Source organism: Methylotuvimicrobium sp. KM2, from assembly GCF_038051925.1.
In the GTDB taxonomy this organism is placed as follows: Bacteria; Pseudomonadota; Gammaproteobacteria; order Methylococcales; family Methylomonadaceae; genus Methylotuvimicrobium.
Window position 1 is genome coordinate 4613056 of record NZ_CP150634.1, and the last position, 57671, is coordinate 4670726.

Annotated in this window: 49 protein-coding genes, 1 pseudogene and 1 riboswitch (1 of these 51 running past the window's edge); of the genes and pseudogenes, 23 read left to right on the plus strand and 27 right to left on the minus strand. The window is 48.6% G+C overall.

Going from position 1 to position 57671, the window contains the following annotated elements:
- A protein-coding gene (locus WJM45_RS19500; RefSeq protein ID WP_341326681.1) for a peroxidase-related enzyme crosses the window boundary here: on the minus strand, positions 1-93 show its 5' portion. Its footprint begins 453 nt before the window's first position; 93 of the gene's 546 nt are visible here — the first part of the coding sequence; it begins with the start codon at positions 91-93; its stop codon lies beyond the left edge, outside the window.
- 136 nt (positions 94-229) lie between these two features.
- Here WJM45_RS19500 and WJM45_RS19505 point away from each other — a divergent pair, with 136 nt between their 5' ends.
- Positions 230-1129, plus strand: coding sequence for a LysR family transcriptional regulator (locus WJM45_RS19505; RefSeq protein ID WP_341326682.1), 900 nt, complete (start codon positions 230-232; stop codon positions 1127-1129).
- A gap of 369 nt (positions 1130-1498) precedes the next feature.
- On the opposite strand, the gene WJM45_RS19510 is transcribed toward WJM45_RS19505, so the two are convergent.
- From WJM45_RS19510 to apaG, 5 genes are all read right to left on the minus strand, one after another.
- Positions 1499-1825: a hypothetical protein gene (locus tag WJM45_RS19510; protein WP_341326683.1), complete on the minus strand. Its 327-nt coding sequence runs from the start codon at positions 1823-1825 to the stop codon at positions 1499-1501.
- A complete protein-coding gene (locus tag WJM45_RS19515) occupies positions 1812-2090 on the minus strand; it encodes a hypothetical protein (protein WP_341326684.1) in 279 nt (92 codons plus the stop codon). The genes WJM45_RS19510 and WJM45_RS19515 overlap by 14 nt, the downstream gene beginning before the upstream one ends.
- A gap of 564 nt (positions 2091-2654) precedes the next feature.
- Positions 2655-3095, minus strand: a complete 441-nt coding sequence (locus tag WJM45_RS19520; RefSeq protein ID WP_341326685.1) for a hypothetical protein — start codon at positions 3093-3095, stop codon at positions 2655-2657.
- Between the two features lie 362 nt (positions 3096-3457).
- Positions 3458-4291 carry a symmetrical bis(5'-nucleosyl)-tetraphosphatase gene (locus tag WJM45_RS19525; protein ID WP_341326686.1) on the minus strand — a complete coding sequence of 278 codons (834 nt, stop codon included), beginning with the start codon at positions 4289-4291 and terminating at the stop codon, positions 3458-3460.
- 2 nt (positions 4292-4293) lie between these two features.
- A complete protein-coding gene (gene apaG / locus WJM45_RS19530) occupies positions 4294-4671 on the minus strand; it encodes a Co2+/Mg2+ efflux protein ApaG (RefSeq protein WP_341326687.1) in 378 nt (125 codons plus the stop codon).
- 80 nt (positions 4672-4751) lie between these two features.
- On the opposite strand from apaG, the gene WJM45_RS19535 reads away from it, so the two are divergent.
- From WJM45_RS19535 to WJM45_RS19550, 4 genes are all read left to right on the plus strand, one after another.
- A complete protein-coding gene (locus WJM45_RS19535; protein ID WP_341326688.1) occupies positions 4752-5273 on the plus strand; it encodes an ankyrin repeat domain-containing protein in 522 nt (173 codons plus the stop codon).
- A 328-nt stretch (positions 5274-5601) separates the two neighbouring features.
- Positions 5602-6831, plus strand: a complete 1230-nt coding sequence (locus WJM45_RS19540) for an NADP-dependent isocitrate dehydrogenase (protein WP_341326689.1) — start codon at positions 5602-5604, stop codon at positions 6829-6831.
- Positions 6828-7964 (plus strand): efflux RND transporter periplasmic adaptor subunit, encoded by a 1137-nt coding sequence (locus tag WJM45_RS19545; RefSeq protein WP_341326690.1) that lies wholly within the window; start codon positions 6828-6830, stop codon positions 7962-7964. The genes WJM45_RS19540 and WJM45_RS19545 overlap by 4 nt, the downstream gene beginning before the upstream one ends.
- A complete protein-coding gene (locus WJM45_RS19550) occupies positions 7961-8629 on the plus strand; it encodes an ABC transporter ATP-binding protein (RefSeq protein WP_341326691.1) in 669 nt (222 codons plus the stop codon). Before WJM45_RS19545 ends, WJM45_RS19550 begins: the two co-directional genes overlap by 4 nt.
- Before the next feature lie 22 nt (positions 8630-8651).
- Here the strand turns inward: WJM45_RS19550 and rlmJ are convergent, their stop codons facing one another.
- Positions 8652-9491 carry a 23S rRNA (adenine(2030)-N(6))-methyltransferase RlmJ gene (rlmJ, locus tag WJM45_RS19555; protein WP_341326692.1) on the minus strand — a complete coding sequence of 280 codons (840 nt, stop codon included), beginning with the start codon at positions 9489-9491 and terminating at the stop codon, positions 8652-8654.
- A gap of 216 nt (positions 9492-9707) precedes the next feature.
- Complete coding sequence (locus WJM45_RS19560; RefSeq protein WP_341326693.1) at positions 9708-10460, minus strand: DUF5765 domain-containing protein; 753 nt, start codon at positions 10458-10460, stop codon at positions 9708-9710.
- 486 nt (positions 10461-10946) lie between these two features.
- On the opposite strand from WJM45_RS19560, the gene WJM45_RS19565 reads away from it, so the two are divergent.
- Both WJM45_RS19565 and WJM45_RS19570 read left to right on the plus strand, forming a co-directional pair.
- Positions 10947-11750, plus strand: coding sequence for a response regulator (locus WJM45_RS19565; protein WP_341326694.1), 804 nt, complete (start codon positions 10947-10949; stop codon positions 11748-11750).
- Positions 11751-12136: 386 nt separating this feature from the next.
- The gene (locus tag WJM45_RS19570; RefSeq protein ID WP_341326695.1) at positions 12137-13141 is read left to right on the plus strand and encodes an SGNH/GDSL hydrolase family protein; all 1005 of its coding nucleotides are present in this window, start codon (positions 12137-12139) and stop codon (positions 13139-13141) included.
- Positions 13142-13653: 512 nt separating this feature from the next.
- Here the strand turns inward: WJM45_RS19570 and WJM45_RS19575 are convergent.
- Complete coding sequence (locus tag WJM45_RS19575; RefSeq protein WP_341326696.1) at positions 13654-13839, minus strand: hypothetical protein; 186 nt, start codon at positions 13837-13839, stop codon at positions 13654-13656.
- Positions 13840-14171: 332 nt separating this feature from the next.
- Between WJM45_RS19575 and WJM45_RS19580 the strand changes: the two genes are divergently transcribed.
- The 4 genes from WJM45_RS19580 to WJM45_RS19595 all read left to right on the plus strand — a co-directional run bounded on the left by WJM45_RS19580 (position 14172) and on the right by WJM45_RS19595 (position 17733).
- Positions 14172-15617, plus strand: a complete 1446-nt coding sequence (locus WJM45_RS19580; RefSeq protein WP_341326697.1) for an ATP-binding protein — start codon at positions 14172-14174, stop codon at positions 15615-15617.
- Positions 15618-15849: 232 nt separating this feature from the next.
- Entirely contained in the window at positions 15850-16536 is a 687-nt protein-coding gene (locus tag WJM45_RS19585; RefSeq protein WP_341326698.1) for a response regulator, read from the plus strand.
- A gap of 209 nt (positions 16537-16745) precedes the next feature.
- Entirely contained in the window at positions 16746-17117 is a 372-nt protein-coding gene (locus WJM45_RS19590) for a hypothetical protein (RefSeq protein ID WP_341326699.1), read from the plus strand.
- 127 nt (positions 17118-17244) lie between these two features.
- Positions 17245-17733 carry a DUF6515 family protein gene (locus tag WJM45_RS19595; RefSeq protein WP_341326700.1) on the plus strand — a complete coding sequence of 163 codons (489 nt, stop codon included), beginning with the start codon at positions 17245-17247 and terminating at the stop codon, positions 17731-17733.
- Between the two features lie 437 nt (positions 17734-18170).
- Here the strand turns inward: WJM45_RS19595 and pgl are convergent, their stop codons facing one another.
- Entirely contained in the window at positions 18171-18854 is a 684-nt protein-coding gene (gene pgl / locus WJM45_RS19600; RefSeq protein WP_341326701.1) for a 6-phosphogluconolactonase, read from the minus strand.
- 595 nt (positions 18855-19449) lie between these two features.
- On the opposite strand from pgl, the gene WJM45_RS19605 reads away from it, so the two are divergent.
- Genes WJM45_RS19605 through WJM45_RS19615 form a run of 3 tightly spaced genes read left to right on the plus strand, consistent with a single transcriptional unit; the run spans position 19450 to position 22410 of the window.
- Positions 19450-21129 carry a carbon starvation protein A gene (locus WJM45_RS19605; RefSeq protein WP_341326702.1) on the plus strand — a complete coding sequence of 560 codons (1680 nt, stop codon included), beginning with the start codon at positions 19450-19452 and terminating at the stop codon, positions 21127-21129.
- Positions 21126-21398 (plus strand): cory-CC-star protein, encoded by a 273-nt coding sequence (locus WJM45_RS19610; protein ID WP_341326703.1) that lies wholly within the window; start codon positions 21126-21128, stop codon positions 21396-21398. The genes WJM45_RS19605 and WJM45_RS19610 overlap by 4 nt, the downstream gene beginning before the upstream one ends.
- A 4-nt stretch (positions 21399-21402) precedes the next feature.
- Complete coding sequence (locus tag WJM45_RS19615) at positions 21403-22410, plus strand: ArsA family ATPase (protein WP_341326704.1); 1008 nt, start codon at positions 21403-21405, stop codon at positions 22408-22410.
- A gap of 416 nt (positions 22411-22826) precedes the next feature.
- Here WJM45_RS19615 and WJM45_RS19620 read toward each other — a convergent pair whose 3' ends face one another.
- Complete coding sequence (locus tag WJM45_RS19620; protein ID WP_341326705.1) at positions 22827-23678, minus strand: DNA ligase; 852 nt, start codon at positions 23676-23678, stop codon at positions 22827-22829.
- A gap of 408 nt (positions 23679-24086) precedes the next feature.
- Complete coding sequence (locus WJM45_RS19625) at positions 24087-25913, minus strand: S8 family serine peptidase (protein ID WP_341326706.1); 1827 nt, start codon at positions 25911-25913, stop codon at positions 24087-24089.
- 87 nt (positions 25914-26000) lie between these two features.
- A riboswitch (cyclic di-GMP riboswitch) is annotated at positions 26001-26086 on the minus strand.
- A gap of 468 nt (positions 26087-26554) precedes the next feature.
- On the opposite strand from WJM45_RS19625, the gene WJM45_RS19630 reads away from it, so the two are divergent.
- Positions 26555-27487 (plus strand): bile acid:sodium symporter family protein, encoded by a 933-nt coding sequence (locus tag WJM45_RS19630; protein WP_341326707.1) that lies wholly within the window; start codon positions 26555-26557, stop codon positions 27485-27487.
- A gap of 1832 nt (positions 27488-29319) precedes the next feature.
- On the opposite strand, the gene WJM45_RS19635 is transcribed toward WJM45_RS19630, so the two are convergent.
- The 10 genes from WJM45_RS19635 to recC form a co-directional block, all read right to left on the minus strand.
- Positions 29320-30021, minus strand: a complete 702-nt coding sequence (locus WJM45_RS19635) for a urate hydroxylase PuuD (RefSeq protein ID WP_341326708.1) — start codon at positions 30019-30021, stop codon at positions 29320-29322.
- Between the two features lie 370 nt (positions 30022-30391).
- Positions 30392-31255, minus strand: coding sequence for an RnfABCDGE type electron transport complex subunit B (locus tag WJM45_RS19640; RefSeq protein ID WP_341326709.1), 864 nt, complete (start codon positions 31253-31255; stop codon positions 30392-30394).
- A 22-nt stretch (positions 31256-31277) separates the two neighbouring features.
- Positions 31278-32135 (minus strand): ferredoxin-NADP reductase, encoded by an 858-nt coding sequence (locus WJM45_RS19645; protein WP_341326710.1) that lies wholly within the window; start codon positions 32133-32135, stop codon positions 31278-31280.
- A 226-nt stretch (positions 32136-32361) separates the two neighbouring features.
- Positions 32362-32943 (minus strand): RnfABCDGE type electron transport complex subunit A, encoded by a 582-nt coding sequence (locus WJM45_RS19650; protein ID WP_341326711.1) that lies wholly within the window; start codon positions 32941-32943, stop codon positions 32362-32364.
- Positions 32940-33581 (minus strand): electron transport complex subunit E, encoded by a 642-nt coding sequence (locus WJM45_RS19655; RefSeq protein ID WP_341326712.1) that lies wholly within the window; start codon positions 33579-33581, stop codon positions 32940-32942. The genes WJM45_RS19650 and WJM45_RS19655 overlap by 4 nt, the downstream gene beginning before the upstream one ends.
- A 281-nt stretch (positions 33582-33862) precedes the next feature.
- Positions 33863-34573 (minus strand): FMN-binding protein, encoded by a 711-nt coding sequence (locus WJM45_RS19660; RefSeq protein ID WP_341326713.1) that lies wholly within the window; start codon positions 34571-34573, stop codon positions 33863-33865.
- 11 nt (positions 34574-34584) lie between these two features.
- Positions 34585-35583 carry an RnfABCDGE type electron transport complex subunit D gene (locus WJM45_RS19665; RefSeq protein WP_341326714.1) on the minus strand — a complete coding sequence of 333 codons (999 nt, stop codon included), beginning with the start codon at positions 35581-35583 and terminating at the stop codon, positions 34585-34587.
- Positions 35576-36916, minus strand: a complete 1341-nt coding sequence (rsxC, locus tag WJM45_RS19670; protein ID WP_341326715.1) for an electron transport complex subunit RsxC — start codon at positions 36914-36916, stop codon at positions 35576-35578. Before rsxC ends, WJM45_RS19665 begins: the two co-directional genes overlap by 8 nt.
- A 4-nt stretch (positions 36917-36920) precedes the next feature.
- Positions 36921-41777 (minus strand): 2-oxoacid:acceptor oxidoreductase family protein, encoded by a 4857-nt coding sequence (locus WJM45_RS19675; RefSeq protein ID WP_341326716.1) that lies wholly within the window; start codon positions 41775-41777, stop codon positions 36921-36923.
- 483 nt (positions 41778-42260) lie between these two features.
- A complete protein-coding gene (recC, locus tag WJM45_RS19680; protein WP_341326717.1) occupies positions 42261-45401 on the minus strand; it encodes an exodeoxyribonuclease V subunit gamma in 3141 nt (1046 codons plus the stop codon).
- A 524-nt stretch (positions 45402-45925) separates the two neighbouring features.
- Here recC and WJM45_RS19685 point away from each other — a divergent pair.
- From WJM45_RS19685 to WJM45_RS19700, 4 genes are read left to right on the plus strand one after another with little or no spacing between them, the layout of a single operon-like run.
- Positions 45926-46102 carry a hypothetical protein gene (locus WJM45_RS19685; RefSeq protein WP_341326718.1) on the plus strand — a complete coding sequence of 59 codons (177 nt, stop codon included), beginning with the start codon at positions 45926-45928 and terminating at the stop codon, positions 46100-46102.
- A 34-nt stretch (positions 46103-46136) separates the two neighbouring features.
- Positions 46137-46649 (plus strand): hypothetical protein, encoded by a 513-nt coding sequence (locus WJM45_RS19690; protein WP_341326719.1) that lies wholly within the window; start codon positions 46137-46139, stop codon positions 46647-46649.
- A 51-nt stretch (positions 46650-46700) separates the two neighbouring features.
- A complete protein-coding gene (locus WJM45_RS19695; protein ID WP_341326720.1) occupies positions 46701-47054 on the plus strand; it encodes a hypothetical protein in 354 nt (117 codons plus the stop codon).
- A 41-nt stretch (positions 47055-47095) separates the two neighbouring features.
- The gene (locus WJM45_RS19700) at positions 47096-47473 is read left to right on the plus strand and encodes a hypothetical protein (RefSeq protein WP_341326721.1); all 378 of its coding nucleotides are present in this window, start codon (positions 47096-47098) and stop codon (positions 47471-47473) included.
- 155 nt (positions 47474-47628) lie between these two features.
- Here WJM45_RS19700 and WJM45_RS19705 read toward each other — a convergent pair whose 3' ends face one another.
- The 5 genes from WJM45_RS19705 to WJM45_RS19725 all read right to left on the minus strand — a co-directional run bounded on the left by WJM45_RS19705 (position 47629) and on the right by WJM45_RS19725 (position 54199).
- Entirely contained in the window at positions 47629-50640 is a 3012-nt protein-coding gene (locus WJM45_RS19705) for an EAL domain-containing protein (RefSeq protein WP_341326722.1), read from the minus strand.
- Positions 50641-50756: 116 nt separating this feature from the next.
- Positions 50757-50900 carry a hypothetical protein gene (locus WJM45_RS19710; protein ID WP_341326723.1) on the minus strand — a complete coding sequence of 48 codons (144 nt, stop codon included), beginning with the start codon at positions 50898-50900 and terminating at the stop codon, positions 50757-50759.
- Between the two features lie 501 nt (positions 50901-51401).
- Positions 51402-52772 carry a nucleotide 5'-monophosphate nucleosidase PpnN gene (ppnN, locus tag WJM45_RS19715; protein ID WP_341326724.1) on the minus strand — a complete coding sequence of 457 codons (1371 nt, stop codon included), beginning with the start codon at positions 52770-52772 and terminating at the stop codon, positions 51402-51404.
- A 261-nt stretch (positions 52773-53033) separates the two neighbouring features.
- Positions 53034-53273, minus strand: coding sequence for a hypothetical protein (locus WJM45_RS19720; protein ID WP_341326725.1), 240 nt, complete (start codon positions 53271-53273; stop codon positions 53034-53036).
- A gap of 65 nt (positions 53274-53338) precedes the next feature.
- On the minus strand, positions 53339-54199 hold the full coding sequence (locus tag WJM45_RS19725; RefSeq protein WP_341326726.1) for a DUF3014 domain-containing protein: 861 nt from the start codon (positions 54197-54199) through the stop codon (positions 53339-53341).
- Between the two features lie 217 nt (positions 54200-54416).
- On the opposite strand from WJM45_RS19725, the gene WJM45_RS19730 reads away from it, so the two are divergent.
- The 4 genes and pseudogenes from WJM45_RS19730 to WJM45_RS19745 all read left to right on the plus strand — a co-directional run bounded on the left by WJM45_RS19730 (position 54417) and on the right by WJM45_RS19745 (position 57375).
- Entirely contained in the window at positions 54417-55214 is a 798-nt protein-coding gene (locus WJM45_RS19730) for a UDP-2,3-diacylglucosamine diphosphatase (RefSeq protein ID WP_341326727.1), read from the plus strand.
- A 3-nt stretch (positions 55215-55217) separates the two neighbouring features.
- On the plus strand, positions 55218-55448 hold the full coding sequence (locus WJM45_RS19735; protein WP_341326728.1) for a hypothetical protein: 231 nt from the start codon (positions 55218-55220) through the stop codon (positions 55446-55448).
- A gap of 550 nt (positions 55449-55998) precedes the next feature.
- Positions 55999-56301 (plus strand): annotated as a pseudogene (locus WJM45_RS19740) (phosphatase PAP2 family protein); the annotation flags it as partial.
- Positions 56275-57375 (plus strand): MJ1255/VC2487 family glycosyltransferase, encoded by a 1101-nt coding sequence (locus WJM45_RS19745; RefSeq protein ID WP_341328982.1) that lies wholly within the window; start codon positions 56275-56277, stop codon positions 57373-57375. The pseudogene WJM45_RS19740 and the gene WJM45_RS19745, both read left to right, overlap by 27 nt.
- Positions 57376-57671: the final 296 nt, after the last annotated feature.

Sequence of the window (57671 nt, forward strand, 5' to 3'; positions counted from 1 at the left end):
AGGCACCATGCCCAATTGCCCCTGGATGGCTTCAAATAGTGCGCGTTGTTCGATATTGGCGGTTTCGTTGCTAACTGTTGTAATACGACTCATGAGTGTTCTCCAAAGAATTAAAGGGGTTGATGTAAGCCTGAGTGAAATTCAGCAGGCGGGTACAGTGTGATCTATTGCGAAAAATTAAAGAATGCCTAAAATTATCAATTAACTATTCCGATTTATGGAATTACGAATGGATAGATTGCATTTAATGAGCGTTTATGTGGCAGTGGTCGAAGCCGAAGGCTTTGCCGGCGGCGCGCGCAAGTTGCACATGTCACCACCCGCCGTGACGCGGGCGGTAGCGGCGTTGGAAGAGCGCTTGGGGGTTAAGTTGCTGAACCGCACCACCCGCTACGTGCGGATGACCGAGGCCGGCCAGAAGTATTATGAAGACAGCAAACGCATCATCGCCTTGGCTGATGAAGCCGACGATGCGGCGCTGGGCATCAATGCCGAACCGCGCGGCCAACTCACGGTGACAGCCTCGGTATTGTTCGGGCGCTTGTTCGTCATGCCGGGTATTGTCGATTATTTACAACGTTATCCATTGGTGGAGGTCAATGCGCTGTTCGTCGACCGGGTAGTCAACATGCTGGAGGAAGGCGTGGATGTGGCGATTCGCATCGCCGAATTGCCCGATTCGTCGTACCGGGCGCTGCGGGTTGGATCGGTCAGGCGGGTAGTGTGCGCATCGCCGGATTACCTGGCCGAACACGGCATACCGCAGACACCGGATGATTTAACCCAACATCGCATCATTCTGGCCCGCGGCCTAAATCCGAACAATGAAATGCGCTTTCAACACGATGGCCAGGCGCATACGGTCAAGGTGCAACCGATGCTGAGCGTCAGCGACAACGATTCGGCGGCCAGCGCCGCCAAGGCGGGATTGGGGATTACCCGTCTGTTGAACTATCAAATTGCCGAACCGTTACGCACCGGTCAACTGAAAATCGTGCTGGGTGAATACGAAAGCCCACCGGTTCCCGTCCATATTTTGCATCGCGAGGGCCGACATTCCTCGGCCAAAATTCGTTCGTTCCTCGATTTGATGGCTACACGTTTACGGGCCGAGTTGTCGCTGAATTAATCAACTGACTCTCACAACTGTGAGCTAAACTTAAGAAGTAAAGCTGGATGATCCCTTTAATGGCTATAATCGTTAGCTGAATTGGCCTTAACGCAGAGCTGAGCTTGTAGTCAAGTTTTGCGTTTTATCGGCGGTGGCAATGCCACCAGGAATGATTAGGCTTTTGCAAATTTCCCAAAATGTCAGCTTTGGCAAAATCTTGAGACATTCATCTGATGGTGGGCATTAGACAGCTAAGGGTCGTTTTAGTCTATTTCGATTCAAACCCAAAATGACATTGGTGACTGGCTGCTATTGAGAAGTTCGGCATTTGCCGTGAAAACAATTTGGTTTTTTAAGGACAATTGAAAAGCCGGTATCTAAGGAGAGTCACTTTTTGCCATAGGTGTTATCGTGGTCAGGGGCAATGGTTAGAAGACGAATGAAATCGCCATCACGATAAGCGGTAGCCCTTCTGGCTTGGGTAATCCGCAACGAATAAATTGCATCAATCCCCGTCGGGGGTTTGACACTAATGATCTTTTCATACTTTATGCCGCTGTCTCGGTAAGCTTGATTCCAGGTCATTTGCCGTATTTTGTTGAGAGAGTCTAAGGCAGCGTGTCTTTCCGGCTTTTGCAGCATAAATAAGTTTTCTTGAAAAACAGGGTTGTTAAGATCAAGCCTGACCAGTTTATCTTGGTCATTCTTCGCCACTTAATTTCTCCAGCATGCTATCCAAATCACTTTCAGCGGGCTTGTTGGTTTGCGCCCAAGACAAGGCATTTTGCAAATCCGTAGCCGATTTTGGTTGGTGCAGCCAGCTTTCGTTGTCTGGGATGATAGTTGCCGTGCGTATTAGCCACACCCCCGGCTCTTGCTCCTCCACTAGCACTTGTCGGCCAGCGTAATGCTTCCCAAGTGAGATTTGCCCATTTGCGCCAATGACTTTGACACTAGATTGCCTAGTTGCTGTCGACATTGCAACCTCCTTAATAATATAAGAAGGCGCTATAGCACCAACATAGAAAAATTAATAGCTCCCGACAAGGTGTAAAATACTCGATAAAAACTGAAGCGAAGATAACCGGGAATGTAAGTGAATTTTCAATTTATTTTCAGAAATTCTGGGGACACATGACTAAATTATAATTAAGGGATATGCACAAAATAACTTCTACAAGTAGTAGGCTTTTCGGAGGTTCGGTGACCTGCTTGACAGGACGCCGTGAACCCAGCACCTAAATTATGCGAGATAGTTATCATAGACAAAGGGCTATGGAATTTAGGTGCTGGGTGAATACGTCCCTGTAGGCTTGACGGCGGCTATCAGATTGTCACGGATGGCATGAATGCAGATTTTGCAGGAGCAAAAATCTGCCCTGCCGCCGACACCTGGCAATCGAGCCACCGAACCCCTTCCAACAGTTGTCTAAGTTATTTCATGCTCGTTCCTAAGTTATGTGTCCCCAGAATCCTGTGCCCAGAACCCATGAATCCATCTAACTAGCGAGTTGGTTAGCTGTACGAAATGTTTTCGCCGACTTCAAAACTGGTCTATATGCTGTTGCAACAGTTTTTTCAAATGGTCGGACTTTATCAAGTCAAAATAGGTAAGCAACTTTTCCTTATCCCACAGACCGTCCGCCTCTAATTCCCACAAGGTTTTTAAATCGTCCTTAATTTCCTCGGCGACCCGTTTATCGTCCGCTATCACGTTGTATCTGGAATTAATTAGATCGATCAGAGTTACTTCATTAACCTGGAAATCTTTGCACAGGCTTTGTATGTTCTCCTCGAGAATTTCAAGCGCTTCATGCTTGTCCAATGCTAGGCAAAGAACATTTTCATAAGTGACTTTCAAATTATAAAAGCTAAGCGCTGTTTCGCTTTCATTTAAATATTCTTGAAGTTCATTTTTCAGCAAATCGAAAAGTTGTTTTTTTTCATGCAGGGATAGCATGGAGACGTCGGGAAACTTGGTCATAAAATATCTGCTAATTTGTAAATTTAAAACGGAAAGGGGCTTCCCTCTTAAGGTGCATAAGTATCTACACAAGTTTTTATATAATAAATACAATTAGTTATAATCCGCTCTAGCACCCTCTCCTGTTGGAGAGGGTTGCGGCGGTGAGAGTAAAAACAACCACTTATATCCCCCTCATCCCAACCTTCTCCCTCAAGGAAAAAGGAGCAAGTACTTGTGTAGATACCTATGCTTAAGGTGGAACAAAAGCACTAAGGATTAACCGTTCGTCCTGAGCCTGTCGAAGGGATGCAATAGCAGCGATGGCTACTTTGCTTGTCAATACCTGATTTCGTACACCCGAAAATTGAAATACCAATAAATCAGCTCTTTTTTTGCCTGGGCTTCAATACGCCTTCGCAATCGATACTGACCCGGAATACATTCTCTCCTAGATGTAACGCGGTTAAAGCCCCCCCCCAGAGGCAGCCGGTGTCGATACAATAACAATTGTTGCCTCGATAGTAACCGAGCGAGGACCAATGTCCGAATACGATGCGTAAATCGGCGTTTTTACGGTTGGCAATTTCAAACCAAGGTTTTAAATTCTTAGGCTGAGTTCCAGGCGGCCCGTTATGGATAAAATCCAGCTTACCGTTATCATCGCAATAGCGCATTCGCGTAAAACAATTGATAATAAAACGTAGCCGCTCGACGCCTTTTAATTGAGGCGACCATACGTTCGGCTTGTTGCCGTACATGTCCTTGAGAAAATCGGCATAATTGGAGTCTTGCAGTGCATTTTCCGCCAGAGCGGCCATTTCGCGGGCTGTGTCGAAGTCCCATTGCGGCGGTAGGCCGGCATGCACGAGACAAAAGTCGTCATTGTATTGAAACAGCGGCCGATGCCTGAGCCAATCGAGCAGTTCGTCTCGATCCGGCGCATCGAGGATCTCGCTCAGCGAGTCTTTTTTGCGTTCGGATCTAATCGAACAAGCAGTGGCGAGCAAGTGTAAATCATGATTGCCAAGCACGGTTACGGCCGAGGAGCCTAGCGATCTTACGAAACGGAGGGTTTCCAGCGATTTAGGCCCGCGGTTGACCAAGTCGCCCGCAAACCAGATTTGATCAGTGTTTTCATTGAATCGAAGCGCATCCAATAGTCTGAGCAAATCGTCGTAGCAACCTTGAATATCGCCAATCGCATAAATGGACATGGTCAGTGTAGGGTTCTAGGAATCGACAGCGTGAACTTAGGGATATAAGCTTCAAAATCCTCGCCGTCATCGGAGCGCATCGAATATTTGCCTTGCATCACACTTACCGGCGTTTCGATCATTGCGCCGCTGGTATAACGAAATGATTCGCCGGGTTTAAGATAGGGTTGTTCGCCGATGACGCCTTCGCCCGTAACCTCTTGTACTTTGCCGTTGGCATCGGTAATCAGCCAATGCCGAGTCAATAATTTCGCCGGAATCATGCCGGCATTGGTGATGGTAATCGTATAGGCGAAGACGTAACGTCCTTCTTCCGGGTATGATTGCGTTTCGATGAAATGAGGGGTGGCCTCGATCATGATTTTATTTTTTGTGCTCATCGACGATGGTATAAATTATGAATGCTAAATTGATTAGTATTTCAACTTAACTCGGTTTTAAACGCAAGCAACTATTCAAGATGAGAATCGACAGAGCGTTTTCTATTCTATTGCTTTTGTTGCCTTTGAACGTTTACGCGGCAAGCGCCGTCGATTTGTTTTCCGCCGCGGTCGGCGGTAATCAAGCCCGAGTCGAAGCGCTTCTGGCTCAAGGCCTCGACGTCAATAGCGCGACTCCCGGCGGGCGCACCGCATTGATGGGCGCGAGCTTCGGCGGTAATGCGCGGATTGTGCAAACTCTTTTGGCTTATGGCGCCGATGTGAATATGGCCGATAATACCGGAACGACGGCGTTGATGGATGCATTGATTTTCAGTCATGAAAATATCGTTAACTTGTTGATAACGGCAGGCGCCGATGTCAATGCCAAAGACAATCAAAATATAACGGTATTGGGCCGAGCGAAAAAAGTCGGTAATGAGCGCATCATCAAAATCCTCGAGCAAGCAGACGCTCAGGAAGCGCCGGAAGTCCAAGAAACGGAGCCTGCGGATGAAGAAGGCGAAGCGCCCGCGGAAGAACAAGAAAAGCCTGAAGAATAGTAGTGTTCAATCGAGATTTTCGTAAGCAATTAACGCTATACTTCCCTACTAAGGATTTGGTCGTAAATAACTTCCCTATTTTAGGGAGGGTTCGGTTGCTCGATTGGCAGGTGTCGGCGGCAGGGAAAGCCGCCGTCAAGCCTACAAGGACGTATTCACCCAGCACCTAAATTCCATAGCCCGTTGGCTATGGTTGATCATCTTGGATAATTTAGGTGCTGGGTTCACGGCGTCCTGCCAAGCGAGTTACCGAACCCTCAACAAAGCTGATAATTCCAGGGCGTTATTTATCACGAAATCCTAATCCCAAAATCTAAAGGAGCGCGGCATGACCAAAATCCCCGTTAAATCGCCTGTTGTCGAACTGGATGGCGACGAAATGACCCGAATCATTTGGCATTTCATCAAGCAAGAATTGATTCTGCCCTACCTGGACTTGACGATCGACTATTACGATTTGAGTATTCAACAACGCGATGCGACCGAAGATCAAATTACGATCGATGCCGCTCATGCGATAAAAAAACACGGCGTCGGCATTAAATGCGCGACGATCACGCCGGACGAAGGGCGTGTTCAAGAATTCAATCTGAAGAAAATGTATAAATCGCCGAACGGGACGATACGGAATATTCTCGACGGCACCGTGTTCCGAGAGCCGATCATTTGCCGAAACGTACCCCGGTTGGTCCCGAATTGGACGCAACCGATCTGCATCGGCCGTCACGCCTTCGGCGATCAATACCGAGCGACCGATTTTTTAACGAAAGGCAAAGGTACGCTGCGCATAAGCTTTACGCCGGATGACGGCGGCGAAGTTCAGGATTTCGAAGTCTATCATTTCGAAGGCGACGGCGTGGCCCTGGCGATGTACAACACCGACGAGTCGATCGCGGGATTTGCGCGCAGTTGTTTCAATGTCGCACTGGATCGCGGCTGGCCGCTGTACTTGTCGACCAAGAACACGATTCTGAAAAAATACGACGGCCGCTTCAAGGATATATTCGAAGCGGTCTATCAGGCCGAATACAAGGATCGTTTCGCCGAGCAAGGCATCACTTATGAACATAAGCTGATCGACGATATGGTCGCATCGGCATTGAAATGGAACGGCGCATTCGTCTGGGCCTGCAAGAATTACGACGGCGACGTGCAATCCGATACGGTCGCGCAAGGTTTCGGTTCGTTGGGACTAATGACTTCGACCCTAGTGACGCCGGACGGTCAAACCATGGAGGCCGAAGCCGCGCACGGCACAGTAACGCGGCATTACCGCATGCACCAACAAGGCAAAAAGACCTCGACCAACCCCATAGCATCGATTTTCGCCTGGACGCGGGGCCTTGCATTTCGAGGCAAGTTGGACGGCAATCAGGCCTTGATCGATTTTTGCGACACGCTTGAGAAGGTTTGCGTCGAAACCGTCGAAGCCGGGCAAATGACCAAAGACCTGGCGCTGTGCATTCACGGTGACGAGTTGAACGACTCGCATTATTTGACTACCGAAGACTTTTTAAACGTGTTGCGAACGAATCTGGAGCGGCGCCTGTCAACATGAGCCGATCGGCACTGATAAGCCTTGCGGTGATCGGCGCTATCGTTGGCGCTTATTATTACGCGAAACGACCCAAGCCGGTCGAAGTCGAAGTTTATGTCTTGACCGAAGGCGAGGTTAAGGCGACCGTGTCGAATACCCGCGTAGGCACCGTAAAGGCTTGCCGAAGATCCTATCTGGCCCCGGCCACCGGCGGTCAGGTGGCAGCCTTGCATGTCGCGGAAGGCGATGGCGTCAAACAGAATCAATTGCTGCTCGAAATCTGGAATGATGATTTGAAGGCGCAAGTCGAGCTTCAATCGGCACAAATTAAAGTCAATCGGGCCAATGCCGAACAAATTTGCGAGCTCGCCGCCGGCGCGAGCCGCGAGGCCGACCGGCTGATCAAGTTACAACGCAGCAAACAATTCGTTTCGGTCGATATGGTCGACAAGGCCGTGACCCAGGCCAAGGCGCAACAAGCCAATTGTCGGTCTGCCCGCATTAACGTCGAGGCCGGTATTGCGAATTTGAATGTCGCCAAGGCCGCCGTCGAACGCACGATAATACGCGCGCCGTTCGACGGTGTCGTCGCTGAAGTCAACGCTGAAGCGGGCGAATTCGTCACGCCGTCGCCGCCCGGCATTCTCACGCTGCCGCCGATCGATTTGCTGGATCTCAGTTGTTTGTATATCTCGGCGCCGATCGATGAAGTCGATGCCGCACATATTAGAACCGGGATGCAGGCTTGCGTGTCGCTCGATGCGTTTAGCGGCGAGCGTTGCTCCGGCAAGGTATCGCGCATCGCGCCTTATGTCTTGGAAAAGGAAAAGCAGGCGCGCACCGTCGAAATCGAAGTCATATTAACAGACCCGAAGGATCTTGAAGGCTTGATGCCCGGTTACAGCGCCGATGTCGAAGTGCTGTTGGCGCGTAAGGACAGCGCCTTGAGACTGCCCGCCGAAGCGATTCTAGGCACCGAACGGGTTTTGTTGATAGGAGCCGAAGGCGTTCTTGAAGAGCGCCGCTTCGAGCCGGGCTTGGCGAATTGGAATTTTACCGAAGTCGTGTCGGGGCTCGACAAGGGCGATCGGGTCGTGTACTCGGTAGGCCAGGAAGGCATCGAACAAGGCGTTGCGGTACGCGAAAAGCAATGATTCGCCTGGAAGACATTCATCGGTACTTTCAAGTAGGGGAACAGACGGTGCATGCGCTCGACGGTATCGATCTGACCATTGAGCACGGCGAATACCTATCGGTGATGGGGCCGTCGGGTTCCGGGAAGTCGACCTTATTGAATGTGATCGCGCTGCTGGATCAGCCTAGTTCCGGTCGCTATTTTTTAAATGACCGGGATATTACACAGTACAGTGATGACGAATTGGCCAAGGTGCGGCGCGAAAATATCGGCTTCGTATTCCAATTTTTTCATTTGATCCCACGCCTTACCGCCGCCGAAAATGTTGAAATGCCGATGATGCTGGCCGGAATCGACCGCAAGGAACGGCAACAGCGAATCGAAACAGCCTTGAAGCAAGTCGGTTTATCCGATCGAGCCGGGCATCGGCCCGATCAATTATCCGGCGGCCAGTTGCAGCGCGTCGCGATCGCCCGCGCGATGATCATGAATCCCGGCATTCTTCTGGCCGACGAGCCGACCGGCAACCTCGACAGCAAATCGGGCGCCGAAATCATCGATCTATTGGAGCGACTTAACGAACAAGGCGTGACTATGGTGGTGATCACGCACGACCAAGCGATCGGCGGGCGGGCCAAGCGCAAGATTCGTATCGTGGACGGCAAAATTGAAGCCGAAACGTGAATCGTGACTTTATCGGCTCATATCATTCCGGAACCAGCCAATCGACAGACCAAGTCCCCGTTCCATCCGTAAGTCTATCGTTCAGCCAAGGCAGTAATTCGCGGGCCTGGCTTTCCAATTGCCAAGGCGGATTGATGAACAACAAGCCCGATCCGGTCATGCCCAATTCCTCGCTGTCCGGAAGCACACAGTGTTCTATTCGCAATTGTTTCCTGATGCCGGTTTCCGCAAGTTCCACCATTAAATTATCGACCGTTTCCCGGCGAATCACAGGATACCAAAGACAATACAAACCGGTGCTAAAGCGCCGGTATGCTTTTGCGAGCGTTTCAACCACACGGCTGTAATCCTCCTTCACTTCATAACTCGGGTCGATAAAAATCAATCCTCTTTTTTGTACCGGAGGCAGTTTTTTCATTAGCTTTTTTAAGCCATCCTCTTGAGCCACGCTGATTTGACGTTCGTTACGGAAGCGTTCTTGCAAGAACGCAAAGTCGCTCCCGTGCAGTTCGCTAAGTTGCATTCTGTCTTGAGATCGCATCAGCGCTCGGACAAATTCCGGCGACCCGGGATAATGGCTTAGTTTATTATCGGTGTTTAACGAGCGAACTCCAGTAAAATAACTATCGAGCAAAGGATGAGAGGTTTCGTTGGGATATAGACGTCCAATGCCTTGACGGTATTCGCCGGTTTTTTCGGCAAAGGGCGACTGCAAAGAATAGGCCCCGGCGCCGGCATGTGTGTCGATATAAACGAAGGGTTTGTCTTTTTTCTTGAGTTCTATGATCGTCAAACAAAGCAGGCTGTGTTTGAGGACATCGGCGAAATTGCCGGCATGAAATCCGTGACGATAACTGAGCATGGTTTTGGTGTCGCACTAGAAATTTTAATGAGGCGGGAATGCATGCCGATTTTGCCTTGGCAGCCACGGTATGGATCCCCACGGAGGACCGTGGGAACCAGAAAAATAGATTCGGCGCCATCCCTGGCCGCCGGATTCCGGCGATCCCTTACCGGACTGCCGCGTCTTCCGTTGACAGCGATGTCAATGAGCCGGTCAAAGCGCCGGTTTAGGCCTTTATAACGCGTCAGATACTTGACGATGATAATAAGGCCATGTTTTGACATGCAAATGCTTGCGGATTGGCGTTTTGATAACCGATACGCATAATGCAATCGAAAATAGGCACCAAACAGCGGCATATTCGTTCGGGTCAGTCGTGGTCAGGTCGGAAACGAACGGCCCAATCAAATAATGGAATCCGACAAAACGCCAAGATCCGTAAAGTAACGGCAGGTAGAAAGACACCAATATGTAAGTAAAGGCGTGCAAACCCCAATCGAAACCGAACAGCCAGCTTTGCGGCCCGGACATCAGGCCGTTCAACGGCATTTGCCAGGCGATATGCCAATCGCCGGATACCGAACAGGTAGCCGGTCCGCAAAATCCTTCGATACCGATTTGGCATGACCCTGCCCAATCGAAAGGAAACATTTTAACTAGCATCGCTAACGAGCCCATCGCGCAAATCGTATAAACAGTCGTGCGAATTTTTAATTTGACGCTTTCCGGAATGAAATACATCGCGACCATATTAACAAAGAATGGCTGAAACGCGATGTGAACATAACCAAAAAGCGTCAATATCTGATTATTCGGGTTGTCGCATAGATTGATATAAACATAAGTTGCCGCTTGCAGGAGTTCCATCAATGCAAAATACACCAAGGGAATCCACAATTCGTTCGATTCACCTTTCCTGGCGACATAAACCGCCGTCGACAGCCCAGCGGCCGCCAAAACGGTCGATGCTTCTCCACTCCAACACATAATTCCTATCCTCTTTAGTTATAGTTATACAGTGCCCCGGTTAAGAGGCATTCTCTAATTATGAACAATTAATCATAAAGACAACGAAAAAGCAGGGAGTTGTTTTAGAGTTAGTTAACGAATTACAACTCAAATGGTTTTCAACTACGACCAGTTTTCCTGCAATTGTTTCTTCTTACGTTGCCTTTTGATATTGTTTTGGCTAAATCTTCATAAGTACGAAGCTAAAACCGTGCGCGTGATTATATTACAAAGGTTCCGGTTTATTGATTTCATTCGAAAAAAATTATCGCTTTTAAATCCGGGAACCAGACAGCAAAAGGCTAGGAATGCGTCTAAACTTTAGGTTCGGAAAAATTAGAAATATTGAGTCAGTAGAAAACGGTTGGCCGTTAGCAGGGAGTAGACTTTATTCGACAAGGATACGACGGCTTTCAAAATTCCGCTAACCGCTAACCGCAACGGGAACGCATCAATCAACCGCTTATGACATCTTTAAAAATAGAAGATCTATCGATTTTACTGGTCGAACCTTCCTCGACGCAGCTTAAAGTCATCATCAAACATCTTAAAGAAGAAGGGATTGCCAACATTGAAGGGGCGGATTCGGGTGACTCGGCTTTGACGATATTGTCCGATTATAAGCCCGATCTAATTATTAGCAGTATGTATTTGCCGGACATGACGGCTGCCGAAATGATTGTCAAAATCAAAACCAATGAAGAACTGAACGACGTTCCGTTTATGTTGATATCCAGCGAGACGCGGATTTCGGCATTGGACCCGATCCGGCAGGCTGGCGTCGTGGCTATTTTGCCCAAGCCCTTCGATCATGATAATTTGAGAAGAGCCTTACGATCAACGATCGAATTCATCGAACCGGAAGAACTCGAGTTGGATAATTATGCGATCGAAGCCTTGCGCGTCTTGGTGGTCGACGACAGTTCGATGGCGCGTAAGCATATCGTTCGGGTGTTAAATAACATGGGGATTACTCAGATTACCACGGCCAATGACGGCAAGGCGGCCGCCGAGTTATTTCAAGCGACTGGCGAGGCCTTCGATTTAATCGTGACCGATTATAATATGCCGGAAATGGACGGCATGGAATTGATCAGCCATATCCGAAACGACCGGCAAAATACCTTCATCCCTATTTTAATGGTCACCAGCGAATCGAATGAAACCCGCTTGAATCAAGTTCAGCAAGCCGGTGTATCGGCGATTTGCGACAAGCCCTTCGAACCGCAAAACGTTAAAGAAATTTTATTCCGGGTGTTGAACGGTTAAGGCCTGGCGCGTTTTTTTTCGGTGAACAGCGGGGGCCATGTTCGCGTTAGCAGTTGAAACGGTTCTTTTTCCTACTAAATAAACCATTTAGTAAATAGTCAATGATTGCTTTCCAAAACTCTGAGCGTGGGAGATGGTACGATTACTCGCCTGACAGGACGCCCCGAGGCCGAATTTTCATCCACGATGAGTATAAATAACGACTGACCCGAGCTATTCGGACGTAATTATTCAGACCCACAAGCAAATTAAGGCAATAAGCCTGGGAGCGAGGGCGTCTAGTCCGCTAGGCTGTCGAAATTTACTGATTTTCAATTCAGAAAAAATCACTGTTTTATGGATTTTGAAAAAATAACTGACTTTTATAATTGCCAATCAGATTAATCATGCTGAAAACAAAACCCAAGACATACAAAATTTTAATCGTCTTATGGTTATTGTTGTTTTCAACGGCCAACTGGGCGGCATCCGGAAAGAGAATCACCGTGGCAGTGTTAGGTGACAGTGCCACGCAAGGCGTCTGGGCCAATTCAACCCTGGGCAGCCCAGGTCTGGATTTTTATTTAAGCGTCAGCAAGGCCATAAATCGCCTGGAAAGGTTAAGACCTGCTCAACTGGTTTTGATCCAACAACCAGAAAGCAATCTCATGGCTTATAGTCGTTTGATGGAGCGAAAATTTAAATTTACGGCAAACACTCAGCTTTCTGCCACGGCGGGTAATCAAAGTTATTCGTTTGCCACCCGCTTAAAACAACACACGAACAGATCTGTCAGAATCTTGAATGTCGGCTTTCTGGCCGGATCCTATAAATTCAGCCGACATCAATTGCGCCGATTGAAAAATAAATTGGCAGGCAGAAAGCCGGATTACATTTTGGTGAACTTCAATATCATCGATGCCGTGTCAGGCGATACACCTGATAGATTTAAAATCAATGTCAAAGGTTTTTTCAACACATTGATCCGGCGTTATCCTCGCAGCCAGATTATCGTGACGCCGCTGCAAGATTTATCCCCCATGTCGGCACTAGCTGATATCGTTAGTATTCCTGCTTTTATGGGCTTGCCGGCAACGACATGCCGAGATATTCAGCTACGCGCTTATGGGTTTTTTAAATCGCTGTACTCCGACCCGGCGGAAATGTTGAGGTTACAACAAAACGTCGCGGATATGAACCAGCTGCTTTCAGACGAAATCACCAAAATACGAAACCGACAACTATTCTACTCAGCCTTTCAGGGCAAAATCGCTCTCACAGAGAATTTGCCTCAGATGAATCAAGACTGGAAAGAATACTTAGCCGCTGATTGTGTACACCCCAATTTAAAAGGTCAGGCCATAATCGGGGATATGCTATGGGATGCTTTTGTGAGGGAGTTAAGCGATTAGCAAAACGTTTTCAATGTGTTGATTCTGAATGCGGATTTGCCAGCCTATAAAATTGCAACCGACTTTAGACAGTATTTTTTTTCGATGTCAATTTCACCTACTTTATCGGGCGACGTTCGAAGGAGTAAGCACCTCAAGCATGAGTCCCTGCATACCGGGCGCAGTGACTAAGATAGGATCAAAAAGCTTCACCGGATGACGGAAAGACGGTTGCTATTCGAGATCAGCAAGGCTAAAAATGAAGCGATTTGGGCTCGCAGAGTTACGCAGTGCAATATTCGCGCATCAACGCTAAATCAAACAATGAGCACTTTGATATTTTATATATTGGATTTAAAACAAACCTATGATCGCTCGTTTCCAAGCTCTTTGCTTGGGAATAATGCATTACTACTCCCTTTATGGCCAAAAAATGGCTAACTTTATAAAGGCATGGTGTGTGGCTAGCGAGTAGTCGGCAGGGAAAGCTGCCGCCAAGCCCCATGGAAGGGTTTACCCACATTGGCGCCAACTTAAGTAACGTTCATGAAGGCCCGGCAATCGCCAGGCAAATGAAAGTGCAAACTGTGGTGGATGCGGTCACTCGCCCGATAGGACGCCGTGAATACGTCCATGTAGGCTCGGCGGCGGCTATCCCTGCCGCCGACGCCTGTCGGTCGAGCAACCGCACCCTCCTCGGAACCGGTGTTGTTTTTCATAAAGCGGCAAATGCACCATAGAATGAACGCTAAGTTGGCGCTTATGGGGTTTACCCATTGCCTAAATTCCATAGTTTATTGGTTATGGTTAACTATCCGGGATAATTTAGGTGCTGGGTAAATACGTCCATGTATGCTCTATGCCAGCTCCATGCTGGCAAAGCCTTTATCGAGCAACCCGAGGCATCCTCCGGCACTGCCGAAATTTGAAGCGCGAAAGGTATATTAGACGGTTTTTCGATCAAAAGGGAAGTAAATTGAAGACATCTAATGCTCCTTAATATTTGCACAATTCCAGGCGACAATAGGCTATCGCGTGACGGGGTAAGCTTATGCGCCAATCAATAAGAATAAAATTATTTCTGACCTTTTTAATGACTACCTTGTTGGTTGTTTCGGGGATGTATGCGTTCATGCGCTGGTCTTTGGATCGGGGTTTTAACGAATTTATCAAATCGAGACAGCAGGAACGCGTGACGGCAATGATCGAAATGCTTGGCGATTATTATGCCGAAGAACAAGATTGGGAAAAGTTGGCCGGCAACAAACAGTTGTGGATTCATTTATTGTGGCAAGCCGATCATCGCCGTCATCGCCCGCCACCTATTTTGATCGAGCAGGCGCAAAGCGAACCGCCCGGTTATTGGCCTCCAGCTATGCCGGAAGATTCGATGAGCCGGCGTTATACGCCTTTGCAGCTCCGCGTCATGCTGTTTCGCGCCGATCGTACGATCATATATGGACGCGCCGGCGCCGTCGAGCAGTTGGGGGAATTGGAGCCTATCCGTTACCGGGACGGTATTGTCGGGTATTTGGGAATTTTGCCGGGTAAAACGCCGAGCCAACCCGGCGAACTGCGATTTATCGAGGGTCAGGCTAAGGCCTTCGTCTGGATTGCCTTACTGATGATATTGCTCTCCGCCTTTTTGGCCTGGCTATTGGCTTATATGTTGGGACGGCCACTAAAACGGATAACCACGGCGGCGAAAGCGCTTGCCATCGGTCGATACGATGTAAGGCTTCCTGTCGAATCGTCCGACGAACTTGGCTATTTAGCGCGCGATTTTAACGAATTGGCAACGGCGTTGGAACGGTCCGAACAATCGAGACGGCGCTGGGTCGCCGATATTTCCCATGAATTGCGTACACCTTTGGCAGTGTTGCATGGAGAATTGGAGGCCTTGCAAGACGGAATCCGTCCGCTGACAGCCGAAGCGGTCGATTCGCTGCTTGGCGATGTCATGAGACTGAATCGTTTGACGGAGGATCTTTATCAATTGGCGCTTTCAGATCAAGGCGCGCTTAGCTATCGCAAGCAAAGCCTCGATCCGATTCCAGTGCTGCAAGAGGATGTCGCCGCCTTATTGCCGGAATTCGATAACCGGCAAATCCGCTTGCAGTTGCTGAATCGTCTGACCAAAACCGTGCGCATTCATGCCGACCCGGACCGATTGTCGCAACTATTCCGCAACCTATTGAGCAACAGCGCCAAATACACCGATGCCGGCGGTTGTTTGAAGATCAACGTCATGCAAAAAAGCGGTTTGTTGCTGATCGAATTCGCCGATAGCGCACCCGGCGTTCCCGAGCAGGAAATAGGGCATTTATTCGATCGCTTTTATCGAGTCGAAAGTTCCCGCAGCCAGCATCATGGGGGCGCAGGGCTAGGTCTTGCCATTTGCGCGAATATCGTCCATGCGCACAACGGTACGATGACAGCCGGGGAATCAAAATTGGGCGGGCTTAACATCCGTATTGCGCTACCGTTATTATCTTAAGAAAGTATCATCCTAAAATCGGCAGTTTAACCATGAAGCAATTCAAGAGCTTGCCTGAGTATCCCCGCCAACCTATTGGGTGAGCGAAAGTTTTATACGAACGCGTAACAAGTTATTGAGATAGCTTCTTATTCTTCATGATCTTCATGGTGTAATGTTTTTTCTAAGTTCATCCACGGTCTCCATGGTGGTTGATAATGGGCGGCTTTTGATCCGAGGATATTATTATTTTATGAACCGTATCTTGATTGTCGAAGACGAACTCAAATTGGCTCGTCTGGAGGCGGATTATTTACATAATGCCGGTTATGCAACCGAATGCCTCGATGACGGTCTTAAAGTAGTACCCTGGTTGAAACAAAATCCGGCGGATCTCATTTTGCTGGATTTGATGCTGCCGGGAAAAGACGGTTTGGATATTTGCCGCGAAATTCGAACCTTCAGCACCGTGCCGATCATCATCGTGACCGCACGTATCGAAGAAGTCGACCGCTTGTTGGGGCTTGAATTAGGCGCGGACGATTATATTTGTAAACCGTTTAGTCCGCGCGAAATGGTCGCGCGCGTCAAGGCAGTCTTGCGCAGGTTGCAACTGCAAGAGGTAAGCGGTTTTGACCGTCCGATATCGCTCGTGCCGGAAAGTTTTCGGGTCCGGGCGGGGCATAAGGAAACCGAATTGACTGCGGTGGAATTTCAATTGTTGCAGGCCTTATACGATCAACCCGGACGAATTTTTTCGCGCTCTAAATTAATGGATTTGATCTATCAGGACCAACGCATCGTTTCCGATCGGACGATCGATAGCCATATCAAGAAGTTGCGCAAGAAATTGTCGGACCTGTTACCGGGACATGAGTTAGTCCACTCGGTTTACGGTGCCGGTTACCGTTACGAACTACAGGTTAACGGTGAGCAGTAAGCGGTTAGTAGTAAAAAAGGGAATAGGGTAAATCTCTATTTTTATCTCGGCGTTAACGGCAAAAGAGAGTTTTGAATTTTTGCCTTTGTCATGCACTTTCACAATGTTTCCATAATTGCTGCAAATTGTTTACGCATTTGGCGTTTATATTAATCACCAAGAACGGAGATAAACCGTTCTGTTATCACCAACCCAAAGAGGATAAGATCATGAACAAAAAAATCATCGCAATCGCAATCGCATTGGCACTTCCGTTGACTGCAGCCGCATTCCCTCCGGGTGGAGGTAGAGGCGATATGGAAGGCCGCCACGGACAAAGAATAGAGCGCTTGACCAAGGATTTGGACTTGACTGAAGAACAACGCACACAGCTGGAATCCATCTTCAAGGAACAGCATGAAAAATACAGAGCGATCCACGAAGAAACCCGCGGCCGTATGCAGGAAGTGCTGAATGAAGAACAAATGCAAAAAATGGAAGCGTTAAAACAGCAGCGCCATGAAAAATGGAAAGAAAAACGTCAAGAGAGACGTCAGGAAAGACAGGAAAGAAAATCCGGCAAAACTGTCGACGCACAATAAGCGGAACGACTTGATCTTCTAAGCAATAGACAAAGAACACGGCTGAGAAGGCAAGTATCGACGGACAAAATGCAACCGCAAGCCAGGGACGGGTAGCGGTTTCGCTCGGTACCACGGGGAGATCGTTATGAAAAGTCTAACAAAAATAGCTGTCATGGCTATCAGTGCGATGCTATTGATGAATAGCGCCGTCTATGCTCAAGATCATCGGGCTCGGTCGAGCCGGCACAGTTATTCGAAACAACGGACCGCGCCGCAGCAAGTACAGCGATCACGCATATATTCGACGCCTCGGCAACGCTACACGCCGGCGCCGCCCTATCCGCATTATTATAAACCCGGTTACCGAACTAGACCTTTGCCTCGCGGCGCATCCAGGATAGTCATCGATCGTTCAAGTTATTATTTTTATGACGGCTTTTATTATCAGCCGTTTCAATCCGGCTATATCATCGTCGATGCACCGATCGGCGCGATTATAACCACATTGCCGAGACTGCATCATCAAGTGATGTGGCGAGGCTCACCTTATTTTGTCGTAGGCAATACGTTTTATCGTAGGCACCCGAGAGGCTACATAGTCGTCAATAATCCAGGCATTGCGCTCTGGCGATGATCCCAAACTCAAACTAAATATTCGGTTCCCCTATTTGAAAAAGAGGGCTAGAGGAGATTTTATAAATAAAATAATATCTTCCAATGCCACTTTTTCAAGGAGGAGGCCAATAATTACGCCTGAATTGCGTTAATTTTCCAGCGGGGTCCTGATTACTTACATTTCAAATACAAAGAACAAGGAAGGCGCGAAATTTAAGGTACGCCCTGCCTACGTGTTCTTCTTACTCCCTTTTGATCGAAAAACCGTCTAAGGATAAAAGATATGGGATCTGTCTATCGAGGACCGCCGTGAACCCATATATGGGGGCTTGACGGCAGCGATCCCTGCTGCCGACATCCTCGCTAGCCACCCCCACACCTTCATTAAGTTAGCCATTTTTTGAGTATAAAGGGAGTAGTGGCCGATTTCGGCGAGAGGCTTATGGAGCGTTATATTCAGGCATCGCCTAGGGCGGCCTCATCGATATAAACATCGACGCCGGCTTCCGGCCTGATTAATGCGACCGGCAGCACTTCTCCTTGGCGCCATAGCTTGACGGCTTCTTGCTTGCCGGCGCCGGTCACTAAAAACAACACCTGCAGGCTATTACTCAGTGTTTTGGCGCTCAAAGAAACCCTTTCCGGCGGCGGCTTCGGAGAATTGAAAACGACATGTACCGTCTCATCGTTTGAATGAACATGGCCTGGAAATAAGCTCGCGGTATGCCCATCTTCGCCCATGCCTAACAAGACCATATCGAATCGCCCGGCCAGTTCGATTGTTGTGCGGTAGGCTTCGGCCGCTTTTTCCGGGCCGAGTTCGGCCGGCATCGTATGGATTTGTCCGGCAGGAATAGAAACCTTATCCAAAAATACTAAGGTGGCCATGCGGCTATTGCGCTCGGCATGATCGACCGGTAAGCATCGCTCGTCTCCGTAATAAATATGCCAGTTACTCCAATCGGCCGAGCTTTCAGCTAACAATTGATATACCTTTTTGGGCGTGCTTCCTCCCGCCAAGACCAATTTGAAGGCGCCTCTTGCCTCGATGGCTTGTTCGGCGGCTGCAAGGATCTGCTGTGCGGCGGAAGCGGCAACTTTGTCCGCTGTCGCAAACGAATGCCAATGGATTTTTTGCATAATGATAAGTCCTCTTGCTGTATAAATAATGAGTAAATTGTATCAGTTCCTTCACGCGGAGCGGGTTATTTAACCCGCTCCGAACGTTCCGATTTGCTTGGACTACGGTCGAAGCGTTTAGGACGGGTTTACAAATCTTGTCCCGGTAAGTTGGAACTTGGAAGTCGATGGTCCCTCAAACTTAATTTTTGGGGGAAAAGAAAAATCAGAATCTGAAGAACGGCGCATGTTTTCGAGCTTAAAGTATGAACCTTTTGTGCAGTAAGTTTCGAAATCAAGTGCGAAATTAACCCTTTTTAGACTCGGAAGCTCCGGCTTCCTGAACAGGTTACCCAAGCTGGAGCTTGGGTAACGGCATATCTTAGTTTTTGCGACTACGATTGGTCCCTGCTCGGACACTTGGCTTCGGCAAGCTGAAGCATCTTGCTAATCAGGAATTATATTGATGTTTATCATCTCGTCTACTCAAACAAGCCGCCATTTTTGTTTCGCACGTCAAATTTCAGTAATGCTCGGGGCTTAATTTGATCTACGAGGGGTATAATCGGCCGTATTTTGATAATCTAGGACACTTTTTCTCTCAAGAGTCGGCTGAATGAATGCAATTTATTTGATGTTAATAGGCTTGGCCGCCATGGCGCTGGGGTATTTTGTCTACGCTAAATTTATCTGCGAAAAAATCTTTAAAGTCGATCCTAAGTTTCTGACCCCGGCCCATGAATTAAACGACGGTATCGATTATGTACCGACCAACAAATATGTATTATGGGGGCATCATTTCACCTCGGTAGCCGGAGCCGCGCCGATCATCGGTCCCGCTATAGCCGTAATTTGGGGCTGGGTACCGGCTTTCGTTTGGGTTGTTTTAGGCACCATCTTCTTTGCCGGCGTGCATGACGCCGGCGGCATCTGGGCTAGTAACCGAAATCAAGCCAAATCGATCGGCTCATTGACCGGCGACATTATCGGTAAACGCGCCCGCAGCTGTTTCATGATCGTGATTTTTTTGTTGCTGTTGATGGTAAATGCCGTGTTCGCGGTCGTCATTGCCCGCCAGTTAATTAGTTTTCCCAGCGCGACGATACCGGTTTGGGGAGCTATCGTTGTGGCGCTGATTATCGGCCAACTAATTTATCGCCGCTCCATCGGCTTGATGAGCGTAACACTGTTAGGCGTCATTGCGCTGTACGCAATGATTTATGTAGGCGCTAAGTTGCCGTTTTCATTGCCTGAGCAAGTAGCTGGTTTAAACGCCAACCAAAGCTGGATCATTATCCTATTCGCTTATGCGGCGATCGCTTCGTTATTGCCGGTATGGGTGTTGCTGCAACCGAGAGATTACATCAACGGCATTCAACTGTTCATCGGGCTGATCTTGTTTTACGGCGCGGTATTGGCTGCAGGCCCTGAGATTGTTGCTCCACCATTCAATACCGATTTGCCGGAAGGCACGCCCTCGATCGTTCCGATTTTATTCGTTACCGTTGCCTGCGGTGCTATTTCCGGTTTTCATGGCTTGGTGTCGAGCGGCACGACGTCCAAACAGTTGGATAAAGAGCCTGACTTGCGTTTCGTCGGTTATTTCGGCGCGGTCGGCGAAGGCGCATTGGCATTGTCGGCCATCATTGCGACGGCTGCGGGCTTCGCTACCTTGGGCGACTGGCAGGCGATCTATTACAGCTTCGGGCAAGGCGGCGTCGGTGCGTTCATCCAAGGCGGCGCGAATATTCTGCGGCAAGGTCTAGGGCTGGATAACGTTTTGGCGGAAACGCTGCTGACTGTGATGGTCGTCTTGTTTGCCGGCACCACAATGGATACCAGCTTGCGTTTGCAGCGCTATATCTTTCAAGAATGGGGCGTGATTTACCGGATCGGTTGGCTGCAAAAACCGCTGCAGGCGACATTATTGGCGGTCGGTTCATGTTTGTTGCTGGCTTTCGGCGTCGGCGGCGACGGCTCCGGAGGCCTGTTGATTTGGCCGTTATTCGGCACGACCAATCAATTGCTGGCCGGATTCACGCTGTTGGTGATTACCGTGATGCTGGTAAAGCGGGGCCGGCCGATGTGGTATACCTTGGCGCCGCTGCTGTTTTTGCTAGTCATGACCACGCTGGGCTTGTTGATACAACTGAAAAGCTTTTATAACCAACAAGACTGGTTCCTGCTATCGCTCGACATCGTGGTATTGATCGCCGCCATCCTAATTTCGCTGGAATCGAGCTGGGTACTCGGCAAACAAATCAAAGCCAATAAAGCGGAGGCTGTCAACCGATGAAATTGAGCGATCTAAAAGCCTTGTTCGACCGGGCCGATCATTGCGCGGAAGAGTTCTATAACGCCCCCTATCGGGCGGCTATCGCCCGTGCTCGACGCGAGCAGGACGACCTCTTTATGTTGCTGGTGTTCAGCGAAATGATGGGCGTGCCCAATCCCGTCAGTTATTACACACTAGAGCTACAGCCCATCCTGCTTGAACGTTTTCACGATTGGCATCAACGCATGGGCATGGAGCATTCGCCGCTGGACCATATCAAATGCTGTTGACGCGATGAGTCACCTAACCGATAAGCGTATTCTGTTGGTCGGCGGCAAGGGCGGGGTCGGAAAAACCACGGTGTCCTCGGCGCTGGCCTTACTCGCGGCCCGGCGCGGAAAAAAAGTGCTGCTGGTTTCGACCGACCCGGCGCATAGCTTGGCCGATGCATTCGGCTGCCGGATCGGCGACAACATTACCCGTCTGATAGACAATATCGACGGCCTGGAATTGGACCCCGACCGCGAAGTGGATCAACACCTAGAGCGGGTGAGCGCCCAGTTGAAGCGGTTCACCCGACCGGAAATGTACGGTGCGATCGAAAAACAAATGCGCTTGACCCGTCAATCGCCGGGCGCGCAAGAAGCCGCGATGCTCGAACGCATTGCCAACACCCTAACACTGGGGCTCAAGGAATACGATCTGACGATTTTCGACACGGCGCCGACCGGTCATACCTTGCACTTATTGAGCCTGCCCGAGGCCATCGCGGCTTGGACTCAAGGCTTGCGGAACGCCAATCAACGGTCGGAAAAATTGGCAGAAGTTCTCGAGCACTTAACGCCCAAAGCCGGACGCGACATCGATAATCCGCTGTCCGACCCAAAAGAACATGCCACTGCAGGCATGGACGCACGCACCAAAGCCATCGCCGAAACGTTGCTGACCCGGCAGCGCTTGTTGCAGCGAACCCGTGAACTATTTCAAGACAGCGAGCAAACAGCCTTGCTGTTTGTTTTGACGCCCGAAAAACTGCCGATACTCGAAACCATCCGCGCGGTAAAAGCCTTGCGGCAAGAAAAGCTGCCTCTAACCGGCTTGGTCGTCAACCGCATATTGCCGGAAGACGCCGGCTGCGATTTTTTAGCGCAACGCCGCCGGCAAGAAAAAATACATCTACAGCAAATAGACCAAGAATTCGCCGATCTACCGAGGTACCCGATTCCGCTGCAGGCAACCGACATACAGGGAATAGAAGGGCTGAACAGTATGGCGGATTTATTAAAAAATGCGGGGTTATGACGATATTCTTCAATCGGTTTATTGAGGTGGTTGCGGGTGAACCTAGAAAAGAACCTCACCATTACGGTCATGAAGAATAAGAAGCTATACCGTAGATCAGAATTCGGCACCGGGGTGCCCGTCAAAGGACGCCGTGGACACGTCCATCTAGGCTCTATGCTGGTAAAGCCTTTGCCGAACACCCCGGCGCTTCCCTTAGGTGCTGCCGAAATTTAAAGTGTGAAAGGTATAAATTGTTTTTTCAGGTCTCGATACTGAAATTCGTAATCTTTCAGCTTTGCCGTGTAAACTCTTTTTTACTCATGGACGTGAAATTACGTATTACCTCTCTAGCGGAATGGCGCGTTTTTTCCTTAAATTGATGCCTATGCTATGGGCACGATCCCTCGGCGGGAAAGTATGCAGACTGCAGATACTCAAGGCTCATCTTGTATTCTGATGAACACGGCAAAACGGGGAGTTCCTTTATCGGTGTAGCCTTGATGACGAAAGCTAATAAGGCTGCCCAGAGGCGGCGGGTCTTCTCTTTCCCGCTGGCTGAACCCGGTTCCGATGTAAAATTCTTTACCGTTTTCGGCTCGGACTTTAAGAGAGCCCATCTTGCCGGTAAATTGTCCTTTGCCGGGTCGATAACCGATCACGACCGCTTCCGCATCGTCGTAAGGTTTTAATTTAAGCAACCGATTGCTGCGTCCATGTTGATAAAGACTGTCTTGATGATGCAGCATCAGACCTTCGCCGCCCTCGTCCACGATTTGATCCAGCCTTTGCTTTAATTCGTCGGAGGATGCGACCCGAAATTGCTTGATGAAATTAAGATACGGCGTATGCTGTTGCAACGCCATGTGCTGCATTGCGGCGACCCGCTCTGAAAAGGGTTTCGGGTTGTCTGGCAAGTCGAAGACCATTAATTTAATTTTTTTCCAATCGGAATGAGGGGCCTTGCGACTAACGATGGAAACGGTCTGCTGATATTGACCTCTCGCCAACCATAATTCGCCATCTAGCGTTACAGAAGGAAAGTCCTCGATGAACCAGTCTGGCGCATGGAATAGGTGGCCGTTTTTAGAAATCAGTTGTTTTCCGTCCCAGCGTGCCCGGATCCCATCAAGCTTTTCGCTGACCCAATATTCCGTGGCATCGATCGACGGATCGAAATCTCTGGCCTGCATGATGCCCGGTTTTTCAATGGCCGCAGCGATTGAAACAAACAAATATACCAGGATGACCAGCAAGCGGGCAAATTTGAAATGATTAGTATTGTTCATGCTGTTTCCTCCGTAGAGTAGTCGTTATGACAAAAGCCTAATGAAAAAAGGGCCGAAAAAAGGATGCAGGTTTAATTATGCCTTTCGCACTTCAAATTTCGGTAGTGACAGAGGAGGTGCCTGGGTGTCCGTCCGATAAAGGCTATGCCAGCATGGAGCTGGCATAGAGCCTACATGGATATATTCACCCAGCACCTAAATTCCTAAGCCTTTTGGCTATGGTAGATATCTTCCATAATTTAGATGCTGGGTTCACGGCGTCCTTTAGCGGCTTGTTTGTTTTCAAACGATGAGAATAAAAAGGGGGTTAAATTAATAATTCAAACTATCCTCTTTTTGAGTTACTTGACACAGAGCAAAACAACGCCGACGTCAGCCGGCGTTTTTTGGATTGCAGTTTACTTTTGCTTATTTAGAAACTGTAATCGTATGTTTAGCGGTTTTATTCGATGTATCGGTAGCAACCGCTTCAATGATATAAGTGCCTCGTCTTTCTTTGTTGGTATTCCAATTATGAGACAATTGATTACCGTCCACTGAGCTCACCAGGCTGCCGTTAATAAACAGTTGGATATTAGCCACAGCAACGTCGTCTTCCGCCGAAACATTTATTTTAACTACTCGTGATACTCGGCTACCGTCGGCTGGGTCGCTGATTGCTACGGTTGGAGGCGCGATATCTTCAATCACTTCTTCGATAGGCTCATCAACGACTTCTTCAATCGTATTTTGGACCGTTACATTAACACCACTTGAAACCCCTTCATTACCTGCCGCATCGATCGCGGTTGCGCTCAAGGTTACGGAACCATCTGGGACTTGATTGGAATCCCAGCTAAATTGGTAAGGTGCGGTCGTATCGGTACCGACATAGAAACCATTGGCATAGAGCGACACTTCGCTTACACCGACATTATCGGTGGCATTGACCTCGACTTCAACCAATCCGCTGACGGTATTTCCCCCCGTTGGCGAGAAAATATTGACTGAAGGGGCGTCGCTATCGACAGTGACATTCCCCATGCTTTGCGCCATTTCAACCGCTACGGCGGCATTGATGCGGCCGTGACCATAGTATGGGTGGATATCGCCAGCGATTTTATCGGCCGAGGATTTCAAAATTTGCTCGACTTCATCGGGCGTTAGTGTTGGATTCGCGCCCTGAATCAGGGCAATCACGCCTGCAGCCACCGGTGACGAAAACGATGTGCCGTTCCAACTACCATAACTGCCGCCGCGCGTAGTGGTTTGAATAGATGATCCCGGCGCCGCAACATCGATGAACGCGCCGTAGTTCGACCAGGACGTTTTGTTATCGGAGCTATCGGTTGCCGAAACGCTGATCATGTAAGGGTTATCGTTGAAACCCGGATCGACGCCGTCATTGCCCGCTGCAACGACTACAAGCCCGCCTTTGCTGCGCATGTATTGTGCGGCATTGGTTACCGCAGAACTGTTGGAGACCCCGTAGCTGATATTCGCGACATCTGCGCTTTGATCGGCCGCCCAGTTCAAGCCACGAGCAATATCGCTCCAATAAGCCCAACCATCACTACTGTTGGTAATGCGAACCGGCAATATTTGCGCATTCCAAGCGACGCCGGCAACGCCGTTAGCGTTATCGGTTGTGGCGGCCGCCGTACCCGCTACCGCCGTGCCGTGTCCATGTACATCAGAACTGTTGGTGCTGCCGTCGACCGCATTCCAACCGGGCAGCATTTTGCTGGATAAGTCAGAGTGCGCGCTATCGACACCGGTATCCAAAATAGCAATCACGGTGTTGTCGGCTTTTGTTGAGCTCCAAGAGGTTGGCGCTTGAATTTTGGGTAAATGCCATTGGTTGCCGTAACGCGGATCGTTGGGCGTCGTCAAGCTGAGTTCGACCGCCATATCGAGCTCTGCGAATTCGACATGAGGATTTTTGGATAATGCCCGAATAACGGCTTGCTCGGTTTGGGGAGGTACAGAGATAACATGCACTCCGATGTTACCGATTATCTCTTTTTTTTGGCCTTTATTGCGTTTCAGAATTTTGTCGAACTCGCTGTCCGATAACCCGGCTTTCGGTTTGACCAGAATTTGGCCTTCTTTCCAAGGCTTGTCGGGGGCTGCATAAGCCGTTCCGCTTGCGCCACCGAATACGCCGGCAATCAATACCGCCGCCAAGGCTTTGGAAATTTGAGTTGGTTTGAATGTGTTTTGATTTTTTTGACTTCTTCGGCTGTTAGAGTTCATGACCCCACTCCTTAATTTATATTTTAAAGGTCCGAAGGAGTTCCTTGAAGCTGAATATAAATTAGCGTAGATTTTGCGCTGCGCCAATTTAGCAACCCCACTGTCATAGGAAAGACTCCGTTAGACTGGAAACTTTGCGTCACCACCTTTCGATGGCTTTGCCCTTTTATGATTTTCGATTGACTGGAGCTTCTAAAAGCACTTTAAAAGCTTTTTTCGTTCCGGTTGAGTTACAGTGTATAAATTTCAGAAATAATTGATGTGATTTGCTTGGAAAAAATTTATTTAGAGAAATCATCTTGTTATTGTTAATATCGATTCAGTGATTTAGTAAGCACTTTTAAGTTGTCCATTACGACTCCCCTACAAAAAACCTTTTGAGTTTTAGCCATTCGTTCATCTTTAATTAAGCGCAATGGCCGACAGTGCATAGATTAAATCGCCAAAGAAAGAAATTTCTTTTTAGGCGAGTTTTTGTCAGTAAAAGATTACACAAGAAGTCTTATTTTGACCTTAATTCAGATAAGCGCTTGGCCTAAGTTCAATAACTCTCTCCATAGACAAACTCAGGGTTGATCAACAGCAAATCCGCCCATTTAAAGTATACTTGACGCCTATCATTTATTCGGTTTAAAAACGACGTGCTTCGCTTACTTAATTTGCTCGCCAATCTTTTTCCTTTTTGGGTCATCGCCTGCAGCGGTTTAGCATTATTTTTTCCTGCTTGGTTTACTTGGTTCAGCGGTCCAATGATCGTTTGGGGCTTGGCTATTATCATGATCGGCATGGGTATTACGCTTAGCTTCGAGGATTTTCGACGTGTAACGCGCACGACTCGACCGGGTTTAATCGGAGTCGTTGCTCAATTTGCCGTGATGCCGCTTTTGGGTTGGGCCATAGCTTATGGGTTTTCGCTCAATCCGCAATTGGCGGTCGGCCTGATACTGGTGGCTTGCTGCCCCGGCGGCACCGCATCTAACGTGGTTAGCTACATTGCTAATGCCGATGTCGCGCTATCGGTATTGATGACGATGTGCTCTACATTCGCCGCTGTTGTCATGACGCCGCTATTGACTCACTGGCTAGCCGGTGCCTACGTTCCGGTGGATGCTTGGAGCTTATTCTTCAATACTCTACAGGTGGTAATTCTGCCGGTTTTGTCGGGTATGTTGCTGAATCGTTATACGCCTCGCCTGGTTCAGGCCGTAACGCCTATCGCACCGCTCGTTTCAGTGATGGTCATCGCATTGATTTGCGCAAGCATCATTGGCGCGAATGCAAGCACGATAAAGGATTCGGCTTTATCTTTATTGAGTGCGGTTGCCTTATTGCATCTAGGCGGATTTACAATCGGCTATGCAATGGCTCGCTTGATGAAGCTTGAAGAAAAAGCAGCCCGCACAATTTCAATCGAGGTAGGCATGCAAAACTCTGGCTTAGGCGCGGTACTAGCCCAATCCAGCTTTGCACAAATGGCTCTTGCGCCAATTCCCTCTGCCATTTCGGCAAGTTTTCATTCGATCATCGGCAGTATGCTGGCAGCCTGGTGGCGTATACGAAAGACTAAAAGATAGGTGTGAATAATGCCGGAGAGATCCTTGTTTTCGCATATTCCAGTATCGACTTATGAAGGTGGGCTTTATCAGTAAGATAGGCTTTTGCTTTTCGGCAATTGCGGAATTTCAAGGGTGGCGTAAATGCTAAATGCACGAGAATTTTTCTGACCAGCATCGCCTAAGCTCCTTTTGTTTAAGTATTTCAATCCCTCTCTTTGAAAAAGAGGGGGCAACAATTAGGCATGAATAGCGGTAATTTGCCAATGGGGCATGAATACTTAAATAAATCTTTGAGAATTAGTTGTATCCGCATACCCATGACTTAACCCAGCCTTAACATTGCGCGTCAATAGGTTATTGAATAATATGAAATAATTAATTTTATGGCACTACAAAGTTAAATTTGGCATGATTTTTAATTATTATATTTCAATAGCATAGACGGTAGGGACTACACTTGTTAAAGCTAGGTTAACATAAAAGCACCAGAAAACAGGAGCATAAATGACATTGGTTTTATCATAATTTTACTTACACGCGATTGGCCTGGATTATACATATTCACCCTCGCTTTAAACAAAACACCATGGAAATCATCTGCTTTATCTAAGAAGCAGATCAATAGAAGGAACCCGGGTTAAACTAAGCTAGTTGTACGTTTACGAAGATCGGGGTAGGCATTATAATTGATATTTATCCTTCCCTTTTCCATCTTTTTCGGCTCGTCCGGATTTACCGTGGCAGTTCGAAAAATTGGCGACAAAGCAAACTCTTAAATTAAGAGTCACTAGGTTTATCAATTACTTAAATAATTTTTTCTTTTCTTATTCGGTATCGATACGCTATTATCACGGCAAGTACGGAAGAGCCTCTTTTTTAACTGCGAGGCTGCTCTTAGCATAGTTCGCATCAAAAGAACAAAAGTAAATGTTTAGACCCTAGACCACTGCAATTAATTTGTATCTGGCCCTGAGGTATCCCCACAAAACGCTCGTTCCCATGCTCTGCGCTCTTCGTTATACACAAATATCGATAAACTTGCTAAACAGAGGGCATCGTATGCCTGGAAACGGTGCTGTTTGATAAATCTGCGGTATTGGATATCAGTGGCTCCGAGATCGCGATCTGGGGATCGCTCCCACAGAGAGCATCCAGCCCCTTGTGGGAGCGACGCCTTCGTCGTCCCTCACCTAACGCTAGGTGAGGGAAAGTCGGGAACGTTGGGCGACAAAAAATGGTATCGAAGCCTCATTAGCTAAGATTGCAAAACGGTAATTTTTGACTTATTTCTGGTTCCCACGGTCCTCCGTGGGAACCCATACCTTGTCAGCCGAGGCAAGATCGGTATGCATTCCCACGCTGGAGCGGTGGGAACGAGGAAAGAAACTTTAGGAATGTCTGGTTGCTGGGATTATCGACCTATCGGGACGCAGAGCATCCCGGGATGCATTCCCACGCAGAGCGTAGGAACGATGAAAAAATCAATATATCTATCAATTTTCAGTCATAGCAAATTGTTTTATCTAGCTATTTCGTGGGGATACCTCAGTATCTGGCCCCGATTATTCATCCCGACGCTGAAAATCGTTGAAACGGAGCGTTAGCGAAGTGAATATTTTTAGTCCCCGAAGGCAATAATCGCCTAGTCATTTTTCGCTGCTGAAATCGGACCGCCCCCATTTCAGCTTTCGCGAAAAATCTTGGCGCGCCTGCAGGACGGGTTTAACCAGCCCGTCCTACTGAAGTCCGGTATAATCGGGATTTGCAACCCCGTCCTAAGCGCTTCGATTGTGTCTAAAGCAAATCAAAACGTTCGGAGCGGATTGAATATCCCGCCCCGCGCGAAGTAATTAGATTAACTCTAAAATAAGTACAAAAACCAAAGCCAAACCTAAACCGCAATGGATTACGCCCTTTACGCTTGCCAACGGCCCCATGAAACCGGCAGGCGGCAATTTCTGCGCAAAACCGAACCGGGAAAGCGCCTTGCGTGACGCATTGTATTGGATGCCGAGAATCGCCGCGAAAATCAAAAGGATACCGAGCGTTCCGGAATCATAATGAGGATAATGAGCGGAGGCACCCATGAAAAATAACATCGGGACTGAAAACAATACATTCGTTCTAGAAGCCAGCCCTGCTTGCGCTGCTGCATCAGCTGCTTCTGGTATGGCCGCTTCGCCTTTCGCGGTTTTTTCGGTGGATGCGATTACTATTTTTTGATTCGGCCAAATGATTAACCAAACGTTTAAGAACATCAATGTACCGAGCATAGCGCCGATATAGATATCGACCGACCACCCGCTGCCGCGGATTCCCATAATGCCGAGTCCTGTTAGAAAAGTCAGCATGGCTCCCCAGCGAAACCACCATAATGCGCGCGGCACCAGCTTTTGAACGGCATCCGACTTAGCCGAAGCTTCCGCCTCTTTAAAATATTCCCCTTGCACGAAATTGAAATAGTAAAGCAACCCAATCCAGGTTATTCCGGCCAAAAGATGTCCCCATCGAAACAGCATTTCCAGACCGGGTTGTGTTGTAAAAATGTCCATTAAAACCTCCCCTTATCAATTGATTATTGTTATTTTATGCAATGATTTTTTGTCTAACCCAAGGGTTGATTCTTTATTGGCAACAATGAAGAAATTTTATCCTAGGGTCAGCGCTTGGATAATCCCTAAGTTTTTCCTGGGTGTCAAGGCAGAAAAAGCATTAATAATTAATAATTTACTACCTTTTTAATAAGAATCGGCTCAGAAGTAAGTTAAGGCATTACGGATCAATAAAGAAAACATTGCAGGGAGGCCGCAGATAACATAACCTCGAAATAATTGGAGCGATAATGAGGGGGGAAAGCTTTTTTGCACACTAGAACACCTTGGCAGGAGAGGGGCCTCGTAACTATTTCAAACTCAAAAAAATTCAGCTTTCCCCCATTTTCAATTTCCCTTTGCGGATAATTTTTTTGGCTTCAGCTCCTTTGACGACTTCTCCGTTTTCCTCCAGCCAAACGATGGCGCCCGTGGGACACCTTTGGATAGGGGCTTGGGTTTGGTGATTCTTGGAATAATCGACAACGGGTAAATTGTTGATCATCGTGATCAGACCGGGGGCATCCATCGCGCATTTGCCGCAGGCCGTGCAGCCGACTTCGCATTCTTCCAAAACCCCATCGCCTGCTTCCAGGCTTTTACAGGCTACCCATAGTCTATGACTGACGGGGTGTATCGAAAAAAGATCCTTCGGACAAACTTCGACGCAGTCTCCGCAGGCGGTGCATTTTGCTTCATCGACGACCGGCAAGCCGAAGGTGTTCATCGTGATGGCATCGAAATCGCAGACTTTTTCACAATCTCCGTGGCTTAAACAGCCCCAAGAACAACCTTTGCCTCCCCCTGAAACCAAGGCCTCCGCTCTGCAGCTTGATATTCCTTCATATCTGGCGCGATTGATCGCGACATTGTTACCTCCGGCACAAGCAAGGCGCGCAACCTTTTTCTCTTCCGAGCCGGCATCCACGCCCAAAAATTGCGCTATTTCTTTTTGTCCTTCTTCGCTGCTTACACTGCATTTGGCCGGCGGCATTTCGCCTTTGACCAAGGCTTCCGCAAATGGCCTGCAGCCGGGGTATCCGCAAGCACCGCAGTTGGCATGAGGCAGCATTCCTTCAACCACATCGATTCTTGGGTCTTCGTAGACATACAGCTTTTTGTTGGCAATGATCAGCATCAGAGCCAATACCAGCGTCAATCCACCCAGTGCTAGCAAAGCGATGAGAATGGTCATCTCTATCTATCCGGTTCGGAGATCAATAAATCACCTCAGCCCATTTTTTGCCGGCAATCAGCTCCGCTTTCCGGTTTTGCCATTTTTCCTTGGAGCCCATGATATTGATAAAGGCTTTGTCGAGATTTTCTTTCACCTTTTCATAGCCGGCGATAAAGATATAAGTATTGGTCGAACCGAGCATTTCGAGAATTTCTTCGGCCCTTTGCTCTATCGCGTGATCCAGCAATATCGGGTCTTCCCAATGCGGCCTTGGACTGAGCGCGTGAAAGGCTTCGAATGTCGCTTTGTCGTAATACTGGGTCAGATCTCCGTCCTTGTCGTTGAGATAGAGGAGTTCGAGTCCGCTTTTCGCGCCATAAAATAAGCGGATTTTTCCGTGCCACTCCTTTTCCTGGCTGTAAATGTGCTTGATAAATGCCTTGAATGGCGCGATTCCGGTACCCATTCCAATCATGATAATGTTGGCCTGTTTATCATCGGGCACTTTAAAGGGCAATTCGAAAGGACCGGTAATCGTGATTTCATCGCCCTCACGACGGTCGCACAGAAAGTTGGAGCTCACTCCTTGATATTGCTCGCCGCTGAACTCGTCCACATAGGAGCATCTTTTGACCAGCATCGTTATCAGCGACTTTCCGTTGCTTCTTTCCGGAATGTCGGCAACGCTGTATAGCCGATGATGATAGGAATTGCCGAAGTCGCTCTTGTGTTCGAGCAGAACGCCGAAGCTTTGATCCACTTTACATTGGAATTCGGGGTTGTCGACCTCCAGTAATATCTCCCGAATTTCTTCCACATTGGCGGGGGTCAGCCTTTCGGTTTTTTTGACCTTGGCTTTGTATTGCTTACTTGTATCGAGTTCTGATAAATAGGACATGGCTTTATTGCCTCATTTTGAAGATTCGTGATCGATTCGATTGCTTTTTGAGCAAACACGGGTGCATCCGCAATTGCCGCAGCTTAGCCTTTCGGCTAAAACATCCGGGTCCGAAATGTTCTCGGAAAATGTTTCCCGCCACCGGGACTGCACCCAAACCCAAACCAGCAGCATCGATACTACGGCACTGATTCCAATTATAAATGTCATTAACGGCCCCCGTTTTTTATGAGCCTAAGCCCGAAAATCCCATAAAGGTCAATGACAAGATCCCTGCGACCAATAAGGTCAATGCGGTTCCTTTGACCACATCGGGGACTTCCGCAAATTCCAATTGCTCTCTGATTCCTGCCATCAATATCAACGCCAAGGTAAATCCAATCCCGGCGCCCAAGGCATAAACGAGGCTCTGGCTGAAGCTGTAGGCTTTGTTTGTTTGAAAGAGCGCCAAACCTAAAATGGCGCAATTGGTCGTAATCAGCGGCAGAAAAATCCCCAAGGCTCTAAATAATGTAGGACTCATTTTCTTGATAAACATTTCCACCAATTGCACGGTGGAGGCGATCACGACGATATAGCTAATCAATTGCAGAAATGGCGCATCGATAGCCACCAACAGAGCATGGATGCCATAGGCGCAAATGGAACTGATGAGCATGACGAAGGTCACCGCGCCCCCCATTTTGGTGGCGGTTTCCATTTTTCCCGAAACGCCGAGAAAGGGGCAGATGCCGAGGAAATAGGCCAAAACGAAATTGTTGACCAGGCTGGCATTGATAAATATGCTCCAATAGGATTCGGTATTCATCCTTTCGCTTTTTTAATTTTGAAATAATTAAACACAATCAGCCACAATGCCAAGGTGAAAAAACCACCGGCCGGCAGAATCATGATGATCCACTCTTGAAACGATTCCGGAAATATCGCGACATCGAACAAGCTTCCATTTCCGAGCAATTCTCTGACCGCACCCAGACAAAAAAGCGCAAACACAAAGCCGACTCCCATACCCAAGGCGTCCATGATCGATTTGCCTATGGTATTTTTCGAAGCAAAGGCCTCCGCACGGCTAAGAATGAGGCAGTTGACCACAATCAGTGAAATAAATGCCCCTAAATTTTTATGCAAATCGACGCTGATGGCCTGAATGGCATAATCGACGATTGTTACAAACGTGGCGATAATGAGAATAAAGGAGGCGATCCTGACTTGCTTGGGAATAAAGTTTCTTAAAGAAGCGACCAGTATATTGGACATCAACAGCACGAAAGCCGTTGCCAAACCCATCGCCAGCGCATTTTGGGCGGTATTGGACACCGCTAAAACCGGACACATGCCGAGCACCTGCACGAACACGGGATTTTCACGCCAAAGCCCCTTGATGAACTCGTCGGTGGAGCTTGGCTCGGCCTTTTTATCGGTATTATTGCTTATCCGCGCACTCATTTTGAATCCGTATTCACTTTAGGAACGAGCATCAAATAACTTCTTTAAATGTTGGAAGGGGGCTCGGTGGCTCGATTGACAGGTGTCGGCAGCAAGGCAGATTTTTGCTCCTGCAAAATCTGCATTCATGCCATCCATGGCAATCAGTCGCTGCCGTCAAGCCTACATGGATGTATTCACCCAGCCCCTAAATTCCAATAGCCCATCGGTCATGGTTAATAGTCTTACTAATTTAGGGGCTGGATCCTGTTAAGCGAGTCACCGAACCTCCACAAGGCTTACTATTTCGAGAAGTTGTTTTGTGCATATTTCTTAAACCTTTCGATTTGATTGTATATCAATGGAACCATGACTGACGAACTTTCACCGATGATATTGCCGATGGCTCTCGAAGAAATGGTTGCGCCGGTGATCCCTTCCACTTCCCATGGATTGGATTTACCCCCTTGCTTGACCGGTATCACCTTATTTTGAATTCGAGTCGATTCAGGATCGAGTTTGGCCGAAAGCGCTTTGAAGTTAGCCAGAAAATTTTCGTCCTTTTCGATCTTATCTCCCAATCCCGGCGTTTCCTTGCTCTCAAGCACATAAAAACCGACGATGGTTTGCGAATGGGGATCGTAGCCGTACAAAATCCGAATAACGTCGGCATAGCCTTGGCCGCTGGCCTCGATTGCCACGCCGAGGAATTTACCGGCGTCGTCATAACCGGCATAGACTACCGGACTTTTTCCATCCGGTTCTTCGACGGGCGTAAAATTTCCGTCCGCTCCCAATAAAAACATCCGTGTATTGCTGATGCCCGGCAGGACTTTGAAAACCGCTTTTTCCAGCGCTTCGGTTCGTAAACGATCGATTCTTTCCTTGGTGCCTTCATAGACCAGGACGATCAGCAAGGCGCAAAAGATGCCTATACTCACCATCGCAATCAGCATCTTTTTGCTTTCTTCCGAAGAATTGCTTTGACTCGATACAGGGTGATTGGCATTCATGGTTTTACCTTTCAGGTCCCGTAAACTTTAGGACGGATGAGTCGGTCGATGTGAGGCGATAGCGCATTTCCCAATAAAATGGCATACATCACGCCCTCGGGCAAACCGCCCCAAATCCGAATAACGACGACCAGCAGCCCAATGAAGACGCCATAAATCACGACGCCCAATGGGGTTATCGGGGAACCTACCATATCGGTGGCCATGAATACCGCGCCAAGCATCAATCCGCCGGAGAAAAGCATAAATTCCGGAGAAGGGTAGATTTCCGAATTAATCCAATACAAAATGCCGCTCAAAACATAAACAGAGCCTAAAATAGCGACAGGAATGCGCCAGTTCATCATCTTGCGGGCAATCAAATAGAGTCCGCCCAATGCGATCAACACGGACGATGTTTCTCCGATCGATCCGCTGACAAGCCCCAAGGCCAAATCCGCGCTTTCGATCGTGACATGATCGAACTTAAAGGCGGAAAGCGGCGTGGCGCCCGATATGCCGTCGACGACTGGTTTTGCAAACGGAAAGGCAAGGACCGATTCGGACACGCGGGTAAATCTGTCCGCCAAAAAAGCCGGATGCCAAGTCGTGATCGCGACTGGAAAGGCGGCTTGTAGAATGGCTCTTCCGACCAAAGCCGGGTTAAAGGCATTGTAGCCCAGGCCGCCAAAAACGAATTTGCCCAAGGCAATCGCCAATACGCCGCCGATGAAGGTCATCCATAATGGAAAAATCGGCGGTAACGTCAATCCCAACAGTAAACCGGTAATCACCGCCGAGCCGTCGGCAACGGTGCTGGGGCGATTAGACAACCGGCATAATAGATGCTCGGTCAGTACGCAAGCAATCAAGGCGGTGGCAATCACCAAAAGCGCATTGAGGCCGAAGGCATAAATAGCAAAGCCCGTAACCGGCAGTAGCGCATAGATTACGTTGCGCATGATGACATCGACACCGACCCCTTTGTTGATATGGGGCGAACTGCTGATTCGTAGGGTTTTGCTAAACATGGGCAACCGCCGATTTTCTTTTTCTGACGATTCCTTTGGCGACTCTGAAATATTGCACCAAAGGAATATTGGACGGGCACACATAGGAGCAAGAACCGCATTCAAAACAATCCATCAGATGGTACTCCTCGGCCATCGTGTCGTAAGCCTCGGCTTTCGCCAAGATGCCCAATCGCGAAGGATTCAGGGAAATAGGGCAGGCATCGACACAGGCTCCGCATTTGATACACGGATAGATTTTGTCGGTTCTTTTGACGTTTTCATCGCCGAACACCACGATACCGGATGTGCCTTTGACAATCGAGATATCCAAATCGGAGGCCGAAACGCCCATCATCGGCCCGCCCATATAAATTTCGCTGAGGTTTTCTGCGGCTCCGACCTGTTCCAAGACAAAGCGTAGCGGCGTCCCGATCGGAATCAGATAATTGCCTTTTTTCTTGATTCCGGGCCCGGTAATCGTTACTACTCTTTCCTGAATCCCTCTGCCATGAGGCAGCAATCTTCCGATTTCGGCCGTTGTCGCGACATTGACCGCTACGGCATGCACATCGATCGGAAAACCGCCTGAAGGAACTTCTTTGCCGAGCAAGGCCGTAATCAGCATTTTCTCGGCGCCCTGAGGGTATTTGACGGGAACGACTTTGACTTTTACCGGCAAATCGTCAGGAACCCGATCGGCTAAATGCTCGGCGGCATCTTTTTTGTTGGCTTCGATACCGATAATGACCTGCTTGGCGTCGGTGACTCTGAGAAGATACCGAATGCCGGTGAAAATATCATCCGCCTGCTCGAGCATGACTCGATGATCGGTGGTCAGATAAGGCTCGCATTCAATCCCGTTGATGATCAAGTGCTCGCAGAATTTCCCTTCCGGAATTTTCAACTTGACGTGGGTTGGAAATGCGGCGCCGCCTAAGCCCACAATACCGGCATCCTGGATGCCTTGTAAAATGGCTTCCGGACTTGCCGACAAGGGAACAGGCGTGCCTTCCACGACTTCTTGTCCGGAAAAAGGGAATGTTTCAAGATAAATGCCGCTTGCCTTTTGACCGCCGATGACCGGCACGTTGGCGATTTTCCTGACAATTCCGGAAACCGGAGCATGCATCGGTACGGACAGATAACCGTCGGCCTTGGCCAGCAGCTGCCCCCTCGCGACCTCCTGGCCTTCGCGTACGATGACCTGAGCCGGCTTGCCTATATGCTGCTGCATCGGAAGGACAATCAACGGAGGAAACGGAAACTGCCGGACGGGCAGTTTGTTCGTGTCCTCCTTGTGTTCCGGGGGATGTACCCCATGCTTGAAAGTATTTGAAAAAAATTTCAACACGGCATCAATTGAATTTTTCGCCTCTTTTGATCCATTTCTCGATATCGGCGGCGCTTCTATCGGCAGGCAGTCCCGGATGGATCACGCCGGCGGTACATTTTTCAGCCGCCTTGACCAAATCGCTGTAAGGCCCGGCATTGGCATCTTTGATAAAGGCCTTTTTATCGTTGTTGTAAGCGAAGATATTGGGGTTCAGGTTGATGCACTCATCACAGGCTGTGCAATTCTCCGTTTCAAGCCAAGGCGCCATGCTATCCGCTTTGACTTCGGCAGCGCCTGTCGAGGTTTCTGTTTCGGTTTTATCCAATGCCAAGTCCATGATGCCTGATCCCTCATCACCGGCTAGCTTCATCAAACCCTTGGCAATCTTTCCGACGACTTCAGTCCGGATTTTGCTTTCTAAATCTTCCACCGGCGTTGCTTTTTCGTCTTTAACACCGGCAATGGCTTTCAACATGATCCAGAAATCCCTTCTTTCCTCGCAGGATTGTACGATCGTTTTCGAGACCAAAACCCGACTGAGCAGTTGTTTGCTATCCACGGCCCAAATGAACGGAAATTTCCCATCTCTTTCGGATTCGTCTAGTTTCAGGAAGTCGGCTAAAACCACCATATTTTCATTCCAAGTATCCCGAGGCGCCTTGCGGAAGTGTTTTCTAAACCGCGCTTCGGTCAAGGCAAAATCGGCAAAAGTCATCGCAACTTCCATCGATTTTTGTCTACCGCCTTCGAGGTATTTCAATTCATAGGTCGGCCATAGCTTGTCCATCGCAGGGTTCCCCTCCAAGTCGAATGCCTCTTGAGGCGTCACGCCTTTGTCGGGGTTGTAGCGGAAGATTGGATAGGCTCTGGACTCGACAACCAATTTGGCTTGATGCGCCCCCATGTCGTCACCGACTCCATGTTCGGGTTGGCAGGTGGTGTATAGGTTGAACAGCGCCGGTCTTTTCGTCATCAACCCATCGATGAAGCCTTCGATCATGTGACTGGTGTTGGCCAACGTGGCTTGCATGACATAGGTATTTCTGTGCGCCATGCCGATCAGCCCCATTTCTTTTCTCGGTTCCGATTTACCTTTCCCGACTTTGCCGAATTGCGCCATGTCCGAGACTTGACCGACAAAACCCGAAGTACAAGCCTGGCCGCCGGTATTGGAATAGACTTGAGTATCGACGACCACTACTTTAATGGGTTTGCCCGAGGCCATCATGCGCGAGAGATTTTGGAAACCGATGTCGTACATCGCGCCGTCGCCGCCCAAAGCCACGACCGGCGGACACAACTTCCATTCTTCGTCGGAAAACTGTTCCCAATTGAAATAGCTGAAGAATTCGTTATGATCGCGGGGATTGTATTTTCCGTTCAATTCCAATTCGGCTTTTCGTATCAGTTTGAATCCGTCGGCCATTTTGGCCATATGACCTTCAAAAATCCCCATCGCCAAGGAAGTGCTGTCCTGGAATAGATGATTCGCCCAAGGGAACGGATAAGGGTTGTACGGATAAGTACTACCCCAAACCGAAGTACAGCCAGTGGCATTGGTCATGCCCATCGTAGACCGGCCTTTTCCGGTGGCTCCGTTGGTATATTTCCAATGCAAATGTTTCAGACCGGCAATGACTTGCGTCGTTTCGGTCAACCATTCCTGGTCAATCGGCGAAGAGCCTTTTTCATGCTCCAATCTACGGGCAATCCCGGACATGGTCAGATCCCCGCCCTGCATTTCGGCGACAATCTTGGACATCATGTCGGTGTCCGTGACGTTCATCGTATTCATCAATTTGAGTTGAACATGTTTCTCCAGCTTTTCAATCAGTTCCTGAAGATAAGCCACATGTTTTTCGACCCGAGGAATCATCAGGGACTCCACCGTGGCCATGAATAGATGAACGACCGATTTCTCGGAACAACCCAAACATGCCCCGTCGCCACTGGCAAAGCTTTGATAGGCGCCTTTATCCAACAAGATGGTTTCCAGAGGACCTATTTTTTCTTCCAAGTCGTCAACGCGATGAAATTTTTTCGGAGTATTCGGAAGGTCGCTCCAAAAGCTCCATTCCTCTCTCAATTTTGCAATCGATTCATCGGTTTGTTTGACCACCCTCAAGGCGTCGTCATCGCAGACTTTGACGCATTCCATACAGCCTTTACATGTTGTGGGGTTGACAGTGATGCTAAATAAGCCACCGCTATTAGCCGATTTCTTTTCGTGCAGGTCATAGTAGGGCCGAGTCAGCGCAAACTGGAAATCGCCGAGTTCGTCCCGGAACCATTGCAGTTCGGTAGAGAGTAATGAGTCCTTCGATTCTTGTTCGATAACGGCATCGATGGCTTCATTGACCATGTTGTTCACGGTGACCCCCTCGTGCGGCTCATTGAACAGCGCACGAATTTTGGGTTCCAGTTGTTTGACGGTTTTAGGCAGAAATTCGAGTTTGTCGTGTTTCCGTTTCACCCGTTTCAAAACCGTATCGAGCACATCCGATAATTCGCTCACTAAGCCGGGAATGGCCGTGTCTGGGCAAACCGTGTAACAATTGCCGCAAGCAGTGCAGTTATCGGCCACCCATTCCGGATGCTCAAAGCGAATGCCGGTCATATCCCTGAACAGCGATGTCGTCGCCGGCATCACGCTCAAGCCGATAAAGGGGTCGGTCAGATTGTCGCTGCCTTGGCCGGTCAGATAGAAATTACCGGTCTGTTCCCAAAAACGGTGAATATCGCTGAGCTTGGACTCGCTTTGCGGTGTGGTTTTCAGCAGGCTTGGGATCGGCGCGATCAATTGTCCGCTAGTTTTCTCGGCTTGAGCGCCTAAGACTTTGTTTTTGATTTCATGGACTTCATCGAATCCGCGCTTCACGACGCGCATGTTGTCATCGACGACCCGCTGACCTTTACTGCCGAACTTGTGTTGCAATTGTTCTTCTATCGCTTTCAACAGCGCGACATCGCTGAGTCCGGATTTTTCCATCAAAGGGGAGGCCGCGAAAAAACCGCCCTGAAAAGCAATGCCCTGCATCCTGATCTGTAATTCCGGATCGGTCGCTTCTTCTCTTGCGATTTTGAACCCATCGACATAAAAAATCCGGATGTCGTTTTCGATGATCAGTTTTTGGTAGTGTACCGGAATGTCCGCCCAAACCTCATCGGCGGTTTTCCGCTCGCTTTGAATGATGAAAGTTCCGCCTTTTTTGAGACCCGCCAAGGCATTGGTATGCTTGAAGACATTGGGGTCGGGAGACAGCACCACATCGACGAAATAATATTCGCAATTGATATTGATCGGTTCGGGCGCGGCGGCAAGATAGTAAGTGGTCGGTTGTCCTTTTTTTTCCGAGCCGTATTTGGGATTGGCTTTAATGTCGTAGCCCAACAGATCGAACAGCGTCATCGCAAGGTTCTTGCCCGTCGTGATGGCGCCCCACCCGCCGACCGAGTGAAATCTGACCGTAATGGCGCCCTGCGGCATCAGGTTTGGGTTTTCAGAACCCCGAACGGCCAATTCCTTCACATTCGGATAAGCCTCTTGAATGGCTTCTTGATGGGTTCTTTGTTTGGGCGTGAAGGCATGTTCCCGGATAAAGTCGATCGACAAATAGAAGCGTTTTTTATGCTTGCCGTTAGGTAGCATGTTTTCTATCGCGCCAATAATGCCTTCCGGTTGAAGATCGCGGCTGCCCATGCCGAAAGAGCCCGAATATAAAGGCGGCATTTCGCTGAAAGAATAGGAAGGCAAGTCCGGATACGGAACATTTTTCTTGTGCGTGCCGTTTTCGATACATTTGGTAATGACCGCCCGGGTTTCACGCATGATAGGAGGGTCTTCCGCTAACGGCTGATCCAACCTTTCCAAAATGGCGACCCCTTTTCGGCCCTTTAACACTTTTCCCAAAAGATCCGCCGGGAAGGGCCGGAACATTACTAAATCCACCACGCCGACTTTCAAGCCGCGAGTTTTTCTTAAGTAATCCGCCACCGCTTCGGCACTAGAGACTACGCTACCCTGACCTAGAATCAGGTAATCGGCGTCTTCGACTTTATAGGTCATGACCCGACCATAACGACGTCCCGTCAATTGATAATATTCCTCGAAAGCCTGGTCGGTCAGTTCTTTGATATGGTCGAAAAAGTAAGGACGCTGAGCGGCGACGCTTTGCATGTAAGCGTCCTGGTTCTGCACGATGCCGGCCATCATAGGATTGTCCACATCCCACACTTCAGGAATACGTCTTCTTTTCTCCCCGTAAATAATTCTTTGAGCCGGAGTAGGCGTATCGATGATGTCGTCCGGCCTGCCCAGATACTCCTTGATCAACTCGCGCTCCGGCAATAAAAGAGACTCGATCAAATGGGTGGTCAAAAAGCCGTCTTGAGCGATCACGCCCGGATTCAAGGCCAATTCGGCAATCCTGTGAGAGATGATATTCAGGTCGGCCACATGCTGGGCTTTTTTGGCAAAAAGCTGAAAAAAACCGGTATCGTCAATGGCATGGTAATCATCGTGTCCGGCATGCACATTGAGAGTGGCTTTGGTCATGGCTCTCGCACCTATGTTTAAGACATAGGTGAGTCTTTTTCCTACGGCGGCATAAAGCGATTCATGCATGTAGGCAATGCCCTGTCCGGAAGAAAAATTGGTCGATCTCAAGCCTGTCATGGCCAACCCGGCCGTCACTGCAGCCGCGGCATGCTCTCCTTCCGGTTCGATAAAGATGAGAGGGCGGTCGGAAATGTTCAAATGTCCTTTGGCCGCCTCTTCAGCCCAGTATTCGCCCATTTGGGTCGAAGGCGTGATGGGATAGGCGCCCGCGGCATCGGAGGATTCGCGTTCGCACATGATGGCGACTGTATTGCCATCCATGGCTACTCTTGTTCCTGGATATTTGAATTGCTTGTTTCTATTTTCCATGACGATATCGCGTAGTGGGATTATGGATAGGTATTTCAGAGTAACTTTTCGACGTATCCTCAGCTAAAACAGTATTCCAATTGAATCTTATTGGCAATGTTTTTTTGGTCGATTAATTAGGCTTCATTCAGCACAACCATAGCACATTTACCGGACTATTTTGGAATGCTGCTACTGAAACTATCAAGCAAAAAACATACCTAGTTGGTAGAGCCGTGGCCGTATAGAATCGGTTTTTATTCGTTAGGGTTTTGCGACAAATAAATTCCCGGGGCTATGGAATTTAGGTGCTGGGTTTACGGCGTCCTGTCAAGCGAGTAATCGTACCCTCTTAAACGCTCAGTGTATTGGAAAGCAATCATTGACTATTTCCTAAATGGTTTATTTAGTAGGAAAGAGAACCGTTTCAACTGTTAACGCGAACATAGCCTTAAGTTAACCCTCGGACTTCCCTTCAATGCGTTCCCAAACCGGAAGTAACAAGGTTCGGCAATGGCCTTCAAACACCTCGTTCAACAACGCCTCCGGGTTATAGCCTTCGAGAAATAATTTTCTAAGCTCAGGCTCATAAGCTTTTTCGATCGCACGGGTTAGCTGATCGACTGCCGACTCAATGGCTGGTTTCGCCGCGCGACTGCTTTGCGACAATTTATGCGCTTGCCTGACATAAGCGAAGGCCGGCTCGACGAAAAACGCATCGGGTCTGTACAATCCTTGCCGATAAATTTCAATCCATGCTTCCAATTCGCCCGGAGCGCAATAGTCCGGCTCGAACGTAATGTCTTGGTCGAGGGCGATTAAGCCGGTTTTTTGCGGCTCGATGTTATTGATGATCAGATGATGTAGCCAGGCAAGCATAAAGTCTTTGCCTTTCAAATCGGCGTAACGATAAAACAAACTTCCATACTCATAACGATTGCCGAGTTTACCGATCAATCGATAATTTCCGATCGTCAGATCTACCGATAAATCCTCGAGCGGTTCGCCGAGCGCCTTGGCCTTTATTACTTCGACAAAGGCATCGATGCTTTGTTGTTGCCTGGCAAATTCGAGATCTCCGGCCACGCCGGACAGCCATCGCCCTTTTGCCTTGAGCTTTTGTGCAGTCAACGGTTTATCGTGCAGTACTCCATCGATCCATTCGTGATAAATCGCATAACCTTCCAATTGACCGATCGCGAAAGGTTCGCGCTCCTCGGCATCCGCAGCAATGCCGTTGAATCGGACATCGAGTCGGCGTTGCATGAAATATTTTTGCGGATGTCGGTAAAAGGCGAATAATTCGCTTATTTCAACGATCGTTTGGTCGGTTTCGTCCTCTAAACTGCCTAGCCACCACGGCGCCGGCTCCGGTTTAGGTTTAACCAACGCCGCCGCGGCCTGGCAATCGGCCTCGGAATAACTAAACAAAGCCGATTCCGGCTCGAAATAACGCGGGCTGAAAGCCTGTAGCGGATGCTCAGTTACGCCATTGTCCAGGCCGTAATGATCGCGAAGTACGGCGAGCAGTTCACTGACTACGACCGAAGGCGGTATCGTTTCATTATGGCTGATCGACCGTCCGATATAAGTCACAATCAATTGTTGCCGCGCCGACAGCAGGATCTCCAGAAACTGATAACGGTCGTCGGAACGGCGTGAGCGGTCGCCCTTGCGGAAATTTGCGGCAAGCAAATCGAAGGTCGGATTGCGGTCGACTTTCGGAAACTCGCCGTCGTTCATGCCGAGCAAGGCGATCACTTTGAATGGAATCGAGCGCATCGGCAGCATCGAACAAAACGTGAGTTGGCCGCGTAAAAAACCGTTTGACGATTTGTGTTCTTCCAGTCGGCCTTCAAGCCAGGCGCAGACGACTTGCCACTCGATCGGCGCATTGTGAATTTCGGGCAATCTTTCGGTTAATTCCGCCAGTAATTCGTTGAGTTGTTGGCGCTCGACGGCATCGGCTTCGGGCAATAATTGATCGGCATAATAATAAAGCTTCTCGCCCCATACCTTGAGCGGCTTGGCCATGCTTAAATCGTTGCCGGCTCTAAACAACAATTGCATAAAATCGTTCAAGCCGCCAAGCGCCAACGCCGAAGAACCCTCGATATCGATATAAGGCAGGACGCCGTCGACAAAATCGTCGTCGTTGCCGACTGCATAACCCATCAACAAGCGATCCAATGCGGCTTGCCAGGTATTTTCATCGCGCTCGGGCAGGCCAAATTCGCGTTTGTGTTCGGCCGATTTCCCCCAACGCACTTGCGTATCCCGAACCCAATGTTTGATCAATTCCAAATCGGTTTCGGACAGGCCGAAGCCCGGATAAACCGACGGTTTTTCGAGCAAATCCAGGACCGCGCGCCAACCGAACCGGCTTTGGCTCAGCTTCAAAAAAACAATAAAAGCATCCAAGGCATGATTGCTCAAGCGCAAGCTGCGATCGGCAACCGCATGTTGAATATCGTCGAATACTGCGGCAATAAACGGTTCGTATAATTCGATGTCCGGCGCCATCACGACAATATCGCGCAGTTCCAACTCGGGGTCGTTTTCCAATGCGGCCAACAGTTGGTTTTTCAAGACTTCGACTTCGCGCATACGGGAATGACACGCATGAATAGCGATAGACCCGTCGCGGGTTAAAGGCGTCGATTCGCTGTCGTTATTGAGAATATCGTTTTGCAGCTGTCGCAGAACCGTGCTTGGCTCGTCTTGTTCGAAACTGTCCAGCTCCAATTCGAACTGCACCTGCTCCAACAACATCTCCTGAAATTCGCGGCCTTGTTGACCCAATGCCGACAGTAGCGGATGTCCGCCGGCATCCTCTTGATCGATACGCTGACGCTTAGTCACCAAATCCGCCCAAAAAGCTTGAGCGGGGTTGAGCAAATACAAGTGCACTTGCGCATGATTCGCCAAACCTTGTAAAAAACCGAGAAACAGGGGCGGCATGGTATTGACGCCGAAGATCGAAATCCGCTCGGGCAAAACGGCAGAAAATTGTCCCGGCGACGCCGAATTAAAACGCTCGATCACTTCCAGCCATAAACTACCCCGGTGCTTCATGCCTGCATTTTCGGTAATCCGCTGCCATAACGCGCTTTGCCAGCGTTCGGTTTGCGTATCGTAAAGCGTTTCGCCTTGCTGCCAGGCAGCCAGCATATCCGGACGCATGATTTGATATTGGTCGAAAATCAAAGCCAATTGCAACGCTAGCTGATAACGCTTTAAGGCAACTGTGTCGCCGGTTAAATAATTATTCAGCGGCGCAAATATCTCATTGTCGAGCTCGCGAAGCAGCGCTTCGAAGCGCCAATGCAGCACATGGCGGTCGAAGGCTTCGTCATTCAATCGACTGTCGATTCGTTGCGCCAAGGTACTAAAAAACCGCCCCGGAAATAAAAACTCATAATTTCCCCAGACGCCGAGCCGGCTTGCCAGCTGTTGCGACAACCAACGCTCCATGCCTTGGCTTTGGATCAGAAACACTTCTTTGGCAAATGGCGAACTTAGCGGCCGGGTTTCGATGACGGCCGCCAAATGTTCGAGCAAATTTTCGGTTTTATTGGAACTGTGCAGAATGAACATGGATTGGTTTGATTTTTTTCGGTTTTCGCGGCAAGCTCTTTGCTGGTTAAGGAATTGGCACGAAATTACTTAGGATTCGGTCATAAATGACTTCCCTATTTGAATGCAAGGCAAGCAGGTTCGGTTGCTCGATTGGCAGGTGTCGGCGGCAGGGAAAGCCGCCGTCAAGCCTACACGGACGTATTCACGGCGCCCTGTCAAGCAAGTTACCGAACCTACTATAAAACTCAATAGCACAAGGAAGTTATTTTTCACGAAATCCTTAATCGAGGGAACTTCCACTGATAGTCTCGGCAGCCAAGGTATGGGTTCCCACAGAAGACCATGGGAACCAGAAAACAATTACCTCGGGCAAAACGATTTGACCATGTAACAAGCGGAGACTGTAAACTAAAGGTATCGGTTAAACTAATGCTCTTGATGGTTACTATAGCCTTTTTTATCGGAAGCTCCGTAACAAATATTTGTATCATTGGGCTATAAAACATTGAGCTATTAAATACGAACTTTGGAACGATTAAATAATGAACGAAACCGAACAAGCTAAAAAGGTAAGACGCTTAACGGCAATCATTTATATTCTGTTAATGCTTTTTTTAGTGATAGGAACCCTCTATTCCGAACAACGTAAGGAACGAGTGCGCGAGGCGCAAAAGCTTGCCGAACAAGGCATTATCGGTCAGCCGATCGAAGCGGAATAATTCGCACCAGAACTATTAATACAGGAAGCGACTCATGTTCATCAATAGCTTGCCGACTCTATTTACCTTTACCGATTTCATCAATCCGATCGAAACCGTCCTCATTCTGGTTTCGCTGTTGTTACTCGTTCATTTTTCCACGCGAGAAGCGCTTTACGATAGGGCATGGCCGGCGGCGCCCACGCCTTACCAAGCCCTATTAAATATCTGGTTGGGACAGGCGCCGTTATGGAAGGCATTTTGGCCTTTTTTTATTTTCGTGAACGGCGTTTTTCTTTATATCGATTACCGAATCATGAACGTCACGTTTACGATCGCCAGCTGGAAAACAGTACATGGCATGCTCTTCATTCCGGTGATTTGGTGGATCGTTTCGGTCTGGCGGTGTGCCAAATATACCCGCTACCGATTGGCCAACACCTTGGCGAAAACATTGACACTGTATTTATTATTCGACTGTTTTTTGCGCTTCGTCATTAGCGCTTATTATCCGAATAGTTTTTTCGATTGCCGTTTGTTGGTCATGGAGTATGGCGATTGCTTTTGAGTAAGGTGTGTGTAGAATCGAATACTCCAACCATTAAGCGGAGGACATGTTATGAGCTGCTGCGACGACCCCACCGAAATTCACAAAATCGATCCACGGGAGTTAGTCCGCGAACAACAACATTACGGTAATCTGGTTCGCGATTTATTCACCGACGATCCCGAAAAAGTCCTGCTCAAACTACTAAACGAAAGCAATGCATATCTCAGGGAACTAGCCGCATTAAGAGCCCATTACCCGTCGGTTCGATTGCGAGCGATCGAATTGTTGGATAAACAAAGTCAAGCGGTACTCGACCAATTGATTGAGCAAGAACCGGATTCGTCATTCGGAGCCGCCGCAAAACAGCGCATAGAACAGTTAATTAACGAAACAGGCCTATTCGGCAAATTGTTCAAGTCCTAATCGACCCAAGCACAATTAAAATAACTACACGAGGCGGAATCATGAAATCATTAGCACTCATCGGAACACTTGTCTTAATGACAGCTGCAACCAACTGTTGGGCTTACGGTAGCAGCAGTAGCACCAAATCCTGCGATAAGCCTCGCTTCAGCGACTTCACGCCGGCCGAAAAATCGGAAGTTCCCGCGCAATCGGCCTTTTCATTTAGCGCATCCGGCGTTAGCGATCCGAACACTATTAAAGTCACCGTTAAAAACCAACCTGTAGAGCTTATCATCAACGAAAAAGGCATTGGTTATGAAGTTTCGGGTAATTTGCCTGAAAACTTAAGCGACACCTATGCCAGGATAGCCATCAGCGCCGACGGCCGCAACCGCTGCAAAGGAACGGGTGGCTGGTTAGTCAAGATTACAGACTGACCATTCTTAAAAACTCGAAATCAGCCGGTGAAAAGCTTGGCGTTCTATCCATTAGCCGTAGGGGGTAGGGTACGCTGCGCGTACTATGGCGGCTTATGTAGACACTTATGCTCGGACAAACAAGACGATTCGAAACTAGGCCGGTCACCCCCCCTTCAAGCTTCACAAGTTTCGATGAATTTTCCGTAATCGGCGCTGGGCCGGCCTAAATGATAGCCTTGAGCCAAATCGATGCCGAGTTCCTTGAGCATCTGCAAAGTTGCCGCGTCCTCGACAAATTCGGCTAAGACTGTTTTATGCATACCTTTTGCGATACCGACCATCGCTTTGACAAATATTTGATTCTCTCGGTTATTCGGCAAATCACGAATAAACATGCCATCGATTTTTAAAATATCGACTTCCAGATATTTTAAGTAAGCAAAAGTGGAAAAACCGCTGCCGAAATCGTCCAGGCAAACCGTGCAACCCGCTTGGCGAATGCCTTCGATAAAGCGCTGTGCATCGCGGATATCCGAAACCGCAGCGGTTTCGGTCAACTCGATGATCAAGCGGTTCGCATCGACTCGGTTTTCTTCCAAGCAAGCGCGAATAAATTGCGGCAATTCGGGGTCGTCGAACGAACGTCCCGAAATATTAACCGCCAAGGACGGTAAAGTGGAATTTTCGCTTAATAAGGCAATACTGCTCCGTAAAACCCAACGGTCGATTTCCAGTATCTGCCCGCTATTTTCGGCGATTGGGATAAATTGGCCGGGCATGACTAATTGCTCGGGATGTTGCGGATCGCGCATGCGAACCAGCACTTCGAAATGACAGAGTTGACCGTTATCGACTCGATAGATGCCTTGAAAATGCAATTCCAACAAATCTTGCCGTAAAGCTTGTTCGATGCGTTGACGCCAAGACATTCTTTCCATTGCCGCGCCGGAGTTGTCGCGCTTGGGATCGTAAACGGCCCAAGTGTTTTTTCCATTGGCTTTGGCCTGATACATCGCGGTATCGGCATGGGCCACCAATTCCTCGACCGTTCCTCCGTGTTCCGGAAAGAAAGCCAAGCCGACACTGGTCGTAAGACGAATATTGGTGCCCCGAAACCGGAACGGGATCGACGCGACGGCTTGATTAATCCGATTCGGCAACACCGAAATGTCGTTTTGCGGATGTAGATAACTCAATATCGCAAACTCGTCGCCGCCCAAACGCGCGAATATCTCAATCTCGCGTAAAACCACCGAAATTTCGCCGGCAATCCGCACCAGCACGGTATCGCCGGCTCGATGACCGAAGTTATCGTTAATGTATTTAAATTCATCCAAATCGAAATAGATGAGCGCAAATTTATCGTGATTGCGGCGCGCCATTGCAATCATGTGATCGAGCTGTTCTTGAAAACGGTGTCGATTATAAAGTCCGGTTAATGCATCGTGTTCGGCTAAATAAAGCAATTGCTGAGCGGTTTGCCGCTCGTGGGTAATGTCTTCATAAATCCACAATCGGCCTAAAATTCGCCCCTCGGTATCGGTCACCGGATAAGAAACTTGGGTCAGAATGCGACCGTCGTAGAGATCCAGTTCGAAACGTTCGCTGATTTCATGCGTATCCAGGACTTTCAACACGTATTTGGAGGCATGATCGGGCCGCGCGAATCGGTGCGTCGAATTTTCCAATACGAATTGAGTCGATTTGCCGACCGGATCCAAATCGTCTTCTATAGCCCACATTCGGCGAAAGGCAAGATTAACGTATTCAATGGCGCCGGCCTTGTCTTCGAACAAAATGCCGATGCTCATCGCCGATAACAATGCCGCCATCCGGCCTTGTTCGGCTTCGGCAACGATGCGTAACTCCCGTTGTTTTTGTTCGGCGCGGCTCAAGTCTTCGAAGGATTGTTGAAGGGCCAATTCGGCTTGTTTCAATTCGGTAATGTCCTGCACGGTACCGACGGCGCCAATCATTTTTTGCTGGCGATCGAACTCCAATTCGGCTCGTTCGCGTAACCATTTGACCTTGCCGTCGATCAATGCTCGGTGTTCGATGTTGTACTCGGCCCCTTTTAAAGCGGCTTGCCAAGCTCGATCGACAAACGCTCGGTCGTCCTCATGAACGCGCGCCAAAAACTCTTCATAGTTCAACGGCATGCCCGGCGGCACACCGAATATCCGGTAAGTCTCGGGCGACCATTCCAAACCGTTGTCGGTCTGATTTAAATACCAACTTCCGATATGGGCAACGCTTTGCGCACGGTTCAAGTTTTCTTGGCTTCGCCGAAGCGATTCCTCGATAAGTTGCCGCTCCTCGATTTCCTGTTTTAATTTTTCATTCGCGCGCTCTAATTGTGCGGTGCGTGCGGTAATGGTAGTTTCCAAGCGGGCATTCAAATCGGCCAATTGCGCCGATGCTTGAAACTCCCTACGATGTTTTTCGACATTAACCCGATACAGCATGATGCCGGTCGCCGTCGCCAAAGTCAAAGCGCACAAGGTACGAAAGGCTTCGATAGGAATTCCTGTTGTAGCTAAAAAAATCCGGGCGTCGACAAGGCTTTGTGTAGCAAACCAAGGAGCGTTAACGACCAATCCGGTAAAAAGGCTATAGAAAGCCAGACTATAGCCGGCTAACTGCATTGCAAGGTTGAGTTTGAGTGTACTTAAATACGGTCGGTTGCGGTACTCGTAAACTAAAAACGCGATGCCAGACGAAGCCGCCCCGGGAAAACCGAGCAAATAGCGAATGCCGCTATCGAATGTAGCGGCGTAATTTTGTGTTAGGGCCGCCGTTATGCCGGCAATTAGTAGGGAAACAACGGGTAATAAACGGATGTATTTTAGCCGGCGTCGGTTATTTTCGGAATGACATGTTAGCACCAGCCAAAAGCGTCGTGAGAATTCGAACAAAGCATAAAAGGAAGCGAAGCTTAATAAGTTTCCGACCAAGGAATTTTTTTCATTTAAGGAACCCTCAATTAGCTCCCAAGCACATTGAAGCTCGCTAATGCCATGCAAGATTCCGAAGCGAGCCAACCAAATCAGTATTGTCGAAAAAGGCAGAACCGAATTATCCTTGGGTTGCAAATAAATCGCCGCGGCCAGGAATAAAAAAGCCATACCGTAAACCAGATAGATTTCCGTCATATGGGCTTGAATGACCGGCGATAAGGTATCCATAAACGAGTTCCTAATTGTTGTTATTTTTTGGCTTCGTGTGTTTTTCTATAAACCTAACGTTCATGAAGGCGCGGTCACTCGCCCGACAGGACGCCGTGAACCCAGCACCTAAATTATCAAAGATAGTTAATCATAGCCAATGGGCTATGGAATTTAGGTGCTGGGTGAATACGTCCGTGTAGGCTCGACGGCGGCTCCCTGCCGCCGACGCCTGTCGGTCGAGCAACCGCACCATCTTCGGAACCGGCATTATTTTTCATATCGAAAAATTAGATCAGGAGTCCGAATCCACGAACTTTCACAGTAAAAAGAGCGCTTAGAATTTGATATAGACCGTTCATGCCAAGCCCTAGTCTCTAAAACTATCATGATTACTTAGAACCTTCAGCCAATTTACTTTGGCTTAGAGCTCCCGCCCGGGTCCCGTTAGGCCGCGCCGAGCACTGACGATTTTGCCGAGAATAGCCCGCCAGGGGAGCGGCAGGGATGCCGCTCGTTTTCGGAGGGCTAGGGATAGCCCTTCCGAAAACCCTCGGCAAAATCGTCAGCGCGCAGGATACAGCGGCCTCCGGGTGTCTTTTCTTTTGGATACTTTTCTTTGGACAAGCAAAGAAAAGTATCGCGGCTGTCGGTCCGCGAACCGACTCCACATAAACGTCGCGATAGCGACACAAAACCTTGTCTGGACTTCAAATAGGCTGAAGCTTATACGTAATCAGGAAAACTATGGCATCGACAAGGTATCAGGCAACTTCGATGGTTTATTTAACGATGCGGTAACACGGTTTATATGTCTTGCCGGGCAGCTTCATGCGTTGTTGATTGACAAACGCGCTCAACAATTCGTCTACCGGCCCCATGATTTCGGCATCTCCTTTAATCTCGAAATGGCCGTGCTGTTCTATCGCTCTAATTCCATCATCTTTAACGTTGCCGGCGACTATACCGGAAAACACCCGGCGCAGATTCGCGGCCAAACGATGACTTTCCTGATCTTTATGCAATTTCAGGGCGGCCATGCTTTGGTGGGTCGGAGTGAAGGGTTGTTGAAACTCGGGGCTGATTTTTAAACCCCAGTTAAAATAATAAGCGTCTTCGCGCTGCTGGCGAAATTCGCGCACCCGCTGCATACCTTCTTTCATATCTCGCGCGACCCGGGCCGGATCGTCGATAATGATTTTGTAACGTTGTTGCGCGGCCAGACCTAAGGTCTCGCCTATAAAACGGTTGATTTGCTTGAAATATTCCTCGGTGTTTGCCGGTCCGGTAAAGATTAGCGGAAACGGAATGTCCTTGTTGTCGGGATGCAGCAAAATGCCCAATAAATATAATATTTCCTCGGCCGTACCGACTCCTCCCGGGAATACGACGATACCGTGGCCGGCCCTGACGAAGGCTTCGAGCCGTTTTTCGATATCCGGCATGATCACCAAATCGTTAACGATCGGATTCGGCGCTTCGGCAGCGATGATGCCCGGCTCGGTAATACCGATATAATGCCCGGTACCGATACGCTGCTTGGCATGACCAATCGTTGCGCCTTTCATCGGCCCTTTCATCGCGCCGGGGCCGCAGCCGGTGCAAATATCCAGTCCCCGCAAGCCCATTTGATAACCAACCACTTTCGAATAATCGTATTCCTCGCGCGAAATCGAATGACCGCCCCAGCAAACCACCAGTTGGGGCAGCTTGCCGGCTTTCAAGATATTGGCATTGCGCAGTATATGAAAAACCGAATTGGTCACGCCTTCGGAGCTTTGCAAATCGAATTTCGGGTTATCGTTGATCTCGTCGCTGACATAGATAATATCGCGTAAAACGGCAAACAAATGTTCTTTGATGCCTTTGATCATGTGGCCGTCGACGAATGCGGTGGCCGGTGCGCCTTTTACTTCGAGTTTGATGCCTCGCTCTTCCTGAATAACTCGGATTTCAAAGGATTTGTAGCGTTCGAGCAGTTCCTTGCCGTCATCCATATAATTACCGCAATTCAACACCGCGAGCGAGCAATTGTGTAGTAAACGGTAAAGCCCGCCTTGACTGGTATCGAGTAATTTGTTGACTTCGGTTTTGGACAAAACGGCCAAGTGGCCGGCCGGAGAAATTCTTGCGTCTACGACATCGTGTTTCATATTTTCCTTAGGATGTGCTGCGGTGTTCTTAAAATATAGTCCATAGGCTATGGCTAATTGTCTTGGATAATTCATCCAACACCTAACTGAACCATGATTTCTGTATCATAGCCAAATACCTATGGATTTTAGGTGCTGGGTCTTCGACGGTCACCCCGGAGCCTCTGCCTCTGTACACTAATGCCAAAACTTGAAGTCCGAGAGGTATACCAAAAAATCAGTGGCGGTGGCTCAGCATATGGGCTGCGCGAATTTACCGAATCAATCACCGTTATTCTTGTTTTCGCTGCTTATTTCTTGTTCGGGTATTTCGTTTTCAACTGGCGTCTGCCCGGCATTAAGCGTGCGTAGTTCTTTTAAAATGGATCGCAAAATACGCGTTTGCCGGTCTTGCTTCGCTTTGATACCAAACACGGCAAACGGCAGTAATGTCCATAACATAACCAGTAGAATTAGCACAACCAAGCCGGCTATATGCAATTGAGGTAATAAATCAGTCATCGTTTATGTCGGGGTTAATCGTCAGGAAGTGTTTATCGTAGGCTAATCGGTTAAATCCGGCATTTTTAATTCGCATCATTCATGTTTATCAAAGCCTCGATCAATAAACGCAATTTATTTTGAATGATACGGGTATTTTGCGGCCCCATTCTGAGCATTTGTTTTTGAACGGGACTAAGCGCTTCCAGATCCTTATCGGCAAATTGATACAATACCGACGGTTTCACCAGTGCAATTCGCGTTTCGACGATCGGTGCCGATAAAATTTCGGCGCCTGCTTTTTTGATCAAGTCCTCTAATCGATAACTGTCCGGATAACCGAATTGTGCAAAGACTTCTTGGCAAAGCGGCCTGATTTCTTGATAAAGCGCCAAAATATCATGGACGTTGATCGAATCGATTGCTTCGGCGAACGCGTTATAACGCTGATAACTTTTGGACGGAAGATAAAGTCCTTGTGGGTCTTCCTCGGCAATGAACGGTTCACCCAAGCTGAGCCAGCGCATATGCTTATGAAGGCGCTGACCTTGAGAAAAGTCGTTGATAATCAGAATAATCTTACGAATCTGTTCGTCCGATCTCAACCAGTAGGCAAGTTCAGGCGATAACTCGGTCAATTTTTCGTCGATAAAGCCGTCGCTTTCTTTAAGACTGGGTACAACTGTAGGCGCCGTTTCTTCTGTATCGGCTTGTTCGATATCTTTTTTTAACTCGTTATCCGACAAAAAATCGGGCACTAATGTCTCATCAAGTTTTGTTGCCGAGGGAACCGGCAACTCATAAGTTTCTAAACCTACATCAGATTCAATCGTCTGCGTCGAACGCCAATATAGCCATGCGCCCCCGGCAATAATTAATAGCAGTATTAACAAGAAAACGATCATTCCGATCGGTTTTCTTCGTTGATACAAATCATAGCGTCCCATGTTCTCCCCCTTTTATCATTATGTATTTTCATCTCAGGAATACTTCGAATTGGCATATTTTCGTCAAACACAACTCGAAATTCCCGGATAGCAGACGTTTTTTGCGGGTAGCCTATCAAATCCCTAGTCTTTCATGGAAACGTCATCGAACGGTTAACAAGTTGTAACATTATCCCGGTAGTTTAGCCGCCATGTACCGTTTTTGGGATCTATTGCAATGAAACTACATTACCGTTCCATTTGGATATCCGACACGCATTTAGGCACCCGGGGTTGTAAAGCCGAATATTTGCGCGACTTTCTCGATCATACCGAATCCGATTATTTGTATTTGGTCGGCGACATCATCGATTTTTGGAAATTCAAAACCGGCGCTTATTGGCCGATGCTGCACAGCGATATCGTACAGCGCATCATCAATAAAGCGCAAAACGGCACCCGGGTGATCTATATTCCGGGCAACCACGACGAAATATTTCGCAAGCATGCCGGCATGCATTTCAACGGCATCGATATTCAACTGAATGCTGTCCATACCACCGAAGACGGCCGTAAATTTTTGGTTTTGCACGGCGATGAGTTTGACAGCATCGTCTGTCATAACAAAAGCCTAGCCTATATCGGCGGTGAAGCCTATGAAGTCTTGTTGCTGGTCAACCGCTGGTTCAATGCCGTCCGCACTCGATTGGGCTACAAATATTGGTCTTTGTCCGCGTTTTTAAAACACAAAGTTAAAAACGTAGTCAGCTTTATGACCAATTATCAGCACATTTTGAGCCTTGAGGCGCAAAAACGCAAAGTGGACGGCATTATTTGCGGCCATATTCATCATGCCGATATCGCTACGATGGAATTCGGTAAAACTTATTGCAATTGCGGCGATTGGGTCGAAAGTTGCACCGCGCTAACCGAGGATGAGCACGGAACACTCAGTATCGTACGCTGGCTCGAAGATAGCCATGTATTGCTCGATGATGCCGTCAGCGAAGCCACCGGACTTGCGCAAGCGGCATAATCAGTGCTCAAAAAAACCATTCTCATGTCGGTCGGCGGCACTGTCTTTGCCGCCGGGCTCATCCTTTTTCCGTTACCGGTTCCGCTGGGTCTGCCGACCATGGTCATCGGCTTGTCGATCATGCTCAAGGCGTCGAACCAAATCAAACGTACCATTATCAGACTCTTCAAGAAAAACCGCCATAGTTCACACGTCTGGCGCAAGGGTCGCGCTCTACGCCGCAAGGTTCGTTAATGCCATCTCAGTTCGGCTTGCTGTCATCAAATCTTAAACAAATCTTCATCTAATTGTCACAGAGCAGCCTTAAGCTTCGCCCAGCAATTAAGGATTTGGTCGTAAATAACTTCCCTATTTTACGGAGGGCTCGGTAACTCGATTGGCGGGTGTCGGCGGCAGGGAAAGCCGCCGTCAAGCCTACAAGGACGTATTCACGGCGTCCTGTCAAGCGAGTTAGCGAACCCTCAACATAGCTCATAGTTCCCGGACGTTGCTTATCACGAAATCCTAAGGAGCAAAACATCAATGGAAAATCGATGATTTTCACCGCCTTACGCTGTCGCGGTCGACGCGTATGGCAACTAACGAGGGCAAGACTATGAAACTAATTTATTCGATCCACAAATGCGACGTATTCATGTTTACCTGGCTGAATAACGTGAGCATACACACGCATCTGGTTCGTCTCTGCCGTTATATTTCGAAAACCGGCGACGGCATACTTTATGTGTTAGCGGCCGCGTGGCTGTATTGGGAAAGTGGTAGCGAATCGCCGCTGTTTAAAGCCATGGCCCTAGCGTTTCTCATAGAACGTCCGATTTATTTTGTTCTCAAAAATAGTTTTAAACGTAATCGTCCGCAAGCGGCATTGGAAAATTTTCGTAGCGCCATTATTCCTTCGGATCAATTCAGTTTCCCGTCCGGACATACTTCCGCAGCCTTCATGATGGCGACCTTAATTGGTTTTTTCATACCGGTCTTATTGATTCCGCTTTATCTATGGGCGGCATCGGTCGGTTTTTCACGCGTGGTACTGGGCGTGCATTTCCCAACCGATACCTTAATGGGCGCCGCAATAGGCGTCGGCACAGCAATTTTCAGCTTGGATTACTTATTAATATTTTATGGAGTACAGGGCACCGGTAACGGACACATCACCCGCACCAGAGTCATGGCGAAAGAACTTTACGCCCAAGGTTTTGAGGTTACGTTTCAATTCAGCGGCCGTTCCGCCGACAAATATTTCGACATGGAAGTGTTTAACGGTTATCAGCTTAAAGAAGGACTAACCTTCAACACCGAAAAAGGGCAAGTCAATTACCTCAAAACCGCATTGCAAGCCCGGCCGATTCGTTTCATTAGAGATGTCAATACTCTGGATTTAAAGGGTTATGATCTGGTGATAAGCGACTTCGAGCCGGTGACGGCCTGGGCCGCCAAAAAGCAAAAAATACCGGTACTCGGTATCGGCCATCAGTATGCATTCAACCATAAAATTCCTAAAACCGGCTCGGATCCGATCGCCGACCAAGTGATGAAATATTTCGCTCCAGCCGACCAAGGCATTGGCTTGCATTGGCACCATTTCGGCCAGCCGATTCTACCGCCTATCATTGAAACGCCGGAATTTCCCAAGTCGATCGTCGATCGTAAAATCATAGTCTATCTGCCGTTCGAGGATCAAAACGAAGTCATCAAGTATTTGTGCCCATTCGAAAATTTCGAATTTCATATTTACGCGCCGCAACCTGTTGAATCGAGATATCCTCATATTATGTGCAAGCCGCTATCGCGTGACGGATTTCAAAAAGACTTGTACGATAGCGCCGGCATCATTAGTAATGCCGGTTTCGAGCTGGCCAGCGAATCGCTGCAACTCGGTAAAAAAATTCTCGCCAAACCCCTGCACGCGCAAATGGAGCAAATTTCCAACGCTGCCGCGCTCGAACAACTCGGCTATGGCCATACGATGTTCGACATGGATGTCGCCGTCATCGAAAACTGGCTGCACAATCCGCATGCGGTACGCATCACTTACCCGAATGTCGCCAAAATTATCGTGCAATGGATAAAAGACGGCATGCCGGAATTGGACATGGCATTTACCGAAGGGGTATGGGACGGCGTTGACGTATTGCAAACCAAGCCCATTAATACAAGATAAAAGCAAAACGCACTTTAGTCCTGTAATCGAACGTTTTGACCGAAACACAAATAGGGTCAGGTTCTGAGGTATCCCCACGAAATAGCCAAATAAAACAATTTGCTATGGCTGAAAATTGATAGATATATTGATTTTTATCATCGTTCCTAAGCTCTGCGTGGGAATGCATCCCGGGACGCTCTGCGTCCCCAAAGGTCGATAATCCCGACAAGAACAACGATACATTCTCTGCAGTTTCTTAATCCGATTGCCTGCCGCAGTCGACGCAGAGCGTCTAAAGCGGCATTCCCACGCAG

Coding starts and splice junctions, on each gene's coding strand:
- WJM45_RS19505 (WP_341326682.1), top strand. CDS start 230: ATGGATAGATTGCATTTAATGAGCGTTTATGTGGCAGTGGTCGAAGCC.
- WJM45_RS19515 (WP_341326684.1), bottom strand. CDS start 2,090: ATGTCGACAGCAACTAGGCAATCTAGTGTCAAAGTCATTGGCGCAAAT.
- WJM45_RS19520 (WP_341326685.1), bottom strand. CDS start 3,095: ATGACCAAGTTTCCCGACGTCTCCATGCTATCCCTGCATGAAAAAAAA.
- WJM45_RS19525 (WP_341326686.1), bottom strand. CDS start 4,291: ATGTCCATTTATGCGATTGGCGATATTCAAGGTTGCTACGACGATTTG.
- apaG (WP_341326687.1), bottom strand. CDS start 4,671: ATGAGCACAAAAAATAAAATCATGATCGAGGCCACCCCTCATTTCATC.
- WJM45_RS19535 (WP_341326688.1), top strand. CDS start 4,752: ATGAGAATCGACAGAGCGTTTTCTATTCTATTGCTTTTGTTGCCTTTG.
- WJM45_RS19540 (WP_341326689.1), top strand. CDS start 5,602: ATGACCAAAATCCCCGTTAAATCGCCTGTTGTCGAACTGGATGGCGAC.
- WJM45_RS19545 (WP_341326690.1), top strand. CDS start 6,828: ATGAGCCGATCGGCACTGATAAGCCTTGCGGTGATCGGCGCTATCGTT.
- WJM45_RS19550 (WP_341326691.1), top strand. CDS start 7,961: ATGATTCGCCTGGAAGACATTCATCGGTACTTTCAAGTAGGGGAACAG.
- rlmJ (WP_341326692.1), bottom strand. CDS start 9,491: ATGCTCAGTTATCGTCACGGATTTCATGCCGGCAATTTCGCCGATGTC.
- WJM45_RS19560 (WP_341326693.1), bottom strand. CDS start 10,460: ATGTGTTGGAGTGGAGAAGCATCGACCGTTTTGGCGGCCGCTGGGCTG.
- WJM45_RS19565 (WP_341326694.1), top strand. CDS start 10,947: ATGACATCTTTAAAAATAGAAGATCTATCGATTTTACTGGTCGAACCT.
- WJM45_RS19570 (WP_341326695.1), top strand. CDS start 12,137: ATGCTGAAAACAAAACCCAAGACATACAAAATTTTAATCGTCTTATGG.
- WJM45_RS19575 (WP_341326696.1), bottom strand. CDS start 13,839: ATGAAAAACAACACCGGTTCCGAGGAGGGTGCGGTTGCTCGACCGACA.
- WJM45_RS19580 (WP_341326697.1), top strand. CDS start 14,172: ATGCGCCAATCAATAAGAATAAAATTATTTCTGACCTTTTTAATGACT.
- WJM45_RS19585 (WP_341326698.1), top strand. CDS start 15,850: ATGAACCGTATCTTGATTGTCGAAGACGAACTCAAATTGGCTCGTCTG.
- WJM45_RS19590 (WP_341326699.1), top strand. CDS start 16,746: ATGAACAAAAAAATCATCGCAATCGCAATCGCATTGGCACTTCCGTTG.
- WJM45_RS19595 (WP_341326700.1), top strand. CDS start 17,245: ATGAAAAGTCTAACAAAAATAGCTGTCATGGCTATCAGTGCGATGCTA.
- pgl (WP_341326701.1), bottom strand. CDS start 18,854: ATGCAAAAAATCCATTGGCATTCGTTTGCGACAGCGGACAAAGTTGCC.
- WJM45_RS19605 (WP_341326702.1), top strand. CDS start 19,450: ATGAATGCAATTTATTTGATGTTAATAGGCTTGGCCGCCATGGCGCTG.
- WJM45_RS19610 (WP_341326703.1), top strand. CDS start 21,126: ATGAAATTGAGCGATCTAAAAGCCTTGTTCGACCGGGCCGATCATTGC.
- WJM45_RS19615 (WP_341326704.1), top strand. CDS start 21,403: ATGAGTCACCTAACCGATAAGCGTATTCTGTTGGTCGGCGGCAAGGGC.
- WJM45_RS19620 (WP_341326705.1), bottom strand. CDS start 23,678: ATGAACAATACTAATCATTTCAAATTTGCCCGCTTGCTGGTCATCCTG.
- WJM45_RS19625 (WP_341326706.1), bottom strand. CDS start 25,913: ATGAACTCTAACAGCCGAAGAAGTCAAAAAAATCAAAACACATTCAAA.
- WJM45_RS19635 (WP_341326708.1), bottom strand. CDS start 30,021: ATGGACATTTTTACAACACAACCCGGTCTGGAAATGCTGTTTCGATGG.
- WJM45_RS19640 (WP_341326709.1), bottom strand. CDS start 31,255: ATGACCATTCTCATCGCTTTGCTAGCACTGGGTGGATTGACGCTGGTA.
- WJM45_RS19645 (WP_341326710.1), bottom strand. CDS start 32,135: ATGTCCTATTTATCAGAACTCGATACAAGTAAGCAATACAAAGCCAAG.
- WJM45_RS19650 (WP_341326711.1), bottom strand. CDS start 32,943: ATGAATACCGAATCCTATTGGAGCATATTTATCAATGCCAGCCTGGTC.
- WJM45_RS19655 (WP_341326712.1), bottom strand. CDS start 33,581: ATGAGTGCGCGGATAAGCAATAATACCGATAAAAAGGCCGAGCCAAGC.
- WJM45_RS19660 (WP_341326713.1), bottom strand. CDS start 34,573: ATGAATGCCAATCACCCTGTATCGAGTCAAAGCAATTCTTCGGAAGAA.
- WJM45_RS19665 (WP_341326714.1), bottom strand. CDS start 35,583: ATGTTTAGCAAAACCCTACGAATCAGCAGTTCGCCCCATATCAACAAA.
- WJM45_RS19675 (WP_341326716.1), bottom strand. CDS start 41,777: ATGGATGGCAATACAGTCGCCATCATGTGCGAACGCGAATCCTCCGAT.
- recC (WP_341326717.1), bottom strand. CDS start 45,401: ATGTTCATTCTGCACAGTTCCAATAAAACCGAAAATTTGCTCGAACAT.
- WJM45_RS19685 (WP_341326718.1), top strand. CDS start 45,926: ATGAACGAAACCGAACAAGCTAAAAAGGTAAGACGCTTAACGGCAATC.
- WJM45_RS19690 (WP_341326719.1), top strand. CDS start 46,137: ATGTTCATCAATAGCTTGCCGACTCTATTTACCTTTACCGATTTCATC.
- WJM45_RS19695 (WP_341326720.1), top strand. CDS start 46,701: ATGAGCTGCTGCGACGACCCCACCGAAATTCACAAAATCGATCCACGG.
- WJM45_RS19700 (WP_341326721.1), top strand. CDS start 47,096: ATGAAATCATTAGCACTCATCGGAACACTTGTCTTAATGACAGCTGCA.
- WJM45_RS19705 (WP_341326722.1), bottom strand. CDS start 50,640: ATGGATACCTTATCGCCGGTCATTCAAGCCCATATGACGGAAATCTAT.
- WJM45_RS19710 (WP_341326723.1), bottom strand. CDS start 50,900: ATGAAAAATAATGCCGGTTCCGAAGATGGTGCGGTTGCTCGACCGACA.
- ppnN (WP_341326724.1), bottom strand. CDS start 52,772: ATGAAACACGATGTCGTAGACGCAAGAATTTCTCCGGCCGGCCACTTG.
- WJM45_RS19720 (WP_341326725.1), bottom strand. CDS start 53,273: ATGACTGATTTATTACCTCAATTGCATATAGCCGGCTTGGTTGTGCTA.
- WJM45_RS19725 (WP_341326726.1), bottom strand. CDS start 54,199: ATGGGACGCTATGATTTGTATCAACGAAGAAAACCGATCGGAATGATC.
- WJM45_RS19730 (WP_341326727.1), top strand. CDS start 54,417: ATGAAACTACATTACCGTTCCATTTGGATATCCGACACGCATTTAGGC.
- WJM45_RS19745 (WP_341328982.1), top strand. CDS start 56,275: ATGGGCGCCGCAATAGGCGTCGGCACAGCAATTTTCAGCTTGGATTAC.